This is a genomic window from Lapillicoccus sp., assembly GCF_039935575.1.
In the GTDB taxonomy this organism is placed as follows: Bacteria; Actinomycetota; Actinomycetes; order Actinomycetales; family Dermatophilaceae; genus Lapillicoccus.
Genome location: NZ_JBDTKA010000074.1, coordinates 1 through 44,675, shown reverse-complemented (window position 1 = coordinate 44,675; position 44,675 = coordinate 1). Strand labels below are relative to the sequence as shown.

General features: G+C 69.5%; 39 protein-coding genes, 2 tRNA genes and 2 pseudogenes. 32 read left to right on the top strand and 11 right to left on the bottom strand.

What is annotated here, in order from left to right; all coding sequences use genetic code 11:
- The first annotated feature begins 115 nt into the window (after nucleotides 1-115).
- The 7 genes from ABI385_RS09425 to ABI385_RS09395 all read left to right on the top strand — a co-directional run bounded on the left by ABI385_RS09425 (nucleotide 116) and on the right by ABI385_RS09395 (nucleotide 8,633).
- The gene (locus ABI385_RS09425; protein WP_348103491.1) at nucleotides 116-379 is read left to right on the top strand and encodes a hypothetical protein; all 264 of its coding nucleotides are present in this window, start codon (nucleotides 116-118) and stop codon (nucleotides 377-379) included.
- 72 nt (nucleotides 380-451) lie between these two features.
- On the top strand, nucleotides 452-2,158 hold the full coding sequence (gene ilvD / locus ABI385_RS09420; RefSeq protein ID WP_348103490.1) for a dihydroxy-acid dehydratase: 1,707 nt from the start codon (nucleotides 452-454) through the stop codon (nucleotides 2,156-2,158).
- A gap of 104 nt (nucleotides 2,159-2,262) precedes the next feature.
- Complete coding sequence (locus ABI385_RS09415; protein ID WP_348103489.1) at nucleotides 2,263-2,718, top strand: DUF2871 domain-containing protein; 456 nt, start codon at nucleotides 2,263-2,265, stop codon at nucleotides 2,716-2,718.
- Nucleotides 2,715-4,430 carry an MFS transporter gene (locus ABI385_RS09410; protein WP_348103488.1) on the top strand — a complete coding sequence of 572 codons (1,716 nt, stop codon included), beginning with the start codon at nucleotides 2,715-2,717 and terminating at the stop codon, nucleotides 4,428-4,430. Before ABI385_RS09415 ends, ABI385_RS09410 begins: the two co-directional genes overlap by 4 nt.
- 174 nt (nucleotides 4,431-4,604) lie before the next feature.
- Nucleotides 4,605-6,701: an MMPL family transporter gene (locus tag ABI385_RS09405; RefSeq protein WP_348103487.1), complete on the top strand. Its 2,097-nt coding sequence runs from the start codon at nucleotides 4,605-4,607 to the stop codon at nucleotides 6,699-6,701.
- Between the two features lie 10 nt (nucleotides 6,702-6,711).
- Nucleotides 6,712-7,989, top strand: a complete 1,278-nt coding sequence (locus tag ABI385_RS09400; RefSeq protein WP_348103486.1) for a sensor histidine kinase — start codon at nucleotides 6,712-6,714, stop codon at nucleotides 7,987-7,989.
- Complete coding sequence (locus ABI385_RS09395; RefSeq protein ID WP_348103485.1) at nucleotides 7,986-8,633, top strand: response regulator transcription factor; 648 nt, start codon at nucleotides 7,986-7,988, stop codon at nucleotides 8,631-8,633. The genes ABI385_RS09400 and ABI385_RS09395 overlap by 4 nt, the downstream gene beginning before the upstream one ends.
- Nucleotides 8,634-8,816: 183 nt before the next feature.
- Here the strand turns inward: ABI385_RS09395 and ABI385_RS09390 are convergent, their stop codons facing one another.
- Nucleotides 8,817-9,485, bottom strand: a complete 669-nt coding sequence (locus tag ABI385_RS09390) for a hypothetical protein (protein WP_348103484.1) — start codon at nucleotides 9,483-9,485, stop codon at nucleotides 8,817-8,819.
- 81 nt (nucleotides 9,486-9,566) lie between these two features.
- Between ABI385_RS09390 and ABI385_RS09385 the strand changes: the two genes are divergently transcribed.
- From ABI385_RS09385 to serA, 5 genes are all read left to right on the top strand, one after another.
- A complete protein-coding gene (locus ABI385_RS09385) occupies nucleotides 9,567-10,502 on the top strand; it encodes an acyl-ACP desaturase (protein ID WP_348103483.1) in 936 nt (311 codons plus the stop codon).
- A gap of 199 nt (nucleotides 10,503-10,701) precedes the next feature.
- The gene (locus ABI385_RS09380) at nucleotides 10,702-12,624 is read left to right on the top strand and encodes an acetolactate synthase large subunit (protein ID WP_407068250.1); all 1,923 of its coding nucleotides are present in this window, start codon (nucleotides 10,702-10,704) and stop codon (nucleotides 12,622-12,624) included.
- A gap of 16 nt (nucleotides 12,625-12,640) precedes the next feature.
- Nucleotides 12,641-13,153: an acetolactate synthase small subunit gene (ilvN, locus tag ABI385_RS09375; protein ID WP_348103481.1), complete on the top strand. Its 513-nt coding sequence runs from the start codon at nucleotides 12,641-12,643 to the stop codon at nucleotides 13,151-13,153.
- Nucleotides 13,154-13,236: 83 nt separating this feature from the next.
- Nucleotides 13,237-14,265: a ketol-acid reductoisomerase gene (gene ilvC, locus ABI385_RS09370; protein WP_348103480.1), complete on the top strand. Its 1,029-nt coding sequence runs from the start codon at nucleotides 13,237-13,239 to the stop codon at nucleotides 14,263-14,265.
- A 190-nt stretch (nucleotides 14,266-14,455) separates the two neighbouring features.
- Nucleotides 14,456-16,039: a phosphoglycerate dehydrogenase gene (serA, locus tag ABI385_RS09365; RefSeq protein ID WP_348103479.1), complete on the top strand. Its 1,584-nt coding sequence runs from the start codon at nucleotides 14,456-14,458 to the stop codon at nucleotides 16,037-16,039.
- 41 nt (nucleotides 16,040-16,080) lie between these two features.
- Here the strand turns inward: serA and ABI385_RS09360 are convergent, their stop codons facing one another.
- A complete protein-coding gene (locus tag ABI385_RS09360) occupies nucleotides 16,081-17,025 on the bottom strand; it encodes a hypothetical protein (RefSeq protein ID WP_348103478.1) in 945 nt (314 codons plus the stop codon).
- A 530-nt stretch (nucleotides 17,026-17,555) separates the two neighbouring features.
- Here ABI385_RS09360 and ABI385_RS09355 point away from each other — a divergent pair.
- From ABI385_RS09355 to ABI385_RS09330, 6 genes and pseudogenes are all read left to right on the top strand, one after another.
- On the top strand, nucleotides 17,556-18,674 hold the full coding sequence (locus ABI385_RS09355; protein ID WP_348103477.1) for a 3-isopropylmalate dehydrogenase: 1,119 nt from the start codon (nucleotides 17,556-17,558) through the stop codon (nucleotides 18,672-18,674).
- A gap of 138 nt (nucleotides 18,675-18,812) precedes the next feature.
- Complete coding sequence (locus tag ABI385_RS09350) at nucleotides 18,813-20,003, top strand: branched-chain amino acid aminotransferase (RefSeq protein WP_348103476.1); 1,191 nt, start codon at nucleotides 18,813-18,815, stop codon at nucleotides 20,001-20,003.
- Nucleotides 19,982-20,848 carry an HAD family hydrolase gene (locus ABI385_RS09345; protein WP_348103475.1) on the top strand — a complete coding sequence of 289 codons (867 nt, stop codon included), beginning with the start codon at nucleotides 19,982-19,984 and terminating at the stop codon, nucleotides 20,846-20,848. Before ABI385_RS09350 ends, ABI385_RS09345 begins: the two co-directional genes overlap by 22 nt.
- A 314-nt stretch (nucleotides 20,849-21,162) precedes the next feature.
- The gene (gene cimA / locus ABI385_RS09340; protein WP_348103474.1) at nucleotides 21,163-22,764 is read left to right on the top strand and encodes a citramalate synthase; all 1,602 of its coding nucleotides are present in this window, start codon (nucleotides 21,163-21,165) and stop codon (nucleotides 22,762-22,764) included.
- Between the two features lie 78 nt (nucleotides 22,765-22,842).
- Nucleotides 22,843-23,379, top strand: coding sequence for a DUF1707 domain-containing protein (locus tag ABI385_RS09335; RefSeq protein ID WP_348103473.1), 537 nt, complete (start codon nucleotides 22,843-22,845; stop codon nucleotides 23,377-23,379).
- Between the two features lie 165 nt (nucleotides 23,380-23,544).
- Nucleotides 23,545-23,727, top strand: a pseudogene (locus ABI385_RS09330) (GNAT family N-acetyltransferase); the annotation flags it as partial.
- Here ABI385_RS09330 and ABI385_RS09325 read toward each other — a convergent pair.
- The gene (locus ABI385_RS09325) at nucleotides 23,719-24,744 is read right to left on the bottom strand and encodes a 3-methyladenine DNA glycosylase (RefSeq protein ID WP_348103472.1); all 1,026 of its coding nucleotides are present in this window, start codon (nucleotides 24,742-24,744) and stop codon (nucleotides 23,719-23,721) included. The pseudogene ABI385_RS09330 and the gene ABI385_RS09325 sit on opposite strands and share 9 nt — an antisense overlap.
- A 94-nt stretch (nucleotides 24,745-24,838) precedes the next feature.
- Here ABI385_RS09325 and ABI385_RS09320 point away from each other — a divergent pair, with 94 nt between their 5' ends.
- A complete protein-coding gene (locus ABI385_RS09320) occupies nucleotides 24,839-25,615 on the top strand; it encodes a fumarylacetoacetate hydrolase family protein (RefSeq protein ID WP_348103471.1) in 777 nt (258 codons plus the stop codon).
- 82 nt (nucleotides 25,616-25,697) lie between these two features.
- Here the strand turns inward: ABI385_RS09320 and ABI385_RS09315 are convergent, their stop codons facing one another.
- A complete protein-coding gene (locus ABI385_RS09315) occupies nucleotides 25,698-27,953 on the bottom strand; it encodes a DUF2156 domain-containing protein (RefSeq protein WP_348103470.1) in 2,256 nt (751 codons plus the stop codon).
- 180 nt (nucleotides 27,954-28,133) lie between these two features.
- Here ABI385_RS09315 and gltX point away from each other — a divergent pair, with 180 nt between their 5' ends.
- From gltX to ABI385_RS09290, 5 genes are all read left to right on the top strand, one after another.
- On the top strand, nucleotides 28,134-29,720 hold the full coding sequence (gene gltX, locus ABI385_RS09310) for a glutamate--tRNA ligase (RefSeq protein ID WP_348103469.1): 1,587 nt from the start codon (nucleotides 28,134-28,136) through the stop codon (nucleotides 29,718-29,720).
- An 88-nt stretch (nucleotides 29,721-29,808) separates the two neighbouring features.
- A tRNA-Gln gene (locus tag ABI385_RS09305) sits at nucleotides 29,809-29,880 on the top strand.
- A gap of 94 nt (nucleotides 29,881-29,974) precedes the next feature.
- Nucleotides 29,975-30,050 (top strand) — tRNA-Glu (locus ABI385_RS09300).
- Between the two features lie 84 nt (nucleotides 30,051-30,134).
- Nucleotides 30,135-31,418, top strand: a complete 1,284-nt coding sequence (locus ABI385_RS09295) for a phosphotransferase (protein ID WP_348103468.1) — start codon at nucleotides 30,135-30,137, stop codon at nucleotides 31,416-31,418.
- Nucleotides 31,415-32,164 (top strand): hypothetical protein, encoded by a 750-nt coding sequence (locus ABI385_RS09290; RefSeq protein ID WP_348103467.1) that lies wholly within the window; start codon nucleotides 31,415-31,417, stop codon nucleotides 32,162-32,164. The genes ABI385_RS09295 and ABI385_RS09290 overlap by 4 nt, the downstream gene beginning before the upstream one ends.
- Here the strand turns inward: ABI385_RS09290 and fgd are convergent.
- Nucleotides 32,115-33,140 carry a glucose-6-phosphate dehydrogenase (coenzyme-F420) gene (gene fgd, locus ABI385_RS09285; RefSeq protein ID WP_348103466.1) on the bottom strand — a complete coding sequence of 342 codons (1,026 nt, stop codon included), beginning with the start codon at nucleotides 33,138-33,140 and terminating at the stop codon, nucleotides 32,115-32,117. The genes ABI385_RS09290 and fgd overlap by 50 nt on opposite strands.
- Nucleotides 33,141-33,263: 123 nt before the next feature.
- Between fgd and ABI385_RS09280 the strand changes: the two genes are divergently transcribed.
- Nucleotides 33,264-34,496, top strand: a complete 1,233-nt coding sequence (locus tag ABI385_RS09280) for an aminotransferase class III-fold pyridoxal phosphate-dependent enzyme (protein ID WP_348103465.1) — start codon at nucleotides 33,264-33,266, stop codon at nucleotides 34,494-34,496.
- A 130-nt stretch (nucleotides 34,497-34,626) separates the two neighbouring features.
- Nucleotides 34,627-35,202 carry a hypothetical protein gene (locus tag ABI385_RS09275; protein WP_348103464.1) on the top strand — a complete coding sequence of 192 codons (576 nt, stop codon included), beginning with the start codon at nucleotides 34,627-34,629 and terminating at the stop codon, nucleotides 35,200-35,202.
- Between the two features lie 21 nt (nucleotides 35,203-35,223).
- Here ABI385_RS09275 and ABI385_RS09270 read toward each other — a convergent pair whose 3' ends face one another.
- Nucleotides 35,224-36,363 (bottom strand): peptidoglycan-binding protein, encoded by a 1,140-nt coding sequence (locus ABI385_RS09270; protein WP_348103463.1) that lies wholly within the window; start codon nucleotides 36,361-36,363, stop codon nucleotides 35,224-35,226.
- A 97-nt stretch (nucleotides 36,364-36,460) separates the two neighbouring features.
- Nucleotides 36,461-37,192 carry an IclR family transcriptional regulator gene (locus tag ABI385_RS09265; protein WP_348103462.1) on the bottom strand — a complete coding sequence of 244 codons (732 nt, stop codon included), beginning with the start codon at nucleotides 37,190-37,192 and terminating at the stop codon, nucleotides 36,461-36,463.
- A 97-nt stretch (nucleotides 37,193-37,289) separates the two neighbouring features.
- Between ABI385_RS09265 and leuC the strand changes: the two genes are divergently transcribed.
- From leuC to ABI385_RS09250, 3 genes are all read left to right on the top strand, one after another.
- Nucleotides 37,290-38,690 (top strand): 3-isopropylmalate dehydratase large subunit, encoded by a 1,401-nt coding sequence (gene leuC / locus ABI385_RS09260; RefSeq protein WP_348103461.1) that lies wholly within the window; start codon nucleotides 37,290-37,292, stop codon nucleotides 38,688-38,690.
- A 1-nt stretch (nucleotide 38,691) separates the two neighbouring features.
- The gene (gene leuD / locus ABI385_RS09255) at nucleotides 38,692-39,333 is read left to right on the top strand and encodes a 3-isopropylmalate dehydratase small subunit (RefSeq protein WP_348103460.1); all 642 of its coding nucleotides are present in this window, start codon (nucleotides 38,692-38,694) and stop codon (nucleotides 39,331-39,333) included.
- A gap of 357 nt (nucleotides 39,334-39,690) precedes the next feature.
- Nucleotides 39,691-40,443, top strand: coding sequence for an HU family DNA-binding protein (locus ABI385_RS09250; RefSeq protein WP_348103459.1), 753 nt, complete (start codon nucleotides 39,691-39,693; stop codon nucleotides 40,441-40,443).
- A 103-nt stretch (nucleotides 40,444-40,546) separates the two neighbouring features.
- Here the strand turns inward: ABI385_RS09250 and ABI385_RS09245 are convergent, their stop codons facing one another.
- A complete protein-coding gene (locus ABI385_RS09245) occupies nucleotides 40,547-40,759 on the bottom strand; it encodes a hypothetical protein (protein ID WP_348103458.1) in 213 nt (70 codons plus the stop codon).
- Between the two features lie 56 nt (nucleotides 40,760-40,815).
- The gene (gene cofC / locus ABI385_RS09240) at nucleotides 40,816-41,523 is read right to left on the bottom strand and encodes a 2-phospho-L-lactate guanylyltransferase (protein WP_348103457.1); all 708 of its coding nucleotides are present in this window, start codon (nucleotides 41,521-41,523) and stop codon (nucleotides 40,816-40,818) included.
- A gap of 209 nt (nucleotides 41,524-41,732) precedes the next feature.
- Here cofC and ABI385_RS09235 point away from each other — a divergent pair, with 209 nt between their 5' ends.
- Together ABI385_RS09235 and ABI385_RS09230 are read left to right on the top strand one after the other, a co-directional pair.
- Nucleotides 41,733-42,431, top strand: coding sequence for a lysophospholipid acyltransferase family protein (locus ABI385_RS09235; RefSeq protein WP_348103492.1), 699 nt, complete (start codon nucleotides 41,733-41,735; stop codon nucleotides 42,429-42,431).
- The gene (locus ABI385_RS09230) at nucleotides 42,428-43,426 is read left to right on the top strand and encodes an NAD(P)H-dependent glycerol-3-phosphate dehydrogenase (protein WP_348103456.1); all 999 of its coding nucleotides are present in this window, start codon (nucleotides 42,428-42,430) and stop codon (nucleotides 43,424-43,426) included. The genes ABI385_RS09235 and ABI385_RS09230 overlap by 4 nt, the downstream gene beginning before the upstream one ends.
- On the opposite strand, the gene ABI385_RS09225 is transcribed toward ABI385_RS09230, so the two are convergent.
- Nucleotides 43,392-43,793: a hypothetical protein gene (locus tag ABI385_RS09225; RefSeq protein ID WP_348103493.1), complete on the bottom strand. Its 402-nt coding sequence runs from the start codon at nucleotides 43,791-43,793 to the stop codon at nucleotides 43,392-43,394. The genes ABI385_RS09230 and ABI385_RS09225 overlap by 35 nt on opposite strands.
- Before the next feature lie 151 nt (nucleotides 43,794-43,944).
- Nucleotides 43,945-44,007, bottom strand: a pseudogene (locus ABI385_RS09220) (hypothetical protein); the annotation flags it as partial.
- 101 nt (nucleotides 44,008-44,108) lie between these two features.
- Here ABI385_RS09220 and ABI385_RS09215 point away from each other — a divergent pair.
- Nucleotides 44,109-44,672 (top strand): TetR family transcriptional regulator, encoded by a 564-nt coding sequence (locus ABI385_RS09215; protein WP_348103455.1) that lies wholly within the window; start codon nucleotides 44,109-44,111, stop codon nucleotides 44,670-44,672.
- Nucleotides 44,673-44,675 lie beyond the last annotated feature (3 nt).

Sequence of the window (44,675 nt, the reverse complement as noted above, 5' to 3'; positions counted from 1 at the left end):
GCCGGAGCTGGGGATGGGGACGGCGAGCCTCGAACGCTTCCACGTCTGCCGCGGGTGACGCCGGATGCGTGGGCGGCGACAGCGGCGATGAGATCGCCGGCAGCCACGATCAGCGTTGGACGAGGTTCAGACGCTGCGGGATGAGGGCATACCCTGGTGCCGATCAGCCCGGTCGTTCCATCGGCCCGGCCCTGTTCAACGGCGGCGAGCCCCGGCCCTGTTCAACGGCGGCGACTCCCTCGCCCACCTGTGGCTGTTCATCGTCGCGCCGCTGATGGGTGCCGCCCTCGCGGCCGCGGTGGCGCCCTTGTTCGAGACCGCCGTTCCCGCTGGCGACACGGACCCGACCGGAGCCACGGTCCCCGAGCCCGAGATCTGAACGCCCGGCCGCCCGTTCTCACCACTCGGCGGCCGCCGTCGTGTCGTCCGAGGCGGACCTATGCTCGGCACCATGACGACGACGCACGACCGTCCCGACATCAAGCCGCGTAGCCGCGACGTCACCGACGGGCTCGAGAAGGCGGCGGCTCGCGGGATGCTGCGGGCGGTCGGCATGGGGGACGAGGACTTCGCCAAGCCCCAGATCGGGGTCGCGAGCTCGTGGAACGAGATCACGCCGTGCAACCTCTCATTGGACCGGCTCGCGGGGTCCGTGAAGGACGGCGTCTTTGCCGCCGGCGGTTATCCGTTGGAGTTCGGCACCATCTCCGTCTCCGACGGCATCTCCATGGGCCACGAGGGGATGCACTTCTCCCTGGTCTCCCGCGAGATCATCGCTGACTCTGTCGAGACGGTGATGATGGCCGAGCGGCTCGACGGGTCGGTGCTGCTCGCCGGCTGCGACAAGTCGCTCCCGGGGATGCTCATGGCCGCCGCACGTCTCGACCTCGCCTCGGTGTTCCTTTATGCCGGGACGATCCTCCCGGGTATCGCGAAGCTCTCCGACGGGTCCGAACGCACCGTGACGATCATCGACGCCTTCGAGGCGGTCGGTGCGTGCGCGGCGGGGAAGATGTCGCGCGCCGACGTCGACGCGATCGAGCGAGCCATCTGTCCCGGAGAAGGCGCCTGCGGCGGGATGTACACCGCCAACACCATGGCCTCCGTGGCCGAGGCGATAGGTATGTCCATCCCGGGATCGGCGGCGCCGCCCGCCACCGACCGTCGACGTGACGGGTTCGCCCGCAAGTCGGGCGAGGCCGTCGTGGAGCTCCTGCGCCAGGGCATCACGGCCCGCGACATCATGACGCGGCCGGCGTTCGAGAACGCGATCGCTGTCGTGATGGCGTTCGGCGGCTCGACCAACGCAGTCCTGCACCTGCTCGCGATGGCGCACGAGGCGGACGTCGAGCTGAGCATCGACGACTTCAAACGCGTCGGTGCGCGGGTACCTCACCTGGCCGACGTCAAACCGTTCGGGCAGTACGTCATGACCGACATCGACCGGGTCGGCGGGGTCCCCGTCGTGATGAAGACCCTGCTCGACGCCGGGCTGCTCCACGGTGACTGCCTCACGGTGACCGGGAAGACCGTTGCCGAGAACCTCGAGGGCGTCAACCCGCCGGACCCGGACGGCAAGGTCCTGCGCGCGCTGCAGAACCCGATCCACAAGACCGGCGGCCTGACCATCCTCACCGGGTCGCTCGCGCCGGATGGAGCAGTGGTGAAGTCCGCCGGCTTCGACTCCGACGTCTTCACGGGCACGGCGCGGGTGTTCGACGGCGAACGTGCGGCCATGGATGCAGTCGAGGACGGCTCGTTGCACAAGGGCGACGTCGTCGTCATCCGCTACGAAGGCCCGAAAGGCGGCCCGGGCATGCGCGAGATGCTCGCCGTCACCGGCGCGATCAAGGGCGCCGGGCTGGGCAAGGACGTGCTGCTGCTCACGGACGGCCGCTTCTCCGGAGGCACGACCGGCCTGTGCGTCGGCCACGTCGCCCCGGAGGCGGTCGACGGGGGACCGATCGCGTTCGTGCAGGACGGCGACACGATCGTCCTCGACGTGGCCTCCGCGACCCTCGACATCGACGTGCCGGCCGAGGAGCTGGCCCGTCGGGCGGAAGGGTTCGTCCCACCGGAGTCGCGATACCCGCGTGGCGTGCTGGCGAAGTACCGCAAGCTGGTCGGCAGCGCCAGCAAGGGCGCCGTCTGCGACTAGGGCGCTGCATGTCGATCCGATCTGACGTGGTGCTCAACGGGCTCAACCTTTAGGCCGATGTGCGCCGCTGTCGCCGCGCCGCGGTCGCTCGTAGCGTGGTCAACATGTTCACCACCTTGTACCGAAGCGCCGCCGCCTGGACCGGAGTAGGTCTAGCGAGCGGCCTGTTCTACCGCGAGCTCACCAAGCACAACGCCTTCACCGGACAGACCCAGCTCTCCGTCGTTCACACGCATACGCTCGTGCTCGGCACGGTGATGCTGCTGCTTCTGCTCGGCCTCAACGCCATGCTCCGGCTCGACCTGGACCGCCGCTTCCGGTGGGGCATCCTCACCTGGAACATCGGCCTCACCTTGACCGCCGGCGGCATGCTCGTGAAGGGCGTGTTCCAGGTCCTGCAGAACGCTGCGGCCGACAGCCCGGCGATCGCCGGTGTCTCGGGACTGGGGCACATCGTCCTCACCCTGGCCTTCGTCCTCATCTTCCTCGCGATCGGCGCCCGGGCCAAGACGCTCACCGACACCCCAGCCCAGGCCGGCGAGCAGCAGCTGGCGGTGTGACCGGGGTGACCAGCGTCGAGTCCACCGCATCCGGGAGCAAGCCAGACGGCGTACTCGCCCCCGAGGGGAGGCTGGGGAGCGAGGACCCCACGACGACCAACGACCCGCGGCGATGGTTCGCCCTCGCCGTGCTCGCGGGCGGATTGTCGATGATCGTCCTCGACGGCACCATCGTCGGCGTCGCCCTGCCCCGGATCATCGACGTCCTTCACCTCGACCTCACCGAGGCGCAGTGGGTGAACAGCCTCTACTCGATGGTCTTCGCTGCGCTCCTGCTGTTCTTCGGCCGGATCGGGGATCGCATCGGTCGGCGGACGCTGTTCGTCGTGGGGGTGGCCATCTTCGTCCTCGGCTCGGTGGCCGCCGCAATGTCGGGCGGGGCGGGGACACTCATCGCCGCGCGGGCGGTCCAAGGCCTCGGCGGGGCCATGGTCCTGCCCTCCACCCTCGCCACCGTCAACGCCACGTTCCGCGGCCGGGACCGCGCGACCGCCTTCGGTGTCTGGGGGGCGGTGATGGCGGGGATGGCGGCCGTCGGGCCACTGCTCGGGGGCTGGCTGACGACCTCGTTCGACTGGCGTTGGATCTTCCTGGTCAACGTCCCGATCGGGGTGCTGGTCATCGTCGGCACCCTCAGATGGGTTCCCGCGACCAAAAGCGCGGTGTCGGCTCGGGGTCTCGATGTCGACGGCCTGCTCACCAGCGGCATCGGGCTGGCCCTCATCGTCTTCGGGCTGATCGAGGGGTCGCGGCTCGGCTGGTGGCGGCCGATGGCCGACTTCCAGGCGCTTGGGCTCAGCTGGCCCGGGACGGCCGCCATCTCCATCGTGCCCGTCTCATTGATCCTGGGTGTCATCTTTCTGGGCCTGTTCATTCTCTGGGAGCGGCACCGGGCCCGGGTCCACCGCGACGCGATCCTCGAGCTCACCCTCTTCACCGTTCCGACCTTCACGTGGGGGAACCTCACGGCGACCGCGGTCGCGGCCGGTGAGTTCGCTCTCGTCTTCGTCCTGCCGCTCTACCTCGTCAACGCCCTCGGCCTCACGATCATGGGGGCCGGCCTGGTCCTCGCGGCAATGGCGGTCGGAGCCTTCATCTCAGGCGCCCAGGCCCGCCACCTCGCCGAGCGCTGGTCTCCCGTGGTGGTGGTCATCATCGGGCTCGTCCTCGAGATCGTCGGTGCTGGCGCCGTCGCGCTCCTGCTCTCCGCGTCTCTGAACCCCTGGGCCGTCGCCCTGCCGATGACCGTCTACGGGATCGGCCTCGGTCTCGCGTCCGCCCAGCTGACCTCCACCGTCCTCGCCGACATCCCGATCGACCGGTCCGGCTCCGCCTCGGCCACCCAGTCGACCGTGCGCCAGGTAGGGGCGGCCCTCGGTAGCGCCCTCGCCGGAAGCGCACTCGCCGTCGGCCTCGGCGCCGTGCTCCCGGGACGCCTGGCTGCGGTCGACGGCCTGCCGGCCACCATGGCCGGCACCCTCGCGACGAGCACCAGCACGAGTGCCGGCGGCGCGATCCAGGCGCTCCAGGCCGAGGGCACCCACGGTCAGCTCGGCGCCCTCGGCCCTCAGGTCACCCACGCGTTGGCCGGCGGGTTCGCCGACGCCGCCCGAGTATCGGTATCGGTCGCGGTCGTCTTCCTGCTCCTCGGCCTCCTCGGTGCGCTTCGAGTGGCCCGGGCCGCCCGAGCCACAGCTGCTTCCTCCGGCTGAGGCGGCCCACCAGACAACCCCTCGTAGGCGTGTGCCGTTCATCGCGCATACCTCGCTGTGCCTGACCGAGCCCGGTCGAGCCAAGGCCGGTCCCGGTCGAGCCAAGGCCGGTCCCGACGCGCCCAAAATCACCCCGATGCCAGCCCCGGCTCGCGCCATCCGGAAAGGACTCTGATGATCTCCCACCTCACCTCCCGCCGCGGCGCATGGCTCACCCTCGCGCTCGGGGTGTTCCTCACCCTTGGGGCCCTCGGCGGCCTCCGGGGTGCCACCGCCTCAGCGCGGGCGGACACCGCTCCCGCGGCCTCGGAGTCGGCCCGTGTCGCCCAGCTGGCGACCCAGTTCCCCGACAGCCAGGTCCAGAACGTGCTCCTGGTCATCACCCGCGCCGACGGCTCGTCGTTGACGCCTGCCGACGAGGGCGCCGCGGCCGCTCTCGGGGCCACGATGCCCACCGCGCTGGGTCACCGGCCCAGTCCTCCCGTGACGGCGCAGGACGGGTTGGCCGCGATGGTCCAGGTGCCGATCCAGGCCTCCGCCGACAACGCCACGAATGTCGCAACGGTCGCGTCGATCCGCGAGCTCGTGCGAGAGAAGGCGCCGAGCGACCTCACGGTGCAGGTGACGGGCGGTCCCGCCTTCGGTGCGGACATCGCTTCGTCCTTCGACGGAGCCAACATCACGCTCCTGCTCGTGACCGTCGGCGTCGTCGCGCTGTTGCTCCTGCTGACCTATCGGTCGCCCGTCCTATGGCTGATCCCCCTGACCGTCGTCGGCCTCGCCGACCAGGTGGCTGGCGTGCTCACCACCGCAGTCGGCTCCGCCCTGGGCCTCCAGTTCGACACGGGGATCGTCAGCGTTCTCGTCTTCGGGGCCGGGGCGAACTACGCGCTGCTGCTCATCTCGCGGTACCGCGAGGAGCTGCGTCACACCACCGAACACCGGTCGGCGCTGGCCACCGCGTGGCGGGCCACGGTCCCCGCGATCCTCGCCAGCAATGCCACCGTCGTCGTCAGTCTCGCCACCTTGGCGTTGGCCGTGGTCCCCGGTACCCACGGGCTTGGCATCGCCTCCGCCGTCGGCCTCGTCGTCGCCCTCGCCGCGGTGCTGGTCGTGCTCCCCGCCGCACTGGCCGTATGCGGTCCTCGGGTCTTTTGGCCGTTCGTCCCGCAGGTTGGCACGGCGGACCCCGGCGATGCGTCGGTCTGGGGCCGCCTTGCCCATCGCGTCATGCACCGTCCGGCAGCGGTCGTCGTCGCGGTGCTCGCCCTGCTGGTCGTCCTCACCGGCGGCCTGATCGGGACGCAGGTCGGACTCTCGCAGACGGCCAAGTTCCGGGTCGCCTCGGAGTCGGCCACGGGTCTGCAGGTCCTCGCCGCACACTTCCCGGCTGGAGCGGCCCAGCCGCTGCTCGTTGTGACGCGCGCCGACCATCTCGAGCAGGTGGTGAAGGCCGTGACGGCAGTTCCGGGCGTCACGTCGACCCTCCCCGGCGGACAGACAGCCGGTGGTCAACCCGACCTCGCCGGTATCAGTGTCGTGACCGATGCCGACCCCGGCTCGCCGCGTGCCCGTGACCTCGTGGAGGCCGTACGCGACGCCACCCACGGTGTAACCGGGGCCGAAGCCCTCGTCGGTGGCCAGCAGGCGACCGACCTCGACGCACGAGTCGGCAACAGCCGCGACCTGTGGCTCATCGCGCCGATCATCCTGGTCGTCACTGCCCTCGTCCTGCTCGCCCTCACCCGGTCGCTTGTCGCCGCAGGGCTGCTTCTCGGCGTCAACGCTCTGAGCGCGCTGGCGACGATCGGCGCCGGGGCGTGGATCGGACGCCACCTGTTCGGCTGGCCGGCGCTCGACCTACAGGTGCCACTGCTCGCCTTCGTCTTCCTCGTCGCACTGGGCATCGACTACACGATCTTCCTGGTCCACCGGGCTCGGGTCGAAGCCGGCGTGCACGGGACCCGCGAGGGGATGGTCCGCGCGGTGGCGGGCACCGGGGCCGTGATCACCAGCGCAGGCATCGTGCTCGCCGCGGTGTTCGCTGCCCTCGGGGTGCTTCCGCTGGTCACGCTCGGTCAGCTCGGCCTGATCGTCGGGCTGGGGGTCGTTCTGGACACCCTGGTGGTGCGCACCGTGCTGGTCCCCGCGATCTTCGGCTTGCATGGCGACCGAGTCTGGTGGCCGGGTCGGGTCCCAGACACGACACCGACGGCGCCTACAGCGCAGAGTCGGGTCGCGGCCGGCACGGTGACGGCCAGCGTCAAGTAGCGTCGCGAAGGTGGTGACGGCGATCCGCGCGCTGACGGCGATGCAGCACACCCTCTTCGGCGTGCTCACAGCCGTGTGCGTCACCCGAGCGTGGTCGAGCGGAGCGCCCCGGGCGGCCCTGGTCGTGGCTGTCCTGGCGTTCGCCGGGTGGTACGCCGTCGGGGTCCAGCGCTCCAGACAGTCGGTCTCCGGGCGGCACCCCGGTGAGGGTCCTACGGTCGGCGGCGACGGCGCGACGCCGACCGCTACGACCAGGCCCCAACCGTATGCTGCAGCCTCACAGTGGTGGATGGTCGGGTTGCTCGCGGGCTGGGTCGCCCTCGTGCTGGTGTCTGCTGAGAACGTCTGGTTGGCCTTCAGCCTGTGGCTGCTCATCCCGCACTTTTTCCGGCTGCGCTGGGCCCTGGCGGTCAGCCTCGGTGTCCTTGCGCTTGTGGTCTGGCGACCGTGGGCGGCCACGGGAGAGCTGACTCTGGCGGCGGTGCTGGGTCCCGCGGTCGGTGCGTTGTTCGCAGTGGCCTTGGCGAGGGGGCAGTACCAGCTCGTTCGAGACGGCCTCGAACGACAACAGCTCGTGGAGTCTCTGGTCCGTGCCCAGCACGAGACGGCGGTTCTGCACGACGAGCTCGCCGCCGTCCAGCGTGAGGCCGGGGCCTCAGAGGAACGGACCCGGCTGTCCCGGGACATCCACGACACCCTCGCCCAGGGGTTCTCCTCCATCCTGCTGCTCGCGCGGGGCCGTTCGGTCATCGAGGGCGACGCTGCCCTCGCCGACCTGCTCGCCCAGATCGAGTCCACGGCCGGAGCCAACCTCGCCGAGGCGCGCAGCGTCGTCAGCGCGCTCGCGCCCCCGCTGTTGTCGGAGAACGGCCTGACGCAGGCACTGCACCGTCTGCTCGACACGCTGGCCGACGAGACCGGCATCCGCACCGACCTACGGGTCGAGGGGGACCTCGAGCGTTTGCCGACACCCGTCGAAGTCGCCTTGCTCCGAACCGCTCAAGGCGCGCTGGCCAACGTCCGGGTTCATTCGCAGGCGACTCGGGTCGTTGTCACGCTGTCGGGTCTGGAGCGCACGGTGCGGCTCGACGTCGTCGACGACGGCAGGGGGTTCGTCCCTGATGCGTTGGAGGGTCGAGCGGGCGTCTACAGCCAGGGCGGTTACGGACTCCCCTCGACCAAGGCGCGGCTGCGCGAGCTCGGCGGAGACCTCGAGCTCGAGTCGGCGCCCGCGGAAGGCACCGCACTCTCGGCCCACCTCCCCCTCGGCGAGGCGTACCGGCGATGACCGGGCCCGACCGAGCCGGCGGACCCATCCGCGTCCTCATCGTCGACGACCACCCTGTCGTCCGCTCCGGCATGCGTACGCTCCTCGCGGCCTCCCCGGCCGTCGTCGTCGTCGGCGAGGCCGGTGACGGCGAAGAGGCCCTGACCTTGGTGGGGTCCTCGCTGCCGGATGTCGTGCTCAGCGACCTCCGTCTCGGTGCCGGCCTCGACGGCGTCGCAGTCGCCCGCGCCGTCCGTGCTAGGCACCCCGACGTCGCCGTGCTCATCCTCACGACCTTCGACCACGGCACCGATATCGTGCGGGCTGTCGAGGCCGGCGCGGCCGGCTACCTCCTCAAGGATGCCGCTGCGGCGGAGATCGTCGCAGCCATCCGCGCGGCCGCCGCGGGGGAGACCGTACTGTCGGCGGACCTCACCCGACGTGCGGTCGAGACCATGCGCGACGGACACCGCCAACTGAGCGAACGCGAGCACGAGGTACTTGTCCTCGTCGCAGATGGGTTGTCCAACAACGATATCGCCAAGGGGCTGTTCGTCAGTCGAGCCACAGTCAAGACCCATCTGAGCCACCTCTTCGAGAAGCTGGGTGTCGACTCGCGCACCGCCGCGGTGGCTGTGGCTCGCAAGCGCGGGCTCCTCGACTGAGCCGTGGTGTTGGGCGTGCACCAGACACACCCGACCCGCGCAGTTCCAGAGCCGACTCGCTCACCAGGCCGAGGGTGCGGGGTGTTGACGATTACCGCCTCCATCGGCCACCCGGAGACGGACTGGTCAGTGCCGTACCGTCTTGCGTCGAGCGGACCATCTGAGGTCGGCCAGGCATTGCGCTCAACCCGCAGCGGGATGTCTGGCTAGCAGCATTGACGCGCTATGTCCGAGCAAGCACGCTCCGGCGCCCAACCCGGCGACGGTACTCGGGAGAACCGTCGTCGTTGCACCGACCACGAATGCTGCAACACCCACGACGGAGACCGCGCCTGCCAGAGGCGCCATCCCGATGCCCACGAAGAGTCGTGCCAGAGGCAGGAAGTGGACGCCGACCACCAGACAGGTCCAGGCGGCAATGAACTCGGGGTGGCTAGTGAAACCCAAGATCGCCGCGCCTAGACCGACAAGTGCGAACTCGACCCCAACGACAATCCCAAAACGCTTTCCGGCGGCCGCCCCGTCAACCGGGGACGGCTGGTTGCGCGCGCGACGTGCGGCCAGCACCCCACCCACCACGACCAGCACGGCCAAGACGGCGCCGGCCCCGAGGACGGATGGCACTCCAGGAGGCGGACCCTCCTGGCCCCAACCGAACCACACGAATGCGAAAAACCCCTCGACCGCTGCCGCAGAGGCCAAGGTTCGTCGTGACGCATCGGCGTAGAGCACTCTCTCATTCGACCACGCCTGCGCCGGGTCGCCCCAGCTCTCATGAGGACTGGGCGACGTGACAGCCCAGCGCCGCGAGCAACCGGTCCCGTCGCCGTCCTGCGGCACGGGCATACTCACGACCGTTCCACCCTGCACCGGGCTGCCTGCTGGGTTCAGCGCTCGGCCCCGACAACCCGACGCAGGCGTAGCCTTCGGGTCATGCCCGACACGTGGACCCAGACCGCGCTCCTCAAGGAGCTCAACCCGGTGGTCGAGACGGAGCTGAACCGGCACCTGGCGGTCGCCAAGGAGTGGTTCCCGCACGACTACATCCCGTGGAGCGAGGGCCGCAACTTCGACGGCCTGATGGGAGGTGACGCGTGGAGCCCCGACGACTCGCCGATGAGCGACGTCGCCCGTTCCGCCCTCATCGTCAACCTGCTGACCGAGGACAACCTGCCGAGCTACCACCACGAGATCGCGACGATCTTCGGGCGCGACGATGCGTGGGGCTCGTGGGTGCACCGGTGGACCGCCGAAGAGGGTCGGCACGGGATCGCGATGCGGGACTACCTGCTGGTCAAGCGGTCCGTCGACCCGGTGGCGCTGGAGCGGTTCCGGATGACCCACATGTCTCAGGGCTATGCCGCCGACCACGGCGACTCGATGATGCACTCGCTCGCCTATGTCTCGTTCCAGGAGCTCGCGACGCGGGTCAGCCACCGCAACACGGGCAAGTACACCGATGACCCGATGGCCGAACGGCTGCTCGCCCGCATCGCCGCCGACGAGAACCTTCACATGGTCTTCTACCGCAACCTCATGCAGGCGGCCATCGCGCTCGACCCCGACCAGGCGATGCAGGCGATCCTCGATGTCGTCACCGGCTTCCACATGCCCGGGTCCGACATCCCCGGCTTCCAGCGCAAGGCGGTCGAGATGGCGGTCGCCGGGATCTACGACCTGCGCTCGCACCGTGACGAGGTCGTCATGCCGGTTCTGCGCTACTGGAAGGTCTTCGAGATCGAGGGGCTGTCAAAGGAGGGAGAGGCGGCGCGCACCGAGCTGGCGAACTTCATGGACGGTCTGGACAAGCAGGCTGCGCGGTTCGAGGACAAGCGCGAAACCCTCAAGGCCCGAATGAACATCGGGTGACGGCGGACCGTCCACTGGGCGGACGTGTGTTCCAGATGATGAGACGGGGACGGGCCGTGATTGACAGGTGGCACCGGGCGGGGCACGGTGGCATGGTGCGTAAGACACTCGTACTCGATCAGCGCGTCTGAGCCGGCGACCAGCCACCCTCAGCGCGCTGCCCCTTCCGTCCCCTGGGACCGAGGGGTTTTTTTGTCGGATGACGCACGATCGAGCGAGACGAACAGGAAAGAAGTGGTGGACCGTGGCCAACGGAGCGACACCGGTGCGACCCTCCCCGGCTGACCTCGCGCACGCGCGGGCCCGGCCCGCCGGCCCCGAGCCCCGGCCGGTCTCGCCGGTCAGCTCCCCGCCCCTACCAGCCCCGACCCAGGTGACCGGGGCCCAGGCTCTCGTGATGTCGCTCGAGGCGCTCGGCGTCGACACCGTTTTCGGAATCCCCGGCGGCGCGATCCTGCCCGCCTACGACCCGCTGATGGACTCCACCTCGGTGCGCCACATCCTCGTGCGCCACGAGCAGGGAGCAGGCCATGCCGCCGAGGGGTATGCCGCTGCCACCGGTCGCGTCGGGGTGTGTATGGCCACCTCGGGCCCGGGAGCGACCAACCTCGTGACCCCGCTCGCGGACGCTTACATGGACTCCATGCCGGTCGTGGCGATCACCGGGCAGGTCTCCAGCAAGTCCATCGGCACGGACGCCTTCCAGGAGGCCGACATCCGGGGCATCACCATGCCGATCACCAAGCACAACTACCTCGTCACCGACCCCGCGGAGATCCCGCGGGCGCTGGCCGAGGCGTTCCACGTGGCCTCCACCGGGCGCCCCGGGCCGGTTCTCGTCGACATCAGCAAGGACGCGTTGCAAGGGACCACGTCCTTCTCCTGGCCGCCGCAGATCGACCTGCCTGGGTACCGACCGGTGATCCGACCGCACAGCAAGCAGATCCGGGAGGCCGCGCGGCTGATCGCTGCGGCGCGTCGCCCGGTGCTCTACGTCGGCGGCGGTGTGATCCGCTCGGGCGCCAGCGAGGAGCTGCGCAAGCTGGTGGACCTCACCCAGATCCCGGTGGTGACGACCTTGATGGCCCGGGGCGCCGTCCCCGACACCCACCCGCTCAACCTCGGTATGCCGGGCATGCACGGCACCGTGGCAGCGGTGACGGCCCTGCAGAAGTCGGACCTGCTGATCGCGCTGGGCGCCCGGTTCGACGACCGGGTGACCGGCCAGCTGTCGACGTTCGCGGTGGGCGCCAAGGTGATCCACGCGGACATCGACCCGGCGGAGATCTCCAAGAACCGGCTCGCCGACGTACCGATCGTGGGCGACGCGACCGAGGTGATCCGCGACCTCGTCGCGGTGCTGAGCGGAGACGACGCACTGCCGCTGGGCGACTACGCCGAGTGGCGGGCGACCACGTCCGAGTGGAAGTCGACCTTCCCGCTCGGGTACACCAACGACGAGCAGGGGCTGTCCCCGCAGTTCGTCATCGAGCGGATCGGCAAGCTCACCGGCCCGGAGGCGACCTACGTCGCCGGGGTCGGCCAGCACCAGATGTGGGCCGCCCAGTTCATCCAGTACGAGCGGCCGAACGCGTGGCTCAACTCGGGTGGGCTGGGGACGATGGGCTACTCGGTGCCCGCGGCGATGGGCGCGCAGGTCGGTCAGCCAGACCGGGTGGTCTGGGCGATCGACGGCGACGGGTGCTTCCAGATGACCAACCAGGAGCTGGCCACCTGCGTCATCAACGACATCCCGATCAAGGTCGCCATCATCAACAACTCCAGCCTGGGCATGGTGCGGCAGTGGCAGACGCTCTTCTACAACCAGCGGTACTCGAACACCGACCTGCACACCAGCAGCCAGGACAACGGCATCCAACGGCGCATCCCCGACTTCGTCAAGCTTGCCGACGCCTATGGCTGCGTCGGGCTGCGGGCGGAGACAGAGGCCGAGGTCGACGAGGTGATCCGTCAGGCGCTCGCCATCAACGACCGTCCGGTCGTCATCGACTTCGTCGTCCACCGCGACGCGATGGTGTGGCCGATGGTCCCCTCGGGCGTGAGCAACGACAAGATTCTCAACGCGCGTGGTGAAGCTCCCCTGTGGGACCGCGAAGACTGACGGCAGGAACGAACCGATGCCCAAGCACACCCTCTCCGTCCTCGTCGAGGACAAACCCGGCGTCCTCGCCCGCATCGCCGGGCTGTTCTCCCGACGGGGCTTCAACATCGACTCCCTCGCGGTGGGACCGACCGAACACTCCGATATCTCGCGGATGACGGTGGTTGTCGACGTCGACGAGCTGCCGCTCGAGCAGGTGACCAAACAGCTGAACAAGCTGGTCGAGGTGCTCAAGGTGGTCGAGCTCGACCCCCACGCCTCGGTCCAGCGCCAGGTCGTCCTGATCAAGGTGCGGGCCGACCCCGCCAGCCGGTCGGCGATCCTGGAGACGGTCGAGCTGTTCCGGGCCAAGGTCATCGACGTCGCCCATGACAGCCTGACGATCGAGTGCACCGGCAAGTCCGAAAAGGTCCAGGCCCTCCTGCACCAGCTCGAGCCCTACGGTGTGCGCGAGCTGGTGCAGTCGGGCATGGTCGGCGTGGGCCGCGGTCCTCGCTCGATCACCGATCGGAGCCTCCGCACGGCCTGAGGTGCCTCGCGGCATACTGTGTTGTCGCTCTACTGAAAACTGCTGTCCCGCAACCGAAGTCAAACCCCAAGGAGCTGTCCACCATGGCCGAGATGTTCTACGACGACGACGCCGACCTGTCGCTCATCCAGGCCACGAAGGTCGCCGTCGTCGGTTATGGAAGCCAGGGCCATGCACACGCCCTCAACCTGCGCGACTCCGGTGTCGACGTCCGCGTCGGTCTCGCCGAGGGGAGCCGGTCCAAGGCCAAGGCCGAAGCGGAAGGCCTGACGGTGAAGTCGGTGGCCGACGCGGTCAAGGAGGCCGACCTCGTCGTCATCCTCACTCCCGACCAGGTGCAGCGCACGGTCTACGCGCAGGAGATCCAGCCGAACCTCAAGGATGGTGCGGGCCTGCTGTTCGGCCACGGGTTCAACATCCGGTTCGGCTATATCAAGCCGGAGCCCGGATCCGACGTTCTCATGGTGGCGCCGAAAGGTCCCGGACACCTGGTCCGCCGCGAGTTCGTCGACGGACGCGGGGTTCCCGTCCTGCTGGCGGTCGAGCAGGACCCGTCCGGCACGGCGTGGGACCTGACCGCCTCGTACGCCAAGGCGATCGGCGGGCTGCGCGCCGGCGGGATCAAGACGACGTTCACGGAGGAGACCGAGACCGACCTGTTCGGCGAGCAGTCCGTGCTGTGCGGGGGTGCGTCGCAGCTGGTGATGTACGGGTTCGAGACGCTGACCGAGGCGGGTTATCAGCCGGAGGTCGCCTACTTCGAGTGCCTGCACGAACTCAAGCTGATCGTCGACCTGATGATCGAGGGCGGCATCGCGAAGCAGCGCTGGTCGGTGTCGGACACCGCGGAGTACGGTGACTACGTCTCCGGTCCCCGCGTGATCGACCCGCACGTGAAGGAGAACATGCAGGCCGTGCTCGCCGACATCAAGAGTGGCGCGTTCGCCCAGCGGTTCATCGACGACCAGGACGCCGGCGGTCCGGAGTTCAAGGCGTTGCGCGAGAAGGGTGCTCAGCACCCGATCGAAGCAACCGGCAAGGAGCTACGCGGGCTGATGAGCTGGATCAAGGACTCCGACTCCGACTACGTCGAGGGCTCAGCTGCCCGCTGACGACGGGCCGTTCGGCCTGACCTTCTGGGTGTTCCTCGTCGGCGCCCCGGCGCGAGTCATTCCACCGGAGAGGCCGTGAGACGGTCGGAGGGGCGTGCCGGCATACCGCCTAGAATCCCGGCGGCAGACTCGGTGTGACACTTCGGCACCGGCAGTGCATCGACCCGGACCCAGCTGATTGGACCCGCACGTGACCAAGCCCGTCGTCCTCATTGCCGAGGAGCTCTCACCCGCCACGATCGACGCCTTGGGGCCGGACTTCGAGATCCGTCACACGGACGGTGCCGACCGTGCACAGCTGCTCCCCGCGCTCGCCGACGTCGACGCCATCCTCATCCGGTCCGCCACGAAGATGGACGCCGAGGCCATTGCCGTCGCGCCCCGGCTCAAGGTGATCGCGCGCGCCGGGGTCGGGCTCGACAACGTGGACGTCCCGGCATCGACGCGGGCCGGTGTCATGGTCGTGAACGCTCCCACGTCCAACATCACCTCCGCGGCCGAGCTCGCCATCGGCCTGCTGCTGGCCAGCGCGCGCAACATCGCGCCGGCCAACGCCGCACTCAAGGCGGGTGCGTGGAAGCGGAGCGCGTACGGCGGCGTCGAGCTGCTCGACAAGACCGTCGGCATCGTCGGGCTCGGTCGGATCGGCGCACTGGTCGCGGAGCGGCTCAAGGGGTTCGGGATGACCCTGCTGGCCTATGACCCCTATACCTCGCCCGCCAAGGCGGCCCAGCTCGGCGCCCGCCTCGTGGGTCTGGACGAGCTGCTCGCCGAGTCGGACTTCATCACGGTGCACCTGCCGAAGACGCCTGAGACCGTCGGACTGATCGGTGCGGAGGCGCTGACCAAGGTCAAGCCGACGGTGCGCATCATCAACGCTGCCCGCGGAGGAATCGTCGACGAGACCGCGCTTGCCGACGCGATTCGCGAGGGCCGGGTCGGCGGTGCGGGCATCGACGTGTTCGCGGCGGAGCCGACCACGCAGTCACCGCTCTTCGAGTTCGAGTCGGTCGTCGTCACGCCGCACCTCGGCGCCTCCACCGACGAGGCGCAAGAGAAAGCGGGTGTCTCGGTCGCTAAGTCGGTGCGTCTCGCCCTCGGTGGCGACCTGGTGCCCGATGCCGTGAACGTCTCCGGAGGGGCCATCGACGAGGAGGTCCGGCCCGGTATCGCCCTGGTCGAGAAGCTCGGCCGGATCTTCACGGCCGTCGCCGGGCAGGTACCCGTCCAGCTCGACATCGACGTGCGCGGCGAGATCACCGAGCACGACGTCTCGGTGTGGAAGCTGTCTGCCCTGAAAGGCCTGTTCCAGGACGTCGTCGAAGAGCAGGTCTCTTACGTCAACGCCCCGGCCATCGCCGAGCAGCGCGGTTGCGAGACGCGGCTGGTGACCGACCCGGCGAGCGGCGACTTCCGCAACGTGACCACGCTGCGGGGGACGATGTCGGACGGCTCGGAGGTGTCGGTCGCGGGCACGCTGACCGGACCCCGGATGATCGAGAAGATCGTCGGCGTCAACGGGTTCGACCTCGAGGTGCTGTTGACCGACCACCTGGCGGTCTTCACCTATACCGACCGTCCCGGCGTCGTGGGCCAGATGGGCCAGATTCTCGGAGCCGAGGGGATCAACATCGGCGGTATGCAGGTGGCTCGCAGCCAGGCGAAGGGTATGGCTCTGGTGCTGCTCAACGTCGACACCGCGATGCCGCAGTCCGTCGCCGCCCGGATCGCCGACGCGATCGGTGCCGAGTCGTTCTCGGTCGTCAACCTCTGACGTCCGGGCACAACGCCCACCCAGCCGGCCTCGGCGACTGGTCAGCTTCTGTAGCCGTGGGTGCCTCCCGACGACAGAAGCTGACCCCTTGGCACCAGCAGTCGGCGGAGGCGGCTCAACGTACGGGCCACCCACGTGGGGTCGGTGACCGACCGAGCCGTGAGCTGGACGTAGGTCCAGCCTGCCTCGACGACGGCTTCTCGCCGGGCCACGTCTACCTGCCACTGACGTCGGTCGACTCGGTGGTGGTCGCCGTCGAACTCGGCCACCACCCGACGCGCCTTCCATACGAGGTCGCCGGTAGCCAGCCACCCGCCGTCAGCGTCGAGCACCGCGACGTTGAGCTCCGGCTCGGGCAGCCCACTGCGGACGACGAGCAGCCGGGCGCGGGTCTCCATGGGCGACTCGCTGCCGACCCGCACGAGTGCAGCGGCCGCCCGCATCCGCGTGACTGCCCGGTCGCCTCCTCGGCTCTCGACCGTGGCGATGAGACGGGCGAGTGGAGTGCCTCCACTTCGGCGCACGACGGCATCTCCGAGCGCCACGAGATCATCCAGGGTCAGCCTCTCGGCCAGGTCGGCCCAGGTGGTACAAGGGTCGGTGCACGCCATACCGCCGACGGTCAGCAGGCCTCGTCGCTCGAGGCCGCGATGGGAGACGACGCCGCGACGTCGAGCTCTCGGGAGGTCCGTCGGTCCGCAGAGGTGGACGGGCTCGGCCGGGTCCCACTGGTCAGGGAGCGGCAGCCGCTGCAGCCGGGCCGCCGTCTCGTGCGAGTATGCGGTCCCGTCGGGCCGAACCTGCTCGGTCGCCCTGAGTCGAGCGAGGAAGTCGGGCTCCTCGTCCGCGTGTGAACGGACGCCCCACAGCGGCGCGACGAGGTCGCGACCACGGACGCGACCCGGGGTGACCCCAGCCGCCAGCGCGTCTCCCACGCGAAACGGCCCGCCCGCCAGCGCGGGGGGAAGGGCGCGAGCGGGACGCATACGCAAAGGCTCGCGCAGTCGTGATCGCGACGGCCTCCGTCATCCACAGGGGCCACGATCGGCCAACACGGAAGGTCACTTTCTGCGCATCTGGCGGCCTCCCGAGAGCAGAACCTGGCCTCTCGGCGTAACGGGGGAGGGGCGTGGGCAGCCGGCTCGATGGTGGTCCGGATGGTGGAACCGTACTGTCATTTAGTTGGACGTCCACGTAATCTGACACCCATGACGCGGTGGCTCGTACTCATTGCCTGCCGCGCCGAACTCCGTTAGTCAGCGCTCTCGCCGCGGAGAACCCGCGTGCCCCTGCTGGCACCCGCTGTCAACCTTGCGACCCGCTCGAAAGAGCCAGGTCAATTCCACAGTCATGATCCGAAGGACGTGAACGACCATGAGCGAAGAGGCTCAGAAGGCCCGCCAAGCGCTGCAGGAGTCGATGGACCTGCGCGACCAGGGCCACTCCGACGACTGAACACGACCGAACGAGTCTGGCATCCGCCGACCGGTGTCGCCGCGACCTACCCTGAGGTTTCATGACGACCACCACGCTCCGCCCGGCCGCCGACGACCACGCCGACGACCAGGCTGACGCCGCGACCACGCTCGACCTCGCGGTCATCGGTGGCGACGGCATCGGTCCGGAGGTCGTCGCCGAGGGGCTGAAGGTCCTCGAGGCGGTGACCGGCCCGACCGGTCTGACAATTGCTACCACCGCATATGACCTCGGCGCTCGTCGTTGGCAGGCCACGGGCGAGACGCTTCCAGCCAGCGTTCTCGATGAGCTGCGCGGGCACGACGCCATCCTGCTGGGCGCGATCGGCGACCCCAGCGTCCCCAGCGGGGTCCTCGAACGCGGCGTGCTGCTCGCCATCCGGTTCGGGTTGGAGCAGTACGTCAACCTGCGACCCGCCAAGCTCTACCCAGGCGTCACGTCGCCACTCGACGTCGCCCGGGTGGCACCCGGCGGGATTGACTTTGTCGTCGTCCGGGAGGGAACCGAGGGGCCTTACGTCGGAAACGGCGGGTCGCTGCGTACCGGCACGCCGAACGAGGTCGCGACCGAAGTCAGCATCAACACCCGGTTCGGCGTCGAGCGGGTGGTGCGCGACGCCTTCGCCCGCGCCCAGGCCCGGCCACGGCGGCACCTCACGCTCGTGCACAAGCACAACGTGCTGACGTATGCCGGGCACCTGTGGCGCCGCACGGTCGAAGAGGTCGGGGCGGGGTTCCCGGACGTGGAGACGGCCTACCAGCACGTCGACGCGGCGACCATCTTCCTCACCACCGACCCGGGACGGTTCGACGTCATCGTCACGGACAACCTGTTCGGGGACATCATCACCGACATCGCCGCCGCCATCGCGGGCGGTATCGGGCTGGCAGCAAGCGGGAACATCAACCCCGAGCGCACCACGCCCAGCATGTTCGAGCCGGTCCACGGCTCGGCGCCTGACATTGCCGGCCAGGCCAAGGCCGACCCGACGGCGACGATCCTGTCCGTAGCGATGCTCTTGCAGCATCTGGGCCGGCATGAAGAGGCACGTCGTGTCGAGGAGGCGGTTGCCGCGGACCTCGCCGAGCGGGGGACCGCTCCGTCAGCGTCGCGCACAACCCACGCCGTCGGCGACGCCATTGCCGCCCGCCTGGCCTGAGCTCACGACCCCGAGATCGGCCGCGCGGGACAGCCGCGTAGTCTCAGTATCCGGACACCTATCCGGACACCTATCCGGAAAGGCACCCGGACAGGCGGTGCCGACGCGCACGAACCACCCGACCTTTCGGAGGACCCCATGACGCAGACGACGGACCGGCGGACCGCCGACCAGCACCAGCAGGGCCTCCACGCCCACCCGCACCCGGCCCTCGCCTTCAGCATCACCGAGCGCGACGACCGGCTCGGCGACCTCGAGCGCGAGATCGTCCTCAGCGACCCGGGGTTCGGCAAGACCTTCACCGACCACATGGTGCGCGCCACCTGGACCTTGGGTGCCGGGTGGCACGACGCCGAGGTGACCGCATACGGTCCCCTGTTGCTCGACCCAGCCGCCGCTGTGCTGCACTACGCGCAGGAGATCTTTGAGGGGATGAAGGCCTACCGTCACGCGGACGGCTCCGTGTGGACGTTCCGGCCCGAGGCGAACGCCGCGCGGTTCAACCGCAGCGCGCGGCGGCTGGCCCTGCCGGAGCTTCCCGAGTCGGACTTCATCGAGTCGTTGCGGGCGTTGGTCTCGACCGACGTCGACTGGGTGCCCGAGCCCGGTCCGTCGGGGGAGAAGAGCCTCTACCTGCGCCCGTTCATGTTCGCGTCGGAGGTCTTCCTGGGGGTGCGACCCGCGGCCGAGGTGACCTACTGCGTCATTGCCTCGCCGGCCGCGGCCTACTTCTCCGGTGGCGCGAAGCCGATCTCGCTGTGGGTCTCGACGGACTTCGCCCGCGCCGGGGACGGCGGGACCGGCGCCGCCAAGTGCGGCGGCAACTACGCCTCCAGCCTTGCCGGTCAGATGGAAGGCGCCCAGCACGGTTGCGACCAGGCCGTGTTCCTCGACTCCTCGACCCACGACTACATCGAGGAGCTCGGCGGAATGAACCTGTTCCTCGTCTACCGCGACGGCCGGCTCGTCACTCCCGAGCTCAACGGCTCGATCCTCGAGGGCGTCACGCGGTCCTCGATCCTCGAGCTCGCCAAGGACCTCGGCCTGCAGCCCGAGGAGCGGCGCATCCCGATCGCGGAGTGGAAGGACGCGGCCCGCTCCGGCGAGCTCGCCGAGGTCTTCGCCTGTGGCACAGCGGCCGTCATCACGCCCGTCGGCGAGCTCAAGTGGGACGGCGGCAGCGTCGACCACCGTTCGTACGGGCCAGCCGACAGCGAGCCGGCCATGGGCGTGCCCGAGTCCGTCGCCCTGCGGTTACGCGAGATGCTGCTCGACATCCAGTACGGACGAGTCGAGGACAGCCGAGGTTGGCTGACGCAGCTGGCCTGAGCCGACTACCCGACCTGACGCCACGAGCCGGTATGCCTCTTGGCGCTCGTGTGCCGCGGCTCGTGGCGACGGACCTCGACGGCACCCTGCTGCGCTCGGACGGGACCGCCTCGCAGCGAACGGGTCGGGTGCTGCGCGCGGTCCAGGCTGCCGGCATACGGATCGTCCTCGTCACCGCCAGACCGCCGCGGTGGCTCGACGCGCTGGTCTCGATCGTCGGGGACGGCGGCGTCGCGATCTGTGGCAACGGCGCGTTCGTCTATCATGTCCCGACGCGAGAAGTGCTGTCCCACAAGGGAATCGGCCCCGGCCAGGTGGCAGCTATCGTGGCCGACCTGAGGCGTGAGATCCCGGGTGTGACGTTTGCCGCGGAGCGGGCGTCGGGGTTCGGGATGGAGGAGGGTTATCTCGACCTCCACCCCATGCCGCCCGATGCCGTACGCGGCCCGATCGAGGGCCTCACCGGGGAGTCCGTCGGCAAGCTGCTCGGACGTCACCCCACGCTGTCGGAGACAGAGTTCCTCGACGCGGTCGAGCGGGTGGTGGGCGAGCGTGGGATAGTCGCGTACTCCGGAGCCGGGGGCTTGGCCGAGATCTCCGCACCCGGAGTCACGAAGGCGACGGCGCTCGCGACCTGGTGCACCGACCTCGGGATCGACGCCGCCGACGTCTGGGCGTTCGGGGATATGCCCAACGACCTACCGATGTTCACCTGGGCGGGCACGGCCTTCGCCGTTCGGGGCGCGCACCCCGACGTGCTGGCCGCCGCCGACCACGTCATACCCGGCAACGACGAGGACGGCGTTGCGGTCACGCTGGAAGCCATGCTGGACGGGCTGCACTAGTCCGTCACCGCGGCCAACTCGCTCCGTCTACCAGCGTCGCTGGTTCGAAGAGGGGCGGGCCGGATGGCGAGACAGCCTTGTCACATCGTGGACAAGCAGGCAGAGTGAATGTCGTGACTTCCGTGACCGTGGTGACCGACCAGCACGCCTCGCTCATTATCTGCTAGCGCGACGAGCCTTCTCGTCGCGCTGACCTCCCGCAACCCGGGAGGTCTTTTTGTGTCCGGGTACACCCCGCCTGGGACACGAGCGGCGAGACGGTCACCAGGGCAGTCGCACGGACAGTCACACGGACAGTCACACGGACCAGCACCATGAGGAGCACGACGATGAGCGACCTGCACGTCTATGACACCACCCTGCGCGACGGTGCCCAGCAGGAAGGTCTTAACCTCTCGGTGGGTGACAAGCTCGCCATCGCCCGGCATCTGGACGAGCTCGGCGTCGGTTTCATCGAGGGCGGGTGGCCGGGGGCGAACCCCAAGGACACGGAGTTCTTCGCCCGGGCCCGCGACGAGCTGGACCTGCAGAACGCGACGCTCGCGGCGTTCGGGGCAACCCGGCGTGCGGGGTCCAGAGCCGAGGCGGACCCGTTGGTGCGCGCGCTGGTCGACTCGGGAGCCTCCGTCGTCACCCTCGTGGCGAAGTCGCACGTGCGCCACGTCCAGGAGGCCCTGCGCACCACCCTCGAGGAGAACCTCGAGATGATCAGGGACACCGTCTCGTACCTGCGTGGCGAAGGCCGGCGCGTCTTCCTCGACGCGGAGCACTTCTTCGACGGGTATGCCGTGGACCGCTCGTACGCGTTGGCGGCCGTGCGCGTGGCCGCCGAGGCGGGCGCGGAGGTGGTGGCCCTGTGCGACACCAACGGCGGGATGCTCCCGGACCAGGTCGAGACGGTGGTCGCCGATGTCCTCGCCACCGGTGGTGGGCTCACCAGGATCGGCATCCACTGCCACAACGACACCGGGTGCGCCGTGGCGAACTCGATGGCTGCGGTGTCTGCGGGCGCAACACACGTCCAGGGAACGGTGAACGGCTACGGCGAGCGCACGGGGAACGCCGACCTGCTCACCGTCGTGAGCAACCTCCAGCTGAAGTCCGGACTCCGGCTGCTCCCCGACGAGCGGTTGCGCGACGCGATGCGCGTCGCCCACGCCATCAGCGAGGTCACCAACGTCCCGCCCTACAGCCGGCAGCCGTATGTGGGGTCGAGCGCGTTCGCGCACAAGGCCGGTCTGCACGCGAGCGCGCTCAAGGTCGACCCGGGCCTCTACCAGCACACCGACCCGGCGGCGGTCGGCAACTCGATGCGGACGCTGGTGTCCGACATGGCCGGCCGGGCCAGCATCGAGCTCAAGGCTCGCGAGCTCGGCATCGACCTCAGCAACCGACCCGAGCTCGTGGCGAGCGTGCTGGCCGACGTCAAGGCGCGCGAGCTTGTGGGCTACACCTACGACGCTGCCGACGCGTCGTTCGAGCTGCTGCTGCGCAACGCCGTCTCCGGCACGACGTTGTCCTACTTCGACGTCGAGTCGTGGCGGGTGATCACGGACCAGCGCGGCGAGGTGGGGGCAACCTCCGAGGCGACTGTCAAGCTGGTCGCCGACCGCCGGCGGTTCGTCGCGACCGGCGAGGGGAACGGACCGGTCAACGCGCTGGACCACGCGCTGCGTCAGGCGATGGTTCAGGTTTACCCGGAGATCGACAAGCTCGAGCTGATCGACTTCCGGGTGCGCATCCTCGATGCCGCGCACGGCACGGACGCCGTGACCCGCGTGCTGATCGAGACCTCCGACGGGGAGACGTCGTGGGAGACGGTCGGAGTGGCTGCCAACATCGTCGAGGCGTCCTGGCAGGCGCTGGTCGATGGCATCACGTTCGGGCTGCTGCGCCACCAGGTGCCGGTGCGCTGACCGGCGGTTGGACGGCAGGTTTCCCGAAACCTGACGGATGTATGCAGCGCCGGACCGCCCGTCCTCCATGATGGAACTATGACTACTGGTGACGACCCCTCGGTGCGGGTCGGGAACGACGAGCGTCAAGCCGCTATCGCCGCCCTGGGTGAGCAGTGGAACGCCGGCCGGCTCGACCCTGCCGAGCACGAGCGCCGGACCACCGCTGCATACTCCGCAACGACTCGCGGCGACCTCGACGCGCTCTTCACCGACCTGCCCGGTGGACGAAGCCCAGCCGCGTCCACGGCCCAGGACGTCGTGTCCGGACCGGCGGCCACACCGGGGACCGCAGCTGGCCAGACCGCCGCGACGAGCGGCTCCGTGCCACCGTCGGCACCCGAGGGCCGCGGAGGGATGTTCCCGCCTGACTCCTGGGCCGCACAGCACCGCGACGCGATCCTCGGCGTGACCCCGTTCGTCGCAGTCGCGTTGTTCTTCATCACCAAGCAGTGGATCTTCTTCCTTCTCATCCCCGCCCTGGGCGTCGTGCTCTATGCCGGGGACGGCGACCGGAGCCGTCGCCGCGGCAGGGACGCTCACGACGAGCGCCGCCGGATCGAGCGCGGGGAGTAGGGCCTGGTTCGCTCGGCTGCCGCGCTGCGGCGAGGCCGGCCCGACGAGGCCGCGCTGCTCAGCGACCTCGCGTTGCGCAGCAAGGGTTACTGGGGCTATGACGCCGCCTTCCTCGAGGCGTGCCGCGCAGACCTGACGGTGAGCGGCTCCGAGGCTGGCGCATCGATGCTTGCCGTCGTCGACGCGACGGTGCTCGGGTTCCATCTCCTCGGCGAGGCCGAGGGGCTGGCCGAGCCGGACCCGATGCTCGGGCAGCTCGCCATGCTCTTCGTCGACCCCTCGGCTGTGGGCACCGGGCTCGGCCGGCGGCTGCTCGCGGACGCGGTGCGCACGGCCCGGTCACGAGGCTGGCGAGCTCTGCGGATCGAGTCCGACCCCCACGCCGAGCCGTTCTACCTCGCCCACGGCGCGAGTCGGATCGGTGCGGTGCCGAGCAGCGTCGTCCCCGGTCGGGAGCTGCCCCTGCTCGAGCTCGACGTCCCGTCCCTCGGCGTGGGCGAGTAGCGCGTCGCACACCTCGAGGATGCGGCGCCGCAGGGCGTTCGCCCGTGGGACGAAAGCCCGCTGGGCCGCCAGGTACTCTGCCTTGCCCGCTCGGGTCTCGACGCATACGGGCTGCAACCCCAGCGCGGTCAGGTCGTAGGGCGCGGCCCGCATGTCCAGGACCCGGATGTCGCGAGCGAGGTCGAAACAGTCCGCGACCAGAGCGCTCGAGCTCGCCGGCGCGAGCTGGTAAGCCCATTTGTAGCAGTCCATCCCGGTATGCAGGCAGCCCGGCTGCTCGAGGGCGACCTGCGAGTCGCGCGTAGGCGAAAGGCTGTTGAGAGGACGGGCACTGGCCGTGAAGAACCGGTATGCGTCGGCGTGCGTGCAGCTCACGGCGTGCGACTCCACGACGTCGTCGGTGCCCGCGGGCCCGAGGCGCAGCGGATAGCTCCCGTGCCTCGGTACCTCGCCGTCGGACCGTCCGGACCCGTGCACCATGGCCCACTCGTGCAGCCCGAAGCAGCTGAGGTGGGCTGGGCGCGACAACGTCGCTGCCAGCAGGTCCCGGACGAAGGTGACGGTCCTGCCGCGGGCGGCCAGGAACGCCTCCACGTCCAACGTCACCGTGTCGCCGTCCGCGTGGTAGAACCGCCAGCCGGACCGCTCGGTGGTGGCGGCGCCCGCCAGCGAGGCGCCGAGACCCGGGTGCCAGCGACGCAGCTTCGACGGGGAGAGGGAGTAGTAGGTGAACAGGAAGTCCTCGACGGGATGGGGCTCACCGCTCGCCCGACGTGTGCGGTGCCCGGCCGTGGCGGCGTCGACGCGGGCGGCGTGCGCCCGCTCCCGCACTCGCCACACGGGTTCCGCCAGCAGCTCCACGAGATCGAGGGTAAGCGGTGCAGGATGGAGCAGGGCGCAGCTACGGCCAAGGCCGTCATCGCCGTCCGCTGAGCGCGGCCCTTAGGGTGGTCCGATGCGGATCGCGAGGTACACGACGGGGGAGGACCCGGCATACGGGGTCATCGACGGTGAGCCGGGGGACGAGGTTGTCCGGGGGTTGCGAGGCGACCCGCTCTACATCGGTGTCGTGCCCGACGACACCACGGTCGCCCTGGAGGAGGTACGCCTGCTGGCGCCGGTGATCCCCCGCAGTAAGGTCATCGGGATCGGCCGCAACTATGCCGACCACGCTGCCGAGCTCGCCAACGTCGTCCCGGCAGAGCCGATGATGTTCCTGATCCCCAACACGGCCGTCGTCGGCCCGGGCGACCCGGTCGTGATGCCACGCCAGAGCCGCCAGGTCGACTACGAGGGCGAGCTGGCTGTGGTTATCGGGAAAATTGCGAAGGACGTCCGCGTCCAGGACGCGCTCGACTGCGTCTGGGGTTACACGGTCGCCAACGACGTCACCGCTCGCGACCTGCAGAAGAGCGACGGACAGTGGGCGCGCGCCAAGGGGTTCGACTCGTTCTGCCCGCTCGGCCCGTGGGTCGAGACGGAGCTCGACCCGTCCGACCTGCGCCTGGTCACCCGCCTCGACGGGAAGGTCGTCCAGGACGGCAGGACCGCCGACATGGTCCATGACGTCGCAGCCCTGATCGCGTATGCCTCGGCCGCCTTCACGCTGCTGCCGGGCGACGTGATCCTCACGGGTACGCCGGCAGGGGTCGGCCCGGTCAGCGCGGGACAACGAGTGAGCATCGAGATCGAGGGGATCGGCGCGTTGGACAACCCGTTCGTGCGACGCTGACCCGCGGTCACCTGACTTGTGGGAGTCGAGCGCACGGACTCCCACGGCGGTGGACTCCCGAAACCCGTGCTGCCTGGGCGGGTCAGCCGCGGACGCTCGCGAGCATTGACGCATACTGGCGAAGGCTCGCGCCTGGAAGGAACGCCTGGGTGAGGGCGATACCGATGCGAGGCAGGGCGGCTTCGTCGGTGTAGATCATGTACATCGGCACGTAGCGTGGCTTGAACTTGGTCTTGAACTGGTGCAAGGTCCGGAAGCCGTAGACCGGCTCGAGGGTCTCGCCGAGCCGGTTGAGCACCATGTCGACCGCGCCGAGCTGGTCGGCGTCTTCGGACCGCGCGAGGGGAGCCCCGGAGAGTGAGGCCGTCTGCGCTCCTGTCGCCTTGAAGCCCAGGCAGGCCGAGGCGATCATGAACTCCATGACGTTGCGGAAGCCGTCGGGACGGCGGCGCATCACATCGAGCGTCCAGCCGCGGACCTCGCCGGCCTCACCGTAGACCGGCAGCCACGACGTCACACCCTGCAGCACACCGGCTCCGTCGACGGCCAGACCGACGCGCACCTCGGGGTCGGAGGCCTCGTCGATCCCGCCGAGGGTGAAGCCCATCTCGGGCATGCCCTTGTCGGTCACCCACTGGTCCGAGATGCCCCGGCACTGTTGCACCATGGCGAACGACTCGTCCTGCAGGCGGCTCAGCCGGAAGGTGATGCCGGTCTTGGCGGCCTTGTTGAGCGCGGTTCGGACGTCCTGCCAGGCCTTGCCCTTGAACTCGAGGGTCGGGAGGTCGATGACGGTGTCCTCGGCGACCTGGACGTTGCGCCACTGCAGCTGGCGGGTCTGCGGGAACACGATGGAGGTGGACGAGAACAGGCACGGCAGGTAACCCTGCAGCTCGCAGTATCGAGCGAACTCGATGACCGCACGGTCCACCGACCCCGGGGCCCCGATGGGGTCGCCCAACACGATCGCGGTGCCGCTATGCACCTGGTAAGTGACCGCCGCGTGACCGTCGGCCGTGATGAAGTGGACATTGTCGGCCCAGGTCGCCATCCAGGACAGGTTGCCGCCTCCGTAGGTGTGCAGCAGCTCCAACGCCCGCTCGCGGCCGGTGGCAGCAGCCGGCCGGTGGGTGCGCAGTACGAGCAGCAGCACGACCGTGAGGATCACGGCGATCGGGACCAACGAGAGGGAGTCCAGGAAGATGTGGGCCGGTCGGGTGGTCGCGGTCAGCCCCCCGGAAGACGAGAAGAACGCGCGCTGGAAGACGATGTTCACCGCCTCGCTCGGCGTGGCCGCGGGGGAGAACCCGTGGATCAGGGTGAAGCCGAGAACGACATAGCCAACGAAACCGATGACGATGAGGACGAGGTCGCGGCGAATCCGGCGCCAGGTCGGTGGCGAGACGTCGGCAGTGTAGGCCCGACGGCTGCGCAGTAAAAGGAGGAACAGCGGCAGGTAGAGAACCGCGGCAGCCAGGCTCCGGGGCCACGATCGCAGCACGAGACAGCCGAGCAGGCCGATGACGGTCAGCCCGATGGCGATCCACCACGCGAGCCGACTGCCGCGGTGCAGACCGGCAGCGATCAGCAGCTGAAGCACGATGAAGACGATGAACAAGGGCCGCGTGACGACCAGGCCCGAGGGCCCGAGTGGGCCCTCGTTGGGGTAGCCCATGGCCAACAGCTGTGCGGTCGCCACCACCACGAACAGCAGGGCTGCGATGATCCGGACCTCGTGACGGGTCAGCGTCGGGCTGCGAGACCTCAGCCGGGGCCCGCCCATCTGCAGTCCCACGCCCATCCCGAAGACGACCGCGATGATGTTCTCGACGTGCTCGAACCGACCGACCCAGACCAGGCTGATGACGCAGTAGCCCAGGGTGCCGATGACGATCCTGGGCCGCCACGGGGCCCGCAGGCTGTAGGCCCACACGATCACTGCGGCTGTCGCTCCGGCAGTCCAGCCCGCATCGAGCTCGTCAGCCGTGTGCGCGGCCCATTGCCATCCGATCGCCCGTCCGAGCACGAGAGTCCCGGCTGCACCGAAGACCCCCAGCAGCTGTCCTCCGACGGTCGCTATGGCGGTCCGCCGCCAGCCGAGGCGCCACTCGCACAACCCACACGCCACCACGAAGAACACGAGGGCAGGGAAGTGGTCGAGCGGCGACTGCGCCAAGAAGGCCCCGGTCACTGGTGTCCACCAGCGCCCGGCCTCGAGCGCCGGCACCCCGTAGGCGAGCCGGTCCCACCACACGGTGTCGTAGAGGTCCGTCCACAGGTTGGTGGTGACGATACCGAAGATGGCGATGATGACGAGCAGCGTCGCGGTGTAAGGCAACCGCCGTGCACCAGCGGTTATCACCGAGCCAGCCCGACGTAGGTCCGGCAAAGACGTGGCGTCGGTCGCGACAGGTGAGCTGCCTTGCGACATGGGCTCCTTCATCAACGCTTCCGGACGGCCTCGCAACTATATCGAGCAGGCCCCCCTGTCCAGGGCGCGGATAGGGTTGTCGACACCATGACTGACTCCAGCCCCAGCTCGTCCATCCGCGTTGTCTCGGCGGGCGCGGCCCACTCGGTCCTCTTGCCCCTCGGCCCGGACTCCCGAGCTCGCCTTCGCGTGGCTCCGTCACCCACGGGTGACCCGCACGTCGGCACGGCGTACATGGCGATGTTCGACCTCGCCTACGCGCGCCAGCAGGGCGGCCGGTTCGTGCTGCGCGTCGAGGACACCGACCGCGCCCGGTTCCAAGCCGATAGCGAGCAGCAGCTCTACGACACGCTTCACTGGCTGGGGCTTGACTGGGACGAGGGTCCCGACATCGGCGGCCCGCACGCCCCATACCGACAGTCCGAGCGACTCGACACCTACCGCCCCTATGCCGACCGCCTCCTCGCCCAGGGACACGCATACCTCTGCTGGTGCTCGCCCGACCGGCTCGCCGAGATGCGTGATCGGCAGCAGAAGGCGAAACAGCCGACCGGGTACGACCGGCTCTGCCTTGGCAAAACAGCCGAGGAGCGGTCCGAGCTGCCGGGTTTCTCGTCCTCCCCGGTGGTGCGGATGCTCGTTCCCGACGACGTCGAGCTGGCGTGGGACGACCTGATCATGGGCCGGACCAGCGCGCCCCGGCCGGACGACCAGGTCATCCTCAAGGCCGACGGGTTCCCGACCTACCACCTGGCAGTGGTCGTCGACGACCACGAGATGGAGATCACCCACGTCGTCCGCGGGCAGGAGTGGATCAGCTCGACGCCCAAACACCTGCTGCTCTACCGCTGGTTCGGGCTGGACCCTCCGGCGTTCGCCCACATGCCGCTGCTGCGCGACGAGAAGAAGGCGAAGATATCCAAGCGCAAGAACCCGTGGGCCCGGCTCACCTGGTTTCGCGAGCAGGGTTACCTTCCTGAGGCGCTGGTCAACTTCCTTGCGCTGCAGGGTTATCCGCCCATCGTGGAGGCTGACGGGACCGAGCGGGAGGTGTTCACCTTCGTAGAGTTCACGCAGCGGTTCCGTTGGTCGGAGGTCAACCGGTCGGGGGCGATCTTCAACCTGGACAAGCTGAACTGGCTCAATGGCGTCTACATCCGCAGCCTGGAGGTACGCGACTTCACCTCGCGGCTGCTGCCTCACCTCGAGGCCGCCGGCGTGCTGTCGGGCGCCCCGTCGCTCGGGGAGCTCGGCCGGCTGATGGCCGTGGCCGAGCTCATCCAGACCAGGATCGGGCTGCTGTCGGAGGCGACGCCACTGGTGCGCCCCTTCTTCCTCGGCGACGACGAGATCGAGATCTCCGACGACGCCCGAGCCCAGCTCGGGGCCGACTCCGGCGCCGTCCTCGACGCAGCGATCCACGCGCTGGGTGACATCGACGACCACCCCCGCGGGCTGCTGGGGTCGCAGAGCGGCTGGACCGCGGCACCGATCGAGGCTGCCCTGCGTACTGCCGTCGTCGAGGGGCTGGGCATCAAGGCGAAGTTCGCGTTCGGACCGCTGCGCACGGCGGTCTCCGGGGCGCGGGTGTCGCCGCCGCTGTTCGAGTCGATGGAGATCCTCGGCAAGACCTCGACCCTCCGGCGCCTGCACGCCCTGCGTGACTCACTCTGATTTGGGTGCCGGGTCGCGCGCCCGGTAGTATCGACCCTCGGTTCGGCTCCCGCTCGTTGCGCTCGACGAGACGAGGCCGATACCCCCATGGGGTATGGTGTAATTGGCAACACGGCTGATTCTGGTTCAGTTGTTCTAGGTTCGAGTCCTGGTACCCCAGCGGACGATTCGGTCTGACCCCTGTCCTCGGGTAGGGTTTCGTCCGTTGTCAGTCCGCTGTCCGAGGTCTGCAGAGGCCCGGACGGCACGGCTAGGGCCCCGTTGTGTAGCGGCCTAGCACGCCGCCCTCTCAAGGCGGTAGCGCGGGTTCGAATCCCGTCGGGGCTACCAGAACGGACAGCGGATGGACCGTGAAAGGTGCATCCCCGCCTACGGGGTCGCACCCTTCACCCCCCCTCTGGCACGATCGACGTCATGCTGGACCGCGCTCTGGTTCCTGGCGCGGCCGAGCGCCTTGTGACACTGGTGCTCTGCGATTTGCGCGGCCGGCTCATGGGTGAGCTTCCCCCCTTCCTCGCGCGCCCCCTCTGGTGGCCCGAGGTCGACGAGGTCGTGCGGATCGTGCGCGAGCGACACGGGCTCGAGGTCACGGTGCTGCGGCTGCTGACGGCCGGTGCGGGGCCTGCCGGGGGACCGGTGAGCTACCTCGCGGAGGTGACTGCCGGTATGCCGGACGACACCGTGCCGCTGTCCCCCGAACACCGCGCGGCTACAGACTCGGACCCCCGGAACCGCCGGTGGTGGGCCGATCCTGGTGGCCTGGACGGGCTGGCGGGGTGGGTGGACTCGACGCTCTCGCGCCACGGCCGAAGGCGGACCGGGCCGGTGCGGCAGCGCAAGACGTGGAACCTGTCTCTCGTCGTGTCCGCCCCGACGACCGAGGGTGAGGTCTGGTTCAAGGCCGGCCCGCCGTTCCTGGTCGACGAGGGGGGAGTCATCGCCCGGGTGGGTCGTGTCGACCCGGACCTGGTCCCCGTCGTGCTCGGCCATGACGCCGAGCGTCGCGCGATCCTGATGGACCAGATCCCTGGCGCCGACCAGTGGGGCCTCGGTGGGTGCGCCGGCGACGAGGAGGTGATCGCCCGCATGGTGACCCGGTGGGTCGCGGTGCAGGCGGCCCTCGTCGACGACATCGAGCACGCCCTGGTCCTCGGTGCGACCGATCTGCGGCCGGCCGCAATGCTGGACGACGTCCGCGACCTTGCGGGCCGACGCAGCGTCCGGGACACCCTGACGCCAGAGGAGGGCACGATGTTCGACTCGCTCGTGTCCGGGTTGCCGGACCGACTCGAGGCGGTCGCCGCGTGCGGCCTGCCCGACACGCTCGTGCACGGTGACCTGCACCCTGGCAACTGGCGTCGCGCCGTCACGCCGGTCGAGCGACTCACGTTGCTCGACTGGGGCGACGTCGGCGTGGGCAACCCGGTGATCGACATGCGCGCCTTCGTCGAACGCCTGCCCGACGACGATCTCCGGCGGCGGACCAGCCGGCTGTGGGCCGAGCAGTGGCGCCGCCACGTGCCCGGAGCCGACCCCGTGCGCGCCGCGGAGCTGCTCCGTCCGGTGGCCGAGCTGGGTGCGGCCCTGACCTACCAACGCTTCCTCGACCACATCGAGGAGACCGAGTGGATCTACCACGAGAGGGACCCGGCGTCACGCATACGGGCGGCTTGCGTCGTGCTCGAGGAGGAACGATGAGAACGTTCGCAGGAGAACCGGTGGCCGGACCCTGGCAGGCCGTCACGCCGGAGGGCCTGGCCGACGAGCTGGTACGCGTCGGGCTGGAGAGCAGGGTCGCCTCCAGCCGCACGGGCGCGCTCGTCATCGGGGTCGACGGGCGTGGCGCCGGGGGCAAGTCCACGCTCGCCGCGGTCCTGGCCTCGGTGGTCCCGGGGGCGGCGGTGGTGCACACGGACGACGTCGCGTGGTCGCACAGCTTCTTCGACTGGGAAGCGCTGCTCGTCGAGGGGATCCTCGAGCCGCTGTCGCGCGGGGACGCGGTGGACTACCGGCCGCCGGGCTGGGTCGAGCGGGGCCGGGAAGGCGCGATCGTCGTGCCGCAGGACACCGGGCTGGTGTTCGTCGAAGGGGTCGCTTCGACGCGGGTGTCGCTTCGCCCGTGGCTCGACGCAGCCGTCTGGGTCCAGTCCGACTCGGCCGAGGCGCGTCGTCGCGGACTGGGTCGCGACGTGGCGCTCGGACGCGAGCAGGAGGAGGCGGTGCGGTTCTGGGACGAGTGGGAGGCCCACGAGATCACGTTTTTGCGCGACGACCGGCCCTGGGAGCGCGCCGACCTCGTCGTGCTGGGGACTCCCGACGCCCTCACGACCGGTGCCACCGGTGCCACCGGTGCCACCGACGGCCAAGACACGGTCGACCCCTCCGGCGTCTGGGTCAGCCGAGGGCGCGCAGACCCGGGACGACCTGCTCGGCGAACGTCGTGAGGAAGCGGGCCTGGTCGTCGCCGGGACCGTGGAACACCAGGTGGTCGAAACCCCAGTCCACGTAAGGTTTCACGGCGGCCACAACCTCCTCGGGGTCGTCGGAGACGATCCAGCGGGATGCGACCTGTTCGTCGGACAGCTCGTCACCGAGACGCTCCATCTCCAGCGGGTCACTCGTGCCGTGCTTCTGCTCCGCCGTGAGCGACAGCGCCGCCCAGAACCGCGTGTTGGTCACGGCTTTGTCGTGGTCGGGATCCCAGGAGAGCTTGATCTCGATCATCCGGTCGATGTCGTCGCGGGTCCTGCCCGACTTCGCGAGGCCCTCGTCGACGGCCGGTAGCAGCTTGTCCGTGTAGAGCTCGGCGCCCTTGCCCGAGGTGCAGATGAACCCGTCACCCGAGCGGCCGGCATACCGGGCCACGAGCGGGCCACCGGCAGCGACGTAGACGGGGACCGGTTGCTCCGGCTTGTCGTAGATCGTCGCGTCCGTGGTCGAGTAGTAGTCGCCCTCGAAGCTGACCCGTTCGCCGGACCAGAGCTCGCGCATCAGGGCGACGGCCTCACGCAGCCGGGCGAAACGCTCCTTGAACTCGGGCCAGCCGTTGCCCTCCTCGGCCGACTCGACGGAGCCGACGACGACCTCGTTGAGCGCCTCGCCACTCCCGACGCCGAGCAGCACCCGGCCGGGGTAGAGCGAACCGAGCGTACCGAAGGCCTGGGCGACTACGGCCGGGTTGTACCGGAAGGTCGGGGTCATCACCGACGTGCCCAGCTGAACGCGCTCCGTGCGCTCACCGACGGCGGCGAGCCAGGAGAGCGAGAACGGCGCGTGACCTCCGTGGTGGCGCCACGGCTGGAAGTGGTCGCTGATCAGCACGCTGTCCAGTCCCACCTGCTCGGCCAGTACCGCGTAGTCGAGCAGCCGTCGCGGGCCGAACTGTTCCGCCGACGCCTTGTAGCCGATCCTCAGCGCCATGTGTTCTCTCCCTAAACATCGGTCTCCGGTCTGCGGCTCTATGCGCTGTCGAGCCTATGTCTCGCGCGTGAGGCAGTCGCGTGGGACCCGGTACCGTCGCCTGAAAACCACAGGAGGTTTCAGATGGGATCGTTCTGGCACCCGTTCTCGGACATGTCGGCCGTCGAGCGCGGCGGTGACTTCGTCATCGCGCGGGGTGAGGGCGCCTGCGTCTTCGACGCCGACGGCAACCGCTACCTCGACGCCACGGCCGGCCTGTGGTTCACCAACATCGGCCACGGGCGGGCGGAGCTCGCCGAGGCGGCGGCCACGCAGATGCGCACGATCGCGGCGTACAGCAGCTTCGGCGACTACGCGACGCAGCCCACCCTCGACCTGGCGGAGCGACTGGCCGGGATCGCGCCGGTCCCCGGCAGCAAGGTCTTCTTCACCTCCGGCGGCTCCGACTCGATCGACACTGCCGCCAAGCTCGCGCGGCGCTACTGGGTCGAGATGGGCAAGCCTGAGAAGACCATGGTCATCGGGCGCCAGAAGGCCTACCACGGGATGCACTACGCGGGCACCGCGCTCGGGGGGATCCCGGGCAACACCGAGGGTTACGGCGTGCTCGTGCCGGACACCGCCACCGTTGCCTGGGACGACGTCGAGGACCTGCGGGCGACGGTCGAGCGGGTGGGCGCGGACCACGTCGCGGCCTTCTTCTGCGAGCCGGTCATCGGTGCCGGTGGGGTCTACCCACCGCCGGTGGACTACCTCGCCGGGGTGCGCAAGCTGTGCACCGAGATGGACGTCCTGTTCGTGGCCGACGAGGTCATCACCGGGTTCGGGCGGATCGGGGGGTCGTGGTTCGCCTCGACCAAGTACGGGCTCGAACCCGACATGGTCACCTGCGCCAAGGGTCTGACCTCGGGTTATCTGCCCATGGGCGCGGTGCTGGTGGCGCCCAAGGTGGCCGAGCCGTTCTACCGGCCCGAGGGCGGTGTATGGCTGCGGCACGGCTACACCTACTCAGGACACGCCACGGCGGCCGCGGTCGCGCTCGCGAACCTCGATGTCATCGAGCGCGAGGGTCTGCTCGACGAGGCGCTGCGGCTCGAGAAGACCCTTGCCGACGAGCTCGGCCCGCTCGTCGAGCTCGACGCCGTGGTGGAGGTGCGGTGCGGCACCGGTGCACTAGCCGCGGTGCAGCTGGCCGACCCGGCTGCCGCGACGGCCTGCGCCAAAGAGCTACGCGCGCACGGAGTCGCCACCCGCGCCGTCGGCGCAGGCGGGGTCCAGGTCTCCCCGGCGTTCGTGATGACCGACGAGCAGGTGGGCGACCTCGCGGGGGCGATCAGCGCCGTTCTGACGCGTTGAGATCCGCTGACGTACGCGTCTGGTCGGTGACGACGACGTCGGGAGTCGGCCCGTCGATGCCTTCCTGGCGCGGCGTACTCGGCCCGGGTGGCGCTGACCCGCTCGTCGTTGGGCACCAGGGTGGTGGTGGGTGATGATGCTGCCTATGAGCCGGCTCGAGGGGTGGATCGACAGAGTCGACCATCACCAGTTTTTCCTTTCGGCGGATGCGTCGGGCGCCTTTCCGATGTACCCGATCGACGGCAGCTATCTCGGACGCCTCGTCTCGGTGGCGCAGGAGGCGGACGCCGTCTGCATCGAGACCGGGATCGCCATGGGCACCGTCAGGCTCGCTCTTCACCTGCTCGACGCTCCTCCGACAGCCATCGACGCCTCCCGGCCCTGGGAGGTTGTCGAAGAGGTGACCTTCGAGGCGACAGACCCGGTCGGCAGACTGTTGTTCCTTTTGGACAGCACGGCCGCGCCGTTCGACCAGTTCGACCTGCCTGCCGGCGCCGGTCGCTACCGGGTCCGAGCTCACGCGGTGGGCCGCGCCTTGGACTTCGACACCGTCATGTGGAACCCCGACGATCCGGAGCGCCCTGACGACTGCGGCCCTCCCCGTGAGCAGCACTTGCTGCAGGTGTGGCCCACGCACGAGAGCGCGGTGACGACCCGGCTCAGGGCCGACGACCCTTGGGCGCACCAAGGCGATGCGCGCCACTGAACATCGACGTGCGCGCCGAGGTCAGTAGACGACAACCTTGTCGCCGAGGTTGACCTGGCTGAACAACCACGTGATGCCCTGCAGGTCGCGCACGTTGACGCAGCCGTGCGAGGCACCGGCGTAGCCGCGGGCGGCGAAGTCGGACGAGTAGTGGACGGCCTCACCGCCGCTGAAGAACATCGAGTACGGCATCTTCGAGCCGTAGAGCGTCGAGGTCCAGTCCGCGTGCTTGATGTCGACGCTGAACTGGCCCTCGCGTGTCGGGGTGTTCTCGGAGCCGAACCGGACCGCCAGGTTGAGCTGCGGCTGACCGTCGACGACCCAGGTGAGGCTGCGGGTGGCCTTGCTGATGCAGATGGTGTGCCCGGTCAGGCAGCGTGGGTCCAGACCCGTCGCCGACACCGGAGCAGGCGCCGGCTTGACGTTGTTGAGCTCGTCGCTCGTCGGCGTGCGGGTCATGCCGTTGAGCTTGTCGAGCGTGCGCTGGTCGACCTCCCCGGTGACCAGGATCTCGCGCTTGGCCTGGAAGGACTTGACCGCCGCCGCCGTCGAAGGGCCGTAGGAGTCGCTGACGTCGCCGCTCCACCACCCGATCTGCTTGAGCCGGGCCTGCAGGTTGCGCACGACCGCACCGGTCGACCCCTGCTTGTAAAGGGCGGGGCCGGCGGTCATCCGGTTGTTCATCTCATCGTCGGTCGGCTGACGGGTCATCCCGGTCAGGGACGCCCAGGTCGCCTGGTCGACGGAGCCAGTCTCCGACATGCCCCGCTTGCTCTGGAAGCCGCGTACCCCGGCCTGGGTCGTCGTGTCGTAGGTGCCGGAGATGGCCCCTTCGTACCAGTTGAGCTGGGCGAGCCGGGACTGTAGGTCGCGCACCTGGGCGGTCTTGGCGCCGGTGGTCATCAGGTAGGCGGGAGGCGGCGTGCTGGTGGGCGTGCTCGTCGGTGAGCTGGTCGTCACGGTGGAGGGCGTCGGCGCCGGGGTGGACGTCGTCGAGGACGACGGTGGGTCGGTAACCGGGCTCGGCGCCGACGTGGCCGCGCTGGTGGAGGGCGTCGCGATGGCGCCCCCACCTCCGACGCTCGGTCCGCAGGCGGACAGGGCCAGCACCCCCGCAGCCAGACCGACCATCCCGACCTGCCGGCCGAAGCGGTTCCTCATCTCTTTCCCCCCTCTGTGCGCGCGTGCGAACTCACGGTAGGGCCTGCCTCCGAGTGCGTCCGACTCCAAGCCCGGCGTGTGTGCAAATCGTGACCATTCAGGCGTGGTGGGTGTTCTGGGCCCGGCGCAGCACCTCGGTCAGCTTGGTGGCGCCCGCGACCACCGTCGCTGAATGCAGGCGGCCGGGCTGACGGGAGAGCCGTTCGATGGGCCCGGAGATCGACACTGCGGCGACCACGCGACCCGACGGTCCGCGTACGGGCGCCGACACCGACGCCACGCCGGCCTCGCGTTCTCCGACGCTCTGTGCCCACCCACGTCGGCGCACCGCTGAGAGCGCTGTCGCGTTGAACTTCGCCCCCTGCAGCCCGCGGTGCAACCGGTCCGGCTCCTCCCAGGCAAGCAGGACCTGGGCCGCGGAACCCGCGAACATGCTCAGGCTCGATCCGACCGGGATGCTGTCGCGAAGGCCCACCGGGCGCTCGGCGGCGGCGACGCAGATGCGCTGGTCGCCCTGCCGGCGGAAGAGCTGCGCGCTCTCGTTGGTGTGGTCGCGCAGGGCGCCGAGCACCGGACCGGCCGCGGCCAGCAGCCGGTCCTCGCCCGCGGCGGAGGCGAGCTCGGCCAGTCGGGGGCCGAGGACGAACCGGCCCTGCATGTCCCGGGTGACCAGGCGGTGGTGCTCGAGAGCGACCGCCAGGCGGTGCGCGGTCGGCCGGGCGAGCCCGGTCGCGCCCACGAGCTGGGCGAGGGTGGCGGGCCCCGCCTCGAGGGCGCCGAGCACTGTCGCGGCCTTGTCGAGAACCCCGACCCCGCTGGAGCTGTCCATGCACTGATACTGACGTCTCATTGCCTGAGACGCAAGTTTCAGGCGCCCGAAAGTGGGCCAGGCTGGCGGACACAAGTTTTGACGTGGAGGTCACCAGATGTCCGGAACACTGGCTGAGAAGGTGTGGGCTGCGCACGTCGTGCGACAGGCCGAGGGGGAGCCCGACCTGCTCTATATCGACCTGCACCTGCTCCACGAGGTCACCAGCCCCCAGGCGTTCGACGGGCTTCGGATCGCAGGACGCAAGGTCCGCCGCCCGGACCTCACGCTCGCCACCGAGGACCACAACGTCCCCACGACTCCGGGGCCGATCCTCGACCCGGTGAGCAAGACGCAGGTCGAGACGCTGCGACGCAACTGCAGCGAGTTCGACGTCCCGCTCTACCCCATGGGCAACATCGAGCAGGGGATCGTGCACGTCGTCAGCCCCCAGCTCGGCCTGACCCAGCCCGGGATGACGATCGTCTGCGGCGACAGCCACACCTCCACCCATGGGGCCTTCGGGGCGTTGGCTTTCGGGATCGGTACTTCCGAGGTCGAGCACGTCCTCGCGACGCAGACCCTGCCGCTCAAGCCGTTCCGCACCATGGCGATCGTCGTGGAGGGCGAGCTCGCACCTGGGGTGACTGCCAAGGACATCGTGCTGGCCGTAATCGCGACAATCGGCACGGGTGGCGGGTCCGGGCACGTCCTCGAGTTCCGCGGAAGCGCCATCGAGGCGCTGTCGATGGAAGCCCGGATGACGGTCTGCAACATGTCGATCGAGGCCGGCGCCCGGGCTGGGATGATCGCGCCGGACGCGACGACGTTCGACTACCTCCACGGCCGGCCGCACGCCCCGACGGGGGTCGACTGGGACCGCGCGCTCGAGGACTGGCGCCTGCTGCGCAGCGACGACGACGCGGTGTTCGACCGCGAGGTGCACCTCGACGGGTCGGCGCTCACGCCGTTCGTGACGTGGGGCACCAACCCCGGCCAGGGCCTGCCGCTCTCGCAGAGCGTTCCCGACCCCGAGTCCTTCGCCGACGAAGGTGACCGCCTCACGGCCGAGCGTGCCCTGGCATACATGGGCCTCGAGCCCGGCACGAAGCTGCGCGACATCCACGTCGACACCGTCTTCCTCGGGTCGTGCACCAACGGTCGCATCGAGGACCTGCGCGCTGCAGCGGAGGTGATCCAGGGCCGCCAGGTCGCCGTCGGCGTGCGCATGCTCGTGGTGCCCGGGTCCACACGGGTCCGGCTGCAGGCGGAGGCCGAGGGGCTGGACCAGGTGTTCTCGCAGGCCGGCGCCGAGTGGCGGCTCGCCGGCTGCTCGATGTGCCTGGGCATGAACCCCGACCAGCTGGCTCCGGGGGAGCGCAGCGCGTCGACCTCGAACCGCAACTTCGAAGGCCGTCAGGGCAACGGCGGGCGCACCCACCTGGTCAGCCCACTCGTCGCCGCGGCCACCGCCGTTCGAGGCACCCTCTCGTCGCCGGCCGACCTGACGGAGGTCTGACATGGACAGCTTCACGACGCATACCGGCATCGGGGTCCCCTTGCGGCGCACCAATGTCGACACTGACCAGATCATCCCGGCGGAGTACCTCAAGCGGGTCACCCGTGACGGTTTCGAGGACGGGCTGTTCAGTGCCTGGCGCAAGGACCCCGGCTTCATCCTCAACAACCCCCGGTATGCCTCGGGCTCGGTCCTCGTGGCCGGCGCTGACTTCGGCACCGGGTCGAGTCGCGAGCACGCGGTCTGGGCGCTGATGAACTACGGGTTCCGCGCGGTCATCTCGTCGCGGTTCGCGGATATCTTCACCGGGAACAGCGGCAAGCAGGGGTTGCTGACGGCGCAGGTGGCCCAGGATGACGTCGAGCTGATCTGGAAGTACCTCGAGAACGAGCCGGGCGGCCAGGTCACGGTCGACCTCGTGTCACGCACGGTCACGGCGGGGGAGATCGTGGCGCCGTTCCGCGTCGACGAGTACACGCGCTGGCGGCTCCTCGAAGGGCTGGACGACATCGGTCTGACGCTGCGTCACGAGATCGACGTGACCGCGTTCGAGCAGGCGCGGCCGGCCTACAAGCCCGTGACGCTCGAAAACGACACGCCGACACGGCGTGTCGCGGTTGCTGGGACGGTGACCGGCGACTGATCCGTCCTGGCGCGGAGAGAAGGCGGGTCGTCGTCTCTCGTCAGCCTCAACTGCTCTGCTGAGCTCCTCCTTCGTTGCGCGAATCTCGTTGACAAGCAACGTGACTCGCCGTTCGCGCAACGGTTGTGCCCCCTGTCCGACGGCCCCGTCTCCTGGCCGAGCGTGTGACTAGTGGGACGCAAGGGGTTTGGGCACCCTGACAACCAAGTCCGAATCTGTTGTGTGACAACGGAATGACGGCCGTGGTGATGGACTCACGCGACGAACCGCCATACCGTCAGCACTCATAGAGCCGGAATCGGTCCGGTCGCACGACGTCGGGTAGTTAGCCCGACCAGCAGCCCTTCGGAGGGGAACGTGAACAAGGCAGAGCTCATCAACACTCTCGAGTCCAAGCTGGGGAGCAAGAAAGCCGCCAGCGACTCGCTCGAGGCCGTCCTGGACGTCATCATCCGTGAGGTCGCCAAGGGCGGGAAAGTCGGGATCACCGGCTTCGGCACCTTCCAGAAGGTCGCTCGTGGCGCTCGCACCGGCCGCAACCCGCGCACGGGGGCCACGGTAAAGATCAAGAAGACGACGGTGCCCCGGTTCCGCCCCGGGACCGCGTTCAAGGACATGGTCGCCGACCCGCGCAAACTGCCCAAGGACACCGTTGCAGGCGGCCGTGCCGTCGCCACTCGTGCGCTCGCCACGAAGTCGGCGGCCACAAAGTCGGTGGCCACGAAGTCGGTGCCGGCCAAGAAGGCAGTGACCACCAAGGCGGCGCCGGCGAAGAAGGCGGCCACGACCAAGGCGGCGCCGGCCAAGAAGACGGCCACCACCACGAGGGCGGCCACGGCGAAGAAGGCGGCCACCACCACCAAGGCGACGGCCAAGAAGACGGCCACCACCAGGGCGGCCGCGACCAAGAAGGCGGCCACGACACCAGTGGTCACGGCGAAGAAGGCGGCAACGACCGCGGCCAAGGCCGCCAGCACGGCCACGAAGTCGGCGGCGACCGCGAAGAAGGCGGCCACGACGGCGACCAAGGCTGCGGCCAAGACGGTCAAGGCGGCGCCAGCCAAGGCGACGCCCGCCAAGAAGGCAACACGCAAGGCGGCAGGCAGCTGACCTGCTGAGCCGAGCGGCCCCACGTGGAGCCCTGACCGCACCCAGGTGTGGTCAGGGCTCCACGCACGGCTGGCCGGGGCCTGGCGCGTTGCCAGGCCCCACGTCATCGGATCGGCTGGCCGTCTCCGATGCCGGTGATCCACAGTCGCGACACCGCATCGTCGGTCACCTCGATGCTGAGTCGCTGTCCGACTCGCAGGTACCTCAGCCCGCTGGCCTGGAACGTCGGCGCGTCGAAGGCCCGCTCCTGGCCGTCGTCGAGCAGGACGCTGCCGTCACCGGACACCTCGTCGAACCGATGGACGCTTGCCTGCACGCCCCAAGCCTAGGGCGGGGCGAGATCGAGGTGCGACTGCCTGCCTGGCCCCGGAGTCAGATCAGGTGGGCGAGCAGGTCGGCGGTGTGGTGGCCGACCCCTATACCGAGCGCGGTGCGGAGCGAGTCGATGTCGTCGACGTCGCGCCGCAGACCCGGGAGGTCGAGAGCGAGCCGGGCGTACCCCACACCGGAGTGCGCCTGCGCTGACGCCCCACCGAACCGGCTGACCTCTTCGCCCGAGGACCGGCGCCATGTCACCAGTACTGTTCCGGTCCCTTCCGCGTCGGGGAGGAAGGCGCTGTCGAACTCCCCGGCGACCCGCAACGCGCGCCGCAGCTCCTCGGGTCGCAGCGCGGGCACGTCGCCGAGCAGCACTGCGACGGCGAGCGGTTCGGTGGAGGCACGCCTATGGGACAGCGCGGCCAGCCCGGCGCGAACCGCGCCGTTGAGGCCGTCTCCGGGATCGGCCTGGACTGCGGCACCGAGCGCGAAGACTGCCTCGGCCACCGCTTGGTCCGACGTGACCACGAGGACGTGGGCCGGTCCGACCGCGGCGATGGCCGCATCCACCGAGTCGAGGGCGATGGCCATTGCCAGGGCCGGGTGGTCGACACCTTCGGGCGGATGCAGGCGGGTCTTGGCAAACGGGCCGCCCTTGACCGGGATCACCACGTGCCACACCAACTGCTGCGCACTGTCGGCACTGTCGGCACTGTCGGCACTACCGGGGGCGGTCGCGCGGTTGTTGATCAAGTCGCTCATCGAGGTGGAGTCTTGCAGCCGCCGGCATGCCCGCTCCGCTCGGCTGGCACTCGGCCGCTACTCGGCTATCGACACTGACGGGGGCACAGGCAAGGATGACGGGATCAGCAACAGTGCAGCCAACGAGCGAACCCGACGAGAGGCGCCAGGACGTGGAACCAGCCCGGACACGGGGCCGGCGCAACCCGGCGTACCGCGCGGCCGTGGCGATGGTGCTGCCGATCGTCAACGTCACGACGACGCACGAGTGGACCGGTTGGGAGCACCTGCCCAAGGAGGGCGGCTTCATCGCGGCGCCCAACCACATCTCGTACTTCGACCCGTTCACGATCTCGCACTACCTCTACAAGAGCGGGTGCGAGCCATACTTCCTCGGCAAGGAGGAGGTGTTCCGGATCCCGTTCTTCGGGCGGCTGCTCAAGGCGTCGGGTCAAGTCCCGGTCTACCGCAAGACCGGCCGCGCCGTCGACGCATACCGGGCGGCTGTAGGGGGCGTCGAGGCCGGCAAGTGTGTCGTGGTCTTCCCGGAGGGCACGTTGACCCGCGACCCGGACCTGTGGCCGATGGTCGGCAAGACAGGCGCCGCGCGGGTCGCCTTGCAGACCCGGCGGCCCATCGTGCCGATGGCGCACTGGGGTGGCCAGGAGATCATCGCGACCTATGGCAAGGGGATCCATCTCGTGCCGAGGCATCGTATGGAGGTCACGGCGGGTCCCGCAGTGGACCTTACGGACCTCTACGACTGCCCGATCGAAGGTGCGGTGCTGCGCGAGGCGACCGGGCGGATCATGACGGCGATCACAGGATTGCTCGAGGGCATCCGACACGAGTCGGCACCGACGGTGCGGCATGACCCGAGACGCGCCGGCCAGCCGGACATCGGCAACTTCAAGAAGGAGCAGACATGAGGCGCGCTGCGGTTCTCGGGTCGGGGAGCTGGGGCACCGCGTTCGCGATGACCATGGCGGAGTCCGGGGTCGAGGTGACCATGTGGGGTCGTCGGGCGGAGATCGTCGACCAGGTCAACGCTGGGGAGAACAAGGCATACCTGCCGGGAGTGCCGTTGCCTGCGCGGATGCGGGCGACAACCGACGCCGCCGAGGCTCTCGAGCGTGCCGACATCGTCGTGCTGGCGGTGCCCTCCCAGACGTTGCGCGGCAACCTCGTCGAGTGGGCTGACCTGATCCCTTCCGATGCGGCCGTCGTGTCGTTGATGAAGGGCGTGGAGCTCGGGACGACGAAGCGGATGAGCGAGGTCATCGCCGAGGTGGGCCGGGTCGAGACCCCCCGTATCGTCGTCGTATCCGGTCCGAACCTGGCGCGCGAGATCGCCGTCAAGCAGCCGGCCGCCAGTGTTGTCGCCTGCCAGGACGAGGCTACGGCCGAGGTGGTCGCGAACTCGTGTGCCACCCCGTGGTTCCGGCCGTATACGAACGACGACGTGATCGGCATCGAGCTGGGCGGGGCCGTCAAGAACGTCGTGGCGCTCGCGGTCGGGATGGCGGCGGGGATGGGGATGGGTGACAACTCCAAGGCGTCGCTCATCACGCGCGGTCTGGCCGAGACGGCCCGGTTGGGTGGGGCGCTCGGAGCGGACCCGGCCACGTTCATGGGCCTCGCCGGCGTCGGCGACCTCATCGCGACCTGCATGTCGCCCCTGTCGCGCAACCGGACCTTCGGTGAGATGCTCGGGCGGGGGATGACGGTCGCGGAGGTCACGGCGGCCACCAGCCAGACGGCGGAGGGCGTCAAGTCCTGCGAGTCGATCCACGAGCTGTCCCTCGACCACGGCGTCGACATGCCGATCGTCGGTGCCGTGGTCGGCGTCGTGCGGGGCGAGGTGACGCCGCGTCAGATGGTCAAGGAGCTCATGACGCGCACCCTGAAGTCCGAGTCCGCCTGAGGCGGCCCAGCCGGTTCAGCCGGTTCACTGACCGGGGCTCGGTTGCGCACGTAGTACCCGGCGTCCAGGTCCGCCACCAGCCCGGGGTGGGTCGGGTCCAGCCGAGCAGCTGGCGCCCGATCGCCTCGGCGATCGTGCGCGCCGTTACGCCTTCCTCGACCACCGCGTGCATCCTCGACCCGGTGGGTGCCTTCTCGAGAGCCAACCGGACGAGACGGGCGGCGTCGAACCGGTGCACGGCGGGCCAGCGGTTGGATCCGTCGCCGACGTAGCCCGAGGTGCCCATCGCCTGTGCGACCCCGACCAACGTCGAGATGAACCCGTGGTCGCCGTCGTCGTGCACGGTGGGCGCGAACCATAACGCCACGCTGCGCACCCCACACCCCGCGCCCGGCGTACCCGAGCGCGAGGTCCTCGGCGCCGCCGCGTGGTGCGTCCCGCACCTGCGCTCCGGCAGCGGTCAACGCAGCAGCGGGCTCGTCTGAGCGGGCGAGCCCGACGACCTGGTGGCCCGCGGAGACGAGCTCGGGGACGACGGCAGACCCGACCCATCCGGACCCACCGGTGATGAACACGCGCATCAGGTTCTCCTTGCTGCCGGCCAGCGGCCGGATCTAAATGTCAGTGACTGTCAGGACAACGTCACACGTATGTCAGGGACTGGCATCACTACACTCCACAGATGGCGCGATGGGAGCCGGATGCACGCGGGCGGTTGATGAGCGCCGCCATGGAGCTCTTCGCCGACGCCGGGTTCGAGCAGACGACGGTCGTCGACATCGCCGAACGGGCGGGGGTCACGGAACGCACGTTCTTCCGGTACTTCGCCGACAAGCGGGAGGTGCTGTTCGACTCCTCGAACGAGCTGCAGACGGTCGTGGTCGACGCAGTGACGTCAGCCCCGGCCACGATGGCGCCGGTCGACGTAGTCGTCGGCGCCTTCGAGTCCGCCGCCGTGCTGCTGGACAACCGCCGCGACTATGCCAGCCAACGAGCCGCGACCATCGCGGCCAACCCCGGCCTCCAGGAGCGCGACCTGTTGAAGCTCGCATCGCTCGGGGCCGCCGCTGCCGCCGCACTGCGCGCACGTGGCGTCACCGAACCCGCTGCCAGTCTGTCGGCGGAGACCAGTGTCACGGTCTTCAGGGTCGGGTTCGAGAGGTGGGTCTCCACGTCCTCGGGAGACCTGGCGCGCTGCATCCGGGAGACGCTCGACGAGCTGAAGGCCCTGACCGCGCTGCCGTGACGA

Coding starts and splice junctions, on each gene's coding strand:
- ABI385_RS09385 (WP_348103483.1), top strand. CDS start 9,567: ATGCCCGACACGTGGACCCAGACCGCGCTCCTCAAGGAGCTCAACCCG.
- ABI385_RS09290 (WP_348103467.1), top strand. CDS start 31,415: ATGAGAACGTTCGCAGGAGAACCGGTGGCCGGACCCTGGCAGGCCGTC.
- ABI385_RS09350 (WP_348103476.1), top strand. CDS start 18,813: ATGACGCAGACGACGGACCGGCGGACCGCCGACCAGCACCAGCAGGGC.
- ABI385_RS09320 (WP_348103471.1), top strand. CDS start 24,839: ATGCGGATCGCGAGGTACACGACGGGGGAGGACCCGGCATACGGGGTC.
- ilvC (WP_348103480.1), top strand. CDS start 13,237: ATGGCCGAGATGTTCTACGACGACGACGCCGACCTGTCGCTCATCCAG.
- ABI385_RS09405 (WP_348103487.1), top strand. CDS start 4,605: ATGATCTCCCACCTCACCTCCCGCCGCGGCGCATGGCTCACCCTCGCG.
- ABI385_RS09380 (WP_407068250.1), top strand. CDS start 10,702: ATGACGCACGATCGAGCGAGACGAACAGGAAAGAAGTGGTGGACCGTG.
- ABI385_RS09335 (WP_348103473.1), top strand. CDS start 22,843: ATGACTACTGGTGACGACCCCTCGGTGCGGGTCGGGAACGACGAGCGT.
- cofC (WP_348103457.1), bottom strand. CDS start 41,523: ATGAGCGACTTGATCAACAACCGCGCGACCGCCCCCGGTAGTGCCGAC.
- cimA (WP_348103474.1), top strand. CDS start 21,163: ATGAGGAGCACGACGATGAGCGACCTGCACGTCTATGACACCACCCTG.
- ABI385_RS09235 (WP_348103492.1), top strand. CDS start 41,733: ATGGTGCTGCCGATCGTCAACGTCACGACGACGCACGAGTGGACCGGT.
- gltX (WP_348103469.1), top strand. CDS start 28,134: ATGACTGACTCCAGCCCCAGCTCGTCCATCCGCGTTGTCTCGGCGGGC.
- ABI385_RS09360 (WP_348103478.1), bottom strand. CDS start 17,025: ATGCGTCCCGCTCGCGCCCTTCCCCCCGCGCTGGCGGGCGGGCCGTTT.
- ilvD (WP_348103490.1), top strand. CDS start 452: ATGACGACGACGCACGACCGTCCCGACATCAAGCCGCGTAGCCGCGAC.
- ABI385_RS09280 (WP_348103465.1), top strand. CDS start 33,264: ATGGGATCGTTCTGGCACCCGTTCTCGGACATGTCGGCCGTCGAGCGC.
- ABI385_RS09230 (WP_348103456.1), top strand. CDS start 42,428: ATGAGGCGCGCTGCGGTTCTCGGGTCGGGGAGCTGGGGCACCGCGTTC.
- ABI385_RS09395 (WP_348103485.1), top strand. CDS start 7,986: ATGACCGGGCCCGACCGAGCCGGCGGACCCATCCGCGTCCTCATCGTC.
- ABI385_RS09265 (WP_348103462.1), bottom strand. CDS start 37,192: ATGGACAGCTCCAGCGGGGTCGGGGTTCTCGACAAGGCCGCGACAGTG.
- leuC (WP_348103461.1), top strand. CDS start 37,290: ATGTCCGGAACACTGGCTGAGAAGGTGTGGGCTGCGCACGTCGTGCGA.
- ABI385_RS09415 (WP_348103489.1), top strand. CDS start 2,263: ATGTTCACCACCTTGTACCGAAGCGCCGCCGCCTGGACCGGAGTAGGT.
- ABI385_RS09295 (WP_348103468.1), top strand. CDS start 30,135: ATGCTGGACCGCGCTCTGGTTCCTGGCGCGGCCGAGCGCCTTGTGACA.
- ilvN (WP_348103481.1), top strand. CDS start 12,641: ATGCCCAAGCACACCCTCTCCGTCCTCGTCGAGGACAAACCCGGCGTC.
- leuD (WP_348103460.1), top strand. CDS start 38,692: ATGGACAGCTTCACGACGCATACCGGCATCGGGGTCCCCTTGCGGCGC.
- ABI385_RS09215 (WP_348103455.1), top strand. CDS start 44,109: ATGGCGCGATGGGAGCCGGATGCACGCGGGCGGTTGATGAGCGCCGCC.
- fgd (WP_348103466.1), bottom strand. CDS start 33,140: ATGGCGCTGAGGATCGGCTACAAGGCGTCGGCGGAACAGTTCGGCCCG.
- ABI385_RS09355 (WP_348103477.1), top strand. CDS start 17,556: ATGACGACCACCACGCTCCGCCCGGCCGCCGACGACCACGCCGACGAC.
- ABI385_RS09270 (WP_348103463.1), bottom strand. CDS start 36,363: ATGAGGAACCGCTTCGGCCGGCAGGTCGGGATGGTCGGTCTGGCTGCG.